Source organism: Qipengyuania vulgaris (assembly GCF_009827325.1).
Taxonomy (GTDB): Bacteria; Pseudomonadota; Alphaproteobacteria; order Sphingomonadales; family Sphingomonadaceae; genus Qipengyuania; species Qipengyuania vulgaris.
In genome coordinates this window covers 228924-286195 of the sequence record NZ_WTYC01000004.1, presented here as the reverse complement: position 1 = coordinate 286195, position 57272 = coordinate 228924, and the positions used below count along the sequence as shown (strand labels likewise).

General features: G+C 58.8%; 53 protein-coding genes, 1 tRNA gene and 1 pseudogene (2 of these 55 cut by a window edge). 37 read left to right on the top strand and 18 right to left on the bottom strand.

The window, feature by feature from the left end:
• The 14 genes in view from nuoF to GRI69_RS09875 are tightly spaced (at most 27 nt apart) and all read left to right on the top strand, a layout consistent with a single transcriptional unit that may run on beyond the window.
• Positions 1 to 720, top strand: the 3' portion of a protein-coding gene (gene nuoF, locus GRI69_RS09940) for an NADH-quinone oxidoreductase subunit NuoF (RefSeq protein ID WP_160728122.1). The gene continues 573 nt to the left of window position 1, outside the view; 720 of the gene's 1293 nt are visible here — the last part of the coding sequence; its start codon lies off the left edge, out of view; its stop codon occupies positions 718 to 720.
• The gene (locus tag GRI69_RS09935; RefSeq protein ID WP_160728121.1) at positions 717 to 1481 is read left to right on the top strand and encodes a hypothetical protein; all 765 of its coding nucleotides are present in this window, start codon (positions 717 to 719) and stop codon (positions 1479 to 1481) included. Before nuoF ends, GRI69_RS09935 begins: the two co-directional genes overlap by 4 nt.
• Complete coding sequence (gene nuoG, locus GRI69_RS09930; RefSeq protein WP_160728120.1) at positions 1481 to 3490, top strand: NADH-quinone oxidoreductase subunit NuoG; 2010 nt, start codon at positions 1481 to 1483, stop codon at positions 3488 to 3490. Before GRI69_RS09935 ends, nuoG begins: the two co-directional genes overlap by 1 nt.
• Positions 3487 to 4542, top strand: coding sequence for an NADH-quinone oxidoreductase subunit NuoH (gene nuoH, locus GRI69_RS09925; RefSeq protein WP_160728119.1), 1056 nt, complete (start codon positions 3487 to 3489; stop codon positions 4540 to 4542). The genes nuoG and nuoH overlap by 4 nt, the downstream gene beginning before the upstream one ends.
• Positions 4539 to 5027 carry an NADH-quinone oxidoreductase subunit NuoI gene (nuoI, locus tag GRI69_RS09920; RefSeq protein WP_160728118.1) on the top strand — a complete coding sequence of 163 codons (489 nt, stop codon included), beginning with the start codon at positions 4539 to 4541 and terminating at the stop codon, positions 5025 to 5027. The genes nuoH and nuoI overlap by 4 nt, the downstream gene beginning before the upstream one ends.
• A gap of 27 nt (positions 5028 to 5054) precedes the next feature.
• Positions 5055 to 5675, top strand: a complete 621-nt coding sequence (locus GRI69_RS09915; RefSeq protein WP_160728117.1) for an NADH-quinone oxidoreductase subunit J — start codon at positions 5055 to 5057, stop codon at positions 5673 to 5675.
• Entirely contained in the window at positions 5672 to 5977 is a 306-nt protein-coding gene (gene nuoK, locus GRI69_RS09910; RefSeq protein WP_160728116.1) for an NADH-quinone oxidoreductase subunit NuoK, read from the top strand. The genes GRI69_RS09915 and nuoK overlap by 4 nt, the downstream gene beginning before the upstream one ends.
• 6 nt (positions 5978 to 5983) lie before the next feature.
• On the top strand, positions 5984 to 8062 hold the full coding sequence (gene nuoL, locus GRI69_RS09905) for an NADH-quinone oxidoreductase subunit L (protein WP_160728115.1): 2079 nt from the start codon (positions 5984 to 5986) through the stop codon (positions 8060 to 8062).
• Entirely contained in the window at positions 8062 to 9606 is a 1545-nt protein-coding gene (locus GRI69_RS09900) for an NADH-quinone oxidoreductase subunit M (protein WP_160728114.1), read from the top strand. Before nuoL ends, GRI69_RS09900 begins: the two co-directional genes overlap by 1 nt.
• On the top strand, positions 9606 to 11060 hold the full coding sequence (gene nuoN / locus GRI69_RS09895; RefSeq protein WP_160728113.1) for an NADH-quinone oxidoreductase subunit NuoN: 1455 nt from the start codon (positions 9606 to 9608) through the stop codon (positions 11058 to 11060). Before GRI69_RS09900 ends, nuoN begins: the two co-directional genes overlap by 1 nt.
• Positions 11057 to 11779 carry a biotin--[acetyl-CoA-carboxylase] ligase gene (locus GRI69_RS09890; RefSeq protein WP_160728112.1) on the top strand — a complete coding sequence of 241 codons (723 nt, stop codon included), beginning with the start codon at positions 11057 to 11059 and terminating at the stop codon, positions 11777 to 11779. The genes nuoN and GRI69_RS09890 overlap by 4 nt, the downstream gene beginning before the upstream one ends.
• Positions 11780 to 11782: 3 nt before the next feature.
• Positions 11783 to 12559, top strand: a complete 777-nt coding sequence (locus GRI69_RS09885; protein ID WP_160728111.1) for a type III pantothenate kinase — start codon at positions 11783 to 11785, stop codon at positions 12557 to 12559.
• Complete coding sequence (locus tag GRI69_RS09880) at positions 12556 to 14214, top strand: ribonuclease J (protein WP_202391946.1); 1659 nt, start codon at positions 12556 to 12558, stop codon at positions 14212 to 14214. Before GRI69_RS09885 ends, GRI69_RS09880 begins: the two co-directional genes overlap by 4 nt.
• Before the next feature lie 17 nt (positions 14215 to 14231).
• The gene (locus tag GRI69_RS09875) at positions 14232 to 14504 is read left to right on the top strand and encodes a DUF1467 family protein (protein WP_160728182.1); all 273 of its coding nucleotides are present in this window, start codon (positions 14232 to 14234) and stop codon (positions 14502 to 14504) included.
• 1 nt (position 14505) lies between these two features.
• Here the strand turns inward: GRI69_RS09875 and GRI69_RS09870 are convergent, their stop codons facing one another.
• Positions 14506 to 17124: a coiled-coil domain-containing protein gene (locus tag GRI69_RS09870; protein ID WP_160728110.1), complete on the bottom strand. Its 2619-nt coding sequence runs from the start codon at positions 17122 to 17124 to the stop codon at positions 14506 to 14508.
• A gap of 204 nt (positions 17125 to 17328) precedes the next feature.
• Here GRI69_RS09870 and GRI69_RS09865 point away from each other — a divergent pair, with 204 nt between their 5' ends.
• The 3 genes from GRI69_RS09865 (at position 17329) to GRI69_RS09855 (ending at position 20866) form a co-directional block, all read left to right on the top strand.
• The gene (locus tag GRI69_RS09865) at positions 17329 to 18507 is read left to right on the top strand and encodes a hypothetical protein (protein ID WP_160728109.1); all 1179 of its coding nucleotides are present in this window, start codon (positions 17329 to 17331) and stop codon (positions 18505 to 18507) included.
• Positions 18508 to 18623: 116 nt separating this feature from the next.
• Positions 18624 to 19505, top strand: coding sequence for a hypothetical protein (locus tag GRI69_RS09860; protein ID WP_160728108.1), 882 nt, complete (start codon positions 18624 to 18626; stop codon positions 19503 to 19505).
• The gene (locus tag GRI69_RS09855) at positions 19502 to 20866 is read left to right on the top strand and encodes a sensor histidine kinase (protein ID WP_160728107.1); all 1365 of its coding nucleotides are present in this window, start codon (positions 19502 to 19504) and stop codon (positions 20864 to 20866) included. The genes GRI69_RS09860 and GRI69_RS09855 overlap by 4 nt, the downstream gene beginning before the upstream one ends.
• A 19-nt stretch (positions 20867 to 20885) precedes the next feature.
• On the opposite strand, the gene GRI69_RS09850 is transcribed toward GRI69_RS09855, so the two are convergent.
• The 3 genes from GRI69_RS09850 to gltX are packed head-to-tail and all read right to left on the bottom strand — an operon-like array spanning position 20886 to position 23820.
• On the bottom strand, positions 20886 to 21083 hold the full coding sequence (locus tag GRI69_RS09850; protein WP_237453034.1) for a hypothetical protein: 198 nt from the start codon (positions 21081 to 21083) through the stop codon (positions 20886 to 20888).
• The gene (locus tag GRI69_RS09845; protein WP_160728106.1) at positions 21083 to 22369 is read right to left on the bottom strand and encodes a citrate synthase; all 1287 of its coding nucleotides are present in this window, start codon (positions 22367 to 22369) and stop codon (positions 21083 to 21085) included. The genes GRI69_RS09850 and GRI69_RS09845 overlap by 1 nt, the downstream gene beginning before the upstream one ends.
• A 20-nt stretch (positions 22370 to 22389) precedes the next feature.
• A complete protein-coding gene (gltX, locus tag GRI69_RS09840; protein ID WP_160728105.1) occupies positions 22390 to 23820 on the bottom strand; it encodes a glutamate--tRNA ligase in 1431 nt (476 codons plus the stop codon).
• A 28-nt stretch (positions 23821 to 23848) separates the two neighbouring features.
• Between gltX and GRI69_RS09835 the strand changes: the two genes are divergently transcribed.
• Positions 23849 to 26035: a ComEC/Rec2 family competence protein gene (locus GRI69_RS09835; RefSeq protein WP_160728104.1), complete on the top strand. Its 2187-nt coding sequence runs from the start codon at positions 23849 to 23851 to the stop codon at positions 26033 to 26035.
• A 50-nt stretch (positions 26036 to 26085) separates the two neighbouring features.
• Here the strand turns inward: GRI69_RS09835 and lexA are convergent, their stop codons facing one another.
• The 9 genes from lexA to GRI69_RS09790 form a co-directional block, all read right to left on the bottom strand.
• Positions 26086 to 26787, bottom strand: a complete 702-nt coding sequence (lexA, locus tag GRI69_RS09830; protein ID WP_160728103.1) for a transcriptional repressor LexA — start codon at positions 26785 to 26787, stop codon at positions 26086 to 26088.
• Positions 26788 to 26914: 127 nt separating this feature from the next.
• Positions 26915 to 27388, bottom strand: a complete 474-nt coding sequence (gene moaC / locus GRI69_RS09825; RefSeq protein WP_160728102.1) for a cyclic pyranopterin monophosphate synthase MoaC — start codon at positions 27386 to 27388, stop codon at positions 26915 to 26917.
• A 163-nt stretch (positions 27389 to 27551) separates the two neighbouring features.
• A complete protein-coding gene (trpC, locus tag GRI69_RS09820) occupies positions 27552 to 28337 on the bottom strand; it encodes an indole-3-glycerol phosphate synthase TrpC (RefSeq protein ID WP_160728101.1) in 786 nt (261 codons plus the stop codon).
• The gene (gene trpD, locus GRI69_RS09815; protein WP_160728100.1) at positions 28334 to 29326 is read right to left on the bottom strand and encodes an anthranilate phosphoribosyltransferase; all 993 of its coding nucleotides are present in this window, start codon (positions 29324 to 29326) and stop codon (positions 28334 to 28336) included. The genes trpC and trpD overlap by 4 nt, the downstream gene beginning before the upstream one ends.
• On the bottom strand, positions 29323 to 29937 hold the full coding sequence (locus GRI69_RS09810) for an anthranilate synthase component II (RefSeq protein WP_160728099.1): 615 nt from the start codon (positions 29935 to 29937) through the stop codon (positions 29323 to 29325). The genes trpD and GRI69_RS09810 overlap by 4 nt, the downstream gene beginning before the upstream one ends.
• A gap of 60 nt (positions 29938 to 29997) precedes the next feature.
• Positions 29998 to 30960, bottom strand: coding sequence for a prolyl aminopeptidase (pip, locus tag GRI69_RS09805; RefSeq protein ID WP_160728180.1), 963 nt, complete (start codon positions 30958 to 30960; stop codon positions 29998 to 30000).
• On the bottom strand, positions 30953 to 31558 hold the full coding sequence (locus GRI69_RS09800; protein WP_237453033.1) for a phosphodiester glycosidase family protein: 606 nt from the start codon (positions 31556 to 31558) through the stop codon (positions 30953 to 30955). Before GRI69_RS09800 ends, pip begins: the two co-directional genes overlap by 8 nt.
• Before the next feature lie 236 nt (positions 31559 to 31794).
• Positions 31795 to 33297 (bottom strand): anthranilate synthase component I, encoded by a 1503-nt coding sequence (trpE, locus tag GRI69_RS09795; RefSeq protein ID WP_160728179.1) that lies wholly within the window; start codon positions 33295 to 33297, stop codon positions 31795 to 31797.
• Between the two features lie 19 nt (positions 33298 to 33316).
• A complete protein-coding gene (locus GRI69_RS09790) occupies positions 33317 to 35254 on the bottom strand; it encodes a peptidyl-prolyl cis-trans isomerase (protein WP_160728097.1) in 1938 nt (645 codons plus the stop codon).
• Between the two features lie 215 nt (positions 35255 to 35469).
• On the opposite strand from GRI69_RS09790, the gene tpiA reads away from it, so the two are divergent.
• The 3 genes from tpiA to GRI69_RS09775 all read left to right on the top strand — a co-directional run bounded on the left by tpiA (position 35470) and on the right by GRI69_RS09775 (position 38414).
• On the top strand, positions 35470 to 36231 hold the full coding sequence (gene tpiA / locus GRI69_RS09785; RefSeq protein WP_160728096.1) for a triose-phosphate isomerase: 762 nt from the start codon (positions 35470 to 35472) through the stop codon (positions 36229 to 36231).
• 80 nt (positions 36232 to 36311) lie between these two features.
• Positions 36312 to 36677, top strand: coding sequence for a preprotein translocase subunit SecG (gene secG / locus GRI69_RS09780; protein WP_160728095.1), 366 nt, complete (start codon positions 36312 to 36314; stop codon positions 36675 to 36677).
• Between the two features lie 102 nt (positions 36678 to 36779).
• Entirely contained in the window at positions 36780 to 38414 is a 1635-nt protein-coding gene (locus tag GRI69_RS09775) for a CTP synthase (protein ID WP_160728094.1), read from the top strand.
• Positions 38415 to 38789: 375 nt separating this feature from the next.
• Here GRI69_RS09775 and GRI69_RS09770 read toward each other — a convergent pair whose 3' ends face one another.
• A complete protein-coding gene (locus GRI69_RS09770) occupies positions 38790 to 39263 on the bottom strand; it encodes an Hsp20 family protein (protein WP_160728093.1) in 474 nt (157 codons plus the stop codon).
• A 165-nt stretch (positions 39264 to 39428) separates the two neighbouring features.
• On the opposite strand from GRI69_RS09770, the gene grxC reads away from it, so the two are divergent.
• The 15 genes and pseudogenes from grxC to GRI69_RS09690 all read left to right on the top strand — a co-directional run bounded on the left by grxC (position 39429) and on the right by GRI69_RS09690 (position 52848).
• Positions 39429 to 39692 carry a glutaredoxin 3 gene (gene grxC / locus GRI69_RS09765; RefSeq protein WP_160728092.1) on the top strand — a complete coding sequence of 88 codons (264 nt, stop codon included), beginning with the start codon at positions 39429 to 39431 and terminating at the stop codon, positions 39690 to 39692.
• Entirely contained in the window at positions 39693 to 40508 is an 816-nt protein-coding gene (locus GRI69_RS09760; RefSeq protein ID WP_160728091.1) for a nitrilase-related carbon-nitrogen hydrolase, read from the top strand.
• Positions 40480 to 40980 (top strand): DUF1178 family protein, encoded by a 501-nt coding sequence (locus GRI69_RS09755; protein WP_419957070.1) that lies wholly within the window; start codon positions 40480 to 40482, stop codon positions 40978 to 40980. The genes GRI69_RS09760 and GRI69_RS09755 overlap by 29 nt, the downstream gene beginning before the upstream one ends.
• A gap of 39 nt (positions 40981 to 41019) precedes the next feature.
• A tRNA-Arg gene (locus GRI69_RS09750) sits at positions 41020 to 41096 on the top strand.
• Between the two features lie 336 nt (positions 41097 to 41432).
• The gene (locus tag GRI69_RS09745) at positions 41433 to 43517 is read left to right on the top strand and encodes a winged helix-turn-helix domain-containing protein (protein ID WP_160728090.1); all 2085 of its coding nucleotides are present in this window, start codon (positions 41433 to 41435) and stop codon (positions 43515 to 43517) included.
• 235 nt (positions 43518 to 43752) lie between these two features.
• The gene (locus tag GRI69_RS09740) at positions 43753 to 44193 is read left to right on the top strand and encodes a hypothetical protein (RefSeq protein ID WP_237453032.1); all 441 of its coding nucleotides are present in this window, start codon (positions 43753 to 43755) and stop codon (positions 44191 to 44193) included.
• Between the two features lie 93 nt (positions 44194 to 44286).
• The gene (locus GRI69_RS09735) at positions 44287 to 44679 is read left to right on the top strand and encodes a YybH family protein (RefSeq protein WP_160728088.1); all 393 of its coding nucleotides are present in this window, start codon (positions 44287 to 44289) and stop codon (positions 44677 to 44679) included.
• Entirely contained in the window at positions 44666 to 46510 is a 1845-nt protein-coding gene (locus tag GRI69_RS09730; RefSeq protein ID WP_160728087.1) for an SMP-30/gluconolactonase/LRE family protein, read from the top strand. The genes GRI69_RS09735 and GRI69_RS09730 overlap by 14 nt, the downstream gene beginning before the upstream one ends.
• Positions 46511 to 46553: 43 nt before the next feature.
• Complete coding sequence (locus GRI69_RS09725) at positions 46554 to 46955, top strand: nuclear transport factor 2 family protein (protein ID WP_160728086.1); 402 nt, start codon at positions 46554 to 46556, stop codon at positions 46953 to 46955.
• Positions 46952 to 47719, top strand: coding sequence for a glucose 1-dehydrogenase (locus GRI69_RS09720; protein WP_160728085.1), 768 nt, complete (start codon positions 46952 to 46954; stop codon positions 47717 to 47719). The genes GRI69_RS09725 and GRI69_RS09720 overlap by 4 nt, the downstream gene beginning before the upstream one ends.
• 19 nt (positions 47720 to 47738) lie before the next feature.
• A complete protein-coding gene (locus GRI69_RS09715; RefSeq protein WP_160728084.1) occupies positions 47739 to 48329 on the top strand; it encodes a VOC family protein in 591 nt (196 codons plus the stop codon).
• Positions 48326 to 49648 (top strand): MFS transporter, encoded by a 1323-nt coding sequence (locus tag GRI69_RS09710; protein ID WP_160728083.1) that lies wholly within the window; start codon positions 48326 to 48328, stop codon positions 49646 to 49648. Before GRI69_RS09715 ends, GRI69_RS09710 begins: the two co-directional genes overlap by 4 nt.
• 33 nt (positions 49649 to 49681) lie before the next feature.
• Positions 49682 to 51022 carry a DUF418 domain-containing protein gene (locus tag GRI69_RS09705; protein WP_160728082.1) on the top strand — a complete coding sequence of 447 codons (1341 nt, stop codon included), beginning with the start codon at positions 49682 to 49684 and terminating at the stop codon, positions 51020 to 51022.
• Positions 51019 to 52365, top strand: a pseudogene (locus GRI69_RS09695) (APC family permease). Before GRI69_RS09705 ends, GRI69_RS09695 begins: the two are co-directional and overlap by 4 nt.
• A gap of 162 nt (positions 52366 to 52527) precedes the next feature.
• The gene (locus tag GRI69_RS09690; RefSeq protein WP_160728080.1) at positions 52528 to 52848 is read left to right on the top strand and encodes a hypothetical protein; all 321 of its coding nucleotides are present in this window, start codon (positions 52528 to 52530) and stop codon (positions 52846 to 52848) included.
• 62 nt (positions 52849 to 52910) lie between these two features.
• On the opposite strand, the gene GRI69_RS09685 is transcribed toward GRI69_RS09690, so the two are convergent.
• The 4 genes from GRI69_RS09685 to GRI69_RS09670 form a co-directional block, all read right to left on the bottom strand.
• On the bottom strand, positions 52911 to 54182 hold the full coding sequence (locus tag GRI69_RS09685) for a HupE/UreJ family protein (RefSeq protein ID WP_160728079.1): 1272 nt from the start codon (positions 54180 to 54182) through the stop codon (positions 52911 to 52913).
• On the bottom strand, positions 54179 to 55522 hold the full coding sequence (locus GRI69_RS09680) for a tetratricopeptide repeat protein (protein ID WP_237453031.1): 1344 nt from the start codon (positions 55520 to 55522) through the stop codon (positions 54179 to 54181). Before GRI69_RS09680 ends, GRI69_RS09685 begins: the two co-directional genes overlap by 4 nt.
• 79 nt (positions 55523 to 55601) lie before the next feature.
• Positions 55602 to 56309, bottom strand: coding sequence for a DUF4331 family protein (locus GRI69_RS09675; RefSeq protein WP_160728077.1), 708 nt, complete (start codon positions 56307 to 56309; stop codon positions 55602 to 55604).
• Entirely contained in the window at positions 56309 to 56968 is a 660-nt protein-coding gene (locus tag GRI69_RS09670) for a DUF4331 family protein (RefSeq protein ID WP_160728076.1), read from the bottom strand. The genes GRI69_RS09675 and GRI69_RS09670 overlap by 1 nt, the downstream gene beginning before the upstream one ends.
• Before the next feature lie 113 nt (positions 56969 to 57081).
• On the opposite strand from GRI69_RS09670, the gene GRI69_RS09665 reads away from it, so the two are divergent.
• Positions 57082 to 57272 carry the start of an RNA polymerase sigma factor gene (locus GRI69_RS09665; protein WP_160728075.1) on the top strand. 514 nt of this gene lie beyond the right edge of the window, so only the first 191 of its 705 coding nucleotides appear in the window; it begins with the start codon at positions 57082 to 57084; its stop codon lies off the right edge, out of view.

The following is a 57272-nucleotide window of genomic DNA, read 5'->3' as shown; positions in this document are numbered from 1 at the left end:
CGCCTGAAGCCACCGTTCCCGGCCGGCGCGGGTCTGTACGGCTGCCCGACCACTGTCAACAATGTCGAAAGCATCGCGGTGGTGCCAACAATCCTGCGCCGCGGAGCCAGCTGGTTCGCGAGCTTCGGCCGAGAGAACAACAAGGGCACCAAGCTCTTCCAGATCAGCGGCCATGTAAACAAGCCCTGCGTGGTGGAGGAAGCGCTCTCGATTCCGTTCAGCGAACTGATAGAGAAGCATTGCGGCGGTATTACCGGTGGCAAGGACAACCTCCTTGCGGTAATCCCTGGCGGCTCTTCTGTTCCGCTGGTTCCGGCAGAGCAGATATGGGACGCGCCGATGGATTTCGACGGCCTCAAGGACCTCGGTTCGGGCCTCGGCACGGCAGGCATCATCGTCATGGACAAGTCGACCGACATCGTTCGCGCGATCAGCCGGATCAGCTATTTCTACAAACACGAAAGCTGCGGCCAGTGCACGCCCTGCCGCGAAGGTACTGGTTGGATGTGGCGTATGATGGAGCGACTGCGCGCTGGCGATGCTGCGATCGAGGAAATCGACATGCTGCAGCAGGTCACGAAGCAGGTAGAGGGTCACACCATCTGCGCTCTCGGTGACGCGGCGGCCTGGCCGATTCAGGGCCTCATCCGTCATTTTCGGCCCGAGCTGGAGAGGCGTATCGAAGAACATAACACTAAGTTTGTGGAGACTGCGGCATGAAAACGCCATTCGTGGTGCTTGCGCTGCTATCGCTTGCTGTTCCCGCAGTCGCGCAGGAGACCGATATCGATCGCGAACGGGACCGGTTTCTTCGCCCCGAAGCACCGATTGGATCGCGCTTTAAGCAGGAAGCTCAAGCGGCTGATGTGGCAGATGCCCGCCAGATGCAGAAACGTCTCGCAAAATGCGTTTATTACGGGAACAAGGACGAACTTGATACCCTGTTGGCGAACAGCGATTTCGACAGGATCGATTTCTCGGCTTTGGAATTCGAAGCCGAAGAGTTTTTCGATGAGATCGACTTCGGACGTTGTCTCGGCCGAGCAATGAAGCAGTCGCAGTACAAAATTTATGCGACGATGCAGTATTCGACCCTGCGCAACCTCGTTGCGGAAGAGGCATATCTTTATTCCAACAAAGGACCGCCCGTGCGTGAGGAAGGCGCTCCTACATTCATTGAAGCCCGGTTCATCGGTCGCCGCGCCGGTCCTCGGTCAAAGGTATTAGCCGAAGTATCCGATTGCATCAGCTACCGCAATGCGCCAGCCGCCCATGACTTGTTGGATTCCACGCCAGGAACGAGCGGAGAAGGCAGTTCCTTGGAAGCACTTTACCCGACACTGTTGACATGTCTTGATACCGAGGAAGCACCCAATCTAGACCCGACTATGGTCCGTATGCTGGTTGCCGACGGAATGTGGACCCGTAGCTATTACGGCGCCTTCGAAACTGCCCAAACCAAGCCAACGGATACCGAATAATGCCCAAGGTCACTGTAGACGGTCAGGAGATCGAGGTTCCGGAGGGCGCGACCGTCCTCCAAGCCTGCGAGCTTGCGGGAAAAGAGATTCCGCGCTTCTGCTATCACGAGCGACTGAGCATTGCGGGCAACTGCCGCATGTGCCTGGTCGAGGTGAAGCCTGGGCCGCCTAAGCCGCAGGCCAGCTGTGCGCTTCCGGCTACTGATGGGCAAGAAATCCGGACAGATACGCCGATGGTGAAGACCGCGCGGGAAGGGGTGATGGAATTCCTTCTCATCAACCACCCGCTTGATTGTCCGATCTGCGACCAAGGCGGCGAATGCGACTTGCAGGACCAGTCTGTGGCATACGGCCGCGGAGCGACGCGTTACACCATGAACAAGCGCGCCGTGACCGAGAAATACATGGGCCCGCTGATCAAGACGATCATGACCCGCTGTATTCACTGCACCCGTTGCGTGCGCTTCAGCGAGGAAATCGCCGGAGTGGATGAAATCGGCGCGGTGGGCCGCGGCGAGGACATGCAGATCACTACCTATCTGGAGCAGGCTGCCGAGCACGAATTGTCCGCCAATGTAATCGACCTATGTCCGGTCGGTGCACTCACTTCGCGCCCCTATGCGTTCGAGGCACGTCCATGGGAGCTCAAGAAGACGCTCAGCATCGACGTTTCGGATGCGGTAGGCGCAAATATCCGGCTCGACAGCCGTGGAAGAGAAGTCATGCGTGCACTTCCGCGTATCAATGACGATGTCAATGAGGAGTGGATTTCGGACAAGGCACGTTATCAGGTCGACGGTCTTTCGCGCCGGCGCCTCGACAAGGTGTTCATGCGCAAGCGTGGCAAGCTCCAAGAGGCGACATGGGACGAGGTGTTCAAGGCCATCACCAAGGCCAAGCCGGGGAATGACATTGCAGCAATTGCCGGTGACATGGTCGATTGCGAAACGATGTTCGCTGCCAAGGCACTTCTCAAGGCCTGCGGTTCGACACTGATCGAAGGCCGTCAGACCGGGATGGATTACGACGTGTCGAGCCTCGCCGCGGTCAATTTTAACTCGACCTTTGCCGGGATAGAGACTGCCGATGCGATTTTGATCGTCGGGAGCCACATTCGCTGGGAAGCGCCGCTGATAAACGTGCGCATTCGCAAGGCTGTGAAACGCGGCGCGAAGGTTTTCGTAATCGGTGCCTTCTGGGACACCACCTATCCGGCGGTATTCCTTGGCGACGATCTCTCGGCACTCGGCGACCTGCCCGATGAAGTGGCCGATGTGTTCGATTCCGCAGAACGTCCGGCCATAATCATGGGCGGTGCGGCTCTGGCGCAAGGTGCGCTTGGAGCCGGCCTTCGCTTCGCCGATCAGTTCAAGTTGGTTCGTGATGGCTGGAATGGTTTCAACGTGCTGCATTTCTCCGCTGCGCGCATGGGCGGACTGATGCTCGGCTATGCCCAGAAGGGTGGGATCAAGGACATCGTCGAAGCCAAGCCCAAGGTGGTCATCAGCCTTGGCGCGGATGAGATGGATTTCGAACCCTTCGCTGATGCGCTCAAGGTCTACATCGGTCATCACGGCGATAAGGGCGCACATGCGGCGGATATCATTCTGCCGGGCGCGAGCTATGCCGAGAAGGACGGAACTTACGTCAACACTGAAGGCCGCGTTCAATTCGCGGAAAAGGCCGTCTTCGCGCCGGGCGATGCGCGTGAGGACTGGACCATTCTGCGCGCTCTGGCGGATGCGCTGAAGGTGGATGTCGGTTTCGACAGTTTCGCTCAGTTGCAGTCGGCAATGATTGCTGACGTTCCGGCACTGGGCGAGGAAGGTCTAGCGGATCTCGGCGTGCTGCCGAAAGCGAATGCGAAGGCAAAAGCCGAGGGTGCAATCAGTACCTATCCGATCAGGGACTTTTACCTCACCAATCCGATCGCGCGCGCCAGCGAGGTAATGCAGCGCTGCTCGGTAGAACTGCTCCACGGCGGCGAATTGGCGGAGGCCGCGGAATGACCGAATTCTTCCAATCCCTCGGCATGAGCTACGAATGGGCGTGGGGCGTCGCCACCATTTCCGGCATCCTGCTCATAGCGCTGCCGCTGATGCTGGCGGTAGCCATGATTATTTATGTCGACCGCAAGGTGTGGGCGGCGATCAACCTGCGCCGCGGCCCAAACGTGGTCGGACCCTTCGGTCTTCTGCAGAGCTTTGCCGACGGCCTGAAGGTTTTCCTGCAGGAAACCATCATCCCCAGCGCGGCGAACAAGGGCATCTTCATCCTCGCCCCGATTGTCACCTTTACGGTGGCGCTTGCGGCATGGGCGGTGATCCCTTTCAGCGCGACGGCTGTGCTGGCCAATATCAATGTCGGCCTGCTCTACATCCTCGCGATCAGTTCGCTCTCGGTTTACGGCGTGGTAATGGCAGGATGGGCGTCCAACTCGAAATACCCGTTCTTTTCCGCCATGCGCGCCGCTGCACAGATGATCAGCTATGAAGTTTCGATCGGCTTCATTCTGGTCAGCGTGGTTCTCTATGCCGGAACGTTCAACCTGAACGAGATCGTCATGGCGCAGAAGGGTCACGGTTTCGGGATCGTCAACGGTTATGTCTTCAACCTGCTGCTCTTCCCTATGTGGGTGATGTTCTTTATCTCCAGCCTGGCAGAAACGCAGCGCGTACCGTTCGACCTCACAGAGGCCGAAAGCGAGCTCGTGGCGGGTTACCAGACCGAATATAGCTCGATGAGCTTCGCGCTCTTCTGGCTGGGCGAATACGCCAACATTCTGCTTATGTGCATGCTCAATGCGCTGCTGTTCTTTGGTGGTTGGCTGCCGCCCATCGATTGGGCACCGCTCTATTACGTGCCGGGCATCGTCTGGTTGCTGCTGAAGACGTTCTTCTTCTTCTTCATGTTCAGCTGGGTCATGGCGACCGTCCCTCGTTATCGTTACGATCAGCTCATGCGCTTGGGCTGGAAGGTATTCCTACCCATCAGCCTTCTGTTCGTCGTTCTCATTTCCGGTTGGCTGATGGCCACCGGCCACTATGGAGCCGCCGCATGAGTACGGTCGCGCACCTCATAAAATCGTTCACCCTGTGGGAATTCGTGAAGGCGCATGCCCTCACGTTGAAATATCTCTTCAAACCCAAGGTAACGATCAACTATCCCTTCGAAAAGAACCCGCTGTCTCCGCGCTTCCGCGGTGAGCATGCCCTGCGCCGTTACCCGAATGGCGAGGAACGCTGCATCGCCTGTAAGCTCTGCGAGGCGGTATGCCCTGCGCTGGCCATTACCATCGAGAGCGAGCCGCGCGAGGACGGTAGCCGCCGCACCACGCGGTATGACATCGACATGACCAAGTGCATCTACTGCGGCTTCTGTCAGGAAGCCTGCCCGGTGGATGCAATCGTAGAGGGTCCGAACTTCGAATACGCAACCGAAACCCGCGAAGAGCTGCTTTACGATAAGGCCAAGCTGCTCGCGAATGGTGACAAGTGGGAGCGTGCAATCGCCGCGAACCTTGAAGCCGACGCACCCTACCGCTAACCGCGCCGCAACCGAATTTGGGGCAACATGATCCAGACTATCGCCTTTTACATGTTTGCGGTGCTCGTCATTGCATCGGCCGTGATGGTGATCACGGCACGCAATCCCGTGCACTCGGTGCTGTGGCTCATCCTTGCATTCTTCAACGCTGCCGGCCTCATGGTATTGGTCGGCGCGGAATTCATCGCGATGCTGCTTGTCATCGTCTATGTCGGGGCGGTCGCGGTGCTGTTCCTATTCGTGGTCATGATGCTAGACATCGACGTGGCCGAATTGCGCGCGGGGTTTGTAAAGAACTTCCCGCTGGGCATCGTCATTGCTCTGGTCTTGCTGGCGGAACTGGTGCTTGGCATCGGTGCTTATCAGGTTGGGTCAATCGAACTCGGCACACCGATGGCGAGTGACGGACCTGCCATGGTGGAAAGCAATACCGGCGCGATCGGTGCGCTGCTCTACACGAAGTACCTGTTCCTGTTCGAAGCCGCGGGACTAATTCTGCTGGTCGCGATGATTGGTGCGATCGTCCTGACGCACCGTCCGCCGAAGACTAAGCGCGGTCATCAGGATATCGGTAAGCAGAACCGCCGCAATCCGAATGAAGCGACTGTGATGAAGCAGCCCGAAGTGGGCCGGGGGGTCGAACTGTGATCGGCATCGAACACTATATCATCGTCAGTGCAATCCTGTTCGTGCTGGGCGTCCTCGGTATTTTTCTCAACCGCAAGAACATCATCGTCATCCTGATGGCGATCGAGCTCATTTTGCTGGCGGTGAATATCAATCTCGTGGCGTTCAGTGCCTTCCTGGGTGACCTTGTGGGGCAGGTCTTTGCCATGTTCGTGCTGACCGTCGCCGCGGGGGAAGCGGCGATTGGGCTCGCAATTCTCGTCATCTATTTCCGTGGCCGCGGCACGATCGCAGTCGACGATGCCAACCGGATGAAGGGATAAGCATCCGTGCAGAATTCCATTCTCCTGATCGTCTTTCTGCCGCTGCTCGCAGCGATCGTTGCGGGCCTCGTCAATAAGATTGCTCCCAGCGTTTTTGCGAAGGCTATAACGACAAGCGCGCTGTTTATCGCCTGCGCGCTGAGCTGGCCGATTTTCCTCGGTTTCGTGAGCGGAAGCGCAGAGGCCGAGGTCGTCCCTGTTCTAACTTGGGTACAGTCGGGGGCACTTTCTTTCGACTGGGCGCTAAGGGTCGACACCCTGACCGCGGTTATGCTGGTGGTCATCACCACCGTTTCGGCGCTCGTTCACCTCTATAGCTGGGGCTATATGGAAGAAGACCCGGACCAGCCGAGGTTCTTCGCCTATCTCTCGCTCTTCACCTTCGCCATGCTGATGCTCGTGACGGCTGATAACCTGGTGCAAATGTTCTTCGGTTGGGAAGGCGTGGGCCTCGCCAGCTATTTGCTGATCGGGTTCTGGTTCAAGAAACCGAGCGCCAACGCCGCTGCGATCAAGGCCTTCGTGGTCAATCGCGTTGGCGACCTGGGCTTCATGATGGGTATATTCGGGACCTTCTGGGTATTCGGGACCGTCTCGATCCCTGAAATCCTTGCCGCAGCGCCGGGAATGAGCGGAGCGACGATCGGCTTCCTCGGCCTGCGCGTGCACACGATGGACGTGCTCTGCATCCTCCTGTTCATCGGCGCGATGGGCAAGTCGGCGCAGCTCGGCCTGCACACATGGCTTCCGGACGCAATGGAGGGCCCGACCCCGGTTTCAGCACTTATCCACGCAGCGACCATGGTTACCGCAGGCGTGTTCATGGTCTGCCGCCTGTCGCCCATGTTCGAAACCGCACCAGTTGCGCTCGCCATGGTGACCTTCATCGGCGCTGCTACCTGTATCTTCGCCGCAACCGTCGGCACGACGCAGTGGGACATTAAGCGCGTCATCGCTTATTCGACCTGCTCGCAGCTCGGCTACATGTTCTTCGCAGCTGGTGTGGGCGCATACGGCGCGGCGATGTTCCACCTGTTCACGCACGCCTTCTTCAAGGCGCTGCTGTTCCTGGGCGCCGGCTCGGTCATCCATGCGATGCACCACGAGCAGAATATGCGTTATTATGGCGCCTTGCGTAAGGAGATTCCTTTTACCTTCTGGGCGATGATGGCCGGTACGCTGGCGATTACCGGGGTCGGGGTCCTTTACGTGTTCGGCTTTGCCGGCTTCTATTCGAAAGACGCCATTCTCGAGGCGGCGTTCGCGCGCGGGACCGAGCTTGGCAACTTCGCCTTCTGGATGGGAGCGCTCGCCGCACTGCTGACGAGCTTTTACAGCTGGCGCCTCATGTTCCTCACCTTTTGGGGCAAGCCGCGTTGGGCAGACAGCCATCATATCCAGCACGCGGTCCACGACGGGCATGACGAGCCGGACGAGCACAATGCGCCCAAGCAGGAAGATGCTGGCGAAGACGTGACACACTCCGTGCCTTCGCCCAACTACGAGGCAGGGACTGCAGGCTATCATCCGCATGAAAGCCCGCTCTCAATGCTGATCCCGCTGGGTGTGCTGTCGATTGGTGCGGTGCTCGCCGGTTACGTGTTCAAGGATGCTTTCATCGATGGCTCTTCGGGTGCTGTGAACGGAGCGTTCTGGGCCGGTTCCATTTATTTTAACGAGAACCTCATCCACGGCCTCCATGCGGTGCCGACATGGGTGAAGCTGACAGCTACTGTCGTGATGCTTCTTGGTCTGCTTGCCGCATGGCTCGCCTACATCAAGGACACTAGCATTCCCGGCAAAGCGGCTGAACAGCTCGGTCCGGTCTATCGCTTTTTTTACAACAAGTGGTATTTCGACGAGCTCTATCACTACCTCTTCGTGGTCCCCGCCTTCTGGCTGGGCCGCCAGTTCTGGAAACTGGGCGATGTCGGAATGATCGATCGCTTCGGCCCCAATGGCGTGGCCTGGGTGGTCGAGAAGGGTGCCGTCGGCGCCAAGCGGTTCCAGACCGGATATCTCTATAGCTATGCGCTGGTGATGCTCCTCGGGCTTGTCGCCGCCGTCACCTGGGTGCTGTTCTGATGGAGTTTCCCATCCTTTCGCTCATGCTTGCCGTGCCGCTCGTCGCGGCGATCTGCTGCCTGTTCCTAAACGCCTCTAGTGCGCGGATGGTGGCGCTGTTCGCGACACTGATCGACCTCGCGCTCGGCATCCTGCTATGGCTCAATTACGATATCGGCGGCGCGCAATGGCAGTTCACCGAACGGGCGCAGGTGTTCGCGGGCTTCGAATACGCGCTCGGTATCGACGGCATTGCGCTGATGCTCATCATGCTCAGCGTCTTCCTGATGCCAATCTGTATCCTTGCCAGCTGGGATTCTATCACAAAGCGCGTCGGCGAATACATGGCTGCTTTCCTGCTGATGGAAGTGCTGATGATCGGCGTTTTCGCCGCGCAGGACCTTTTCCTGTTCTACATCTTCTTCGAGGCCGGCCTAATCCCGATGTACCTGATCATCGGCGTGTGGGGCGGCGATAACCGCATCTACGCGAGCTATAAGTTCTTCCTCTACACGCTTCTCGGCTCGGTGCTGATGTTGATCGCCATGCTGTGGATGGTGAACGAGGCAGGAACGACGGCGATCCCGGCGCTGATGCAGTATGATTTCCCGGTTGATGCCCAACTGTGGCTGTGGCTCGCCTTTTTCGCCAGTTTTGCGGTAAAGATGCCTATGTGGCCGGTCCACACATGGCTGCCAGATGCGCACGTGCAGGCACCGACTGCCGGTTCGGTCATCCTTGCCGGCGTTCTCCTGAAACTCGGCGGTTACGGGTTCATCCGCTTCAGCCTGCCGATGTTCCCGGACGCCAGCGCCGATCTTGCCTGGCTGGTCTTCGCGCTCTCTATGGTGGCGGTGATCTATACCTCGCTTGTCGCGCTGGTGCAGCACGACATGAAAAAGCTGATTGCCTATTCCTCGGTGGCCCACATGGCGATCGTGACGGTCGGCCTCTTCGCCTTTAACGTCCAAGGCCTCGAGGGCGCGATGATGGTGATGCTCGGCCACGGTCTTGTATCAGGAGCATTGTTCCTTTGCGTCGGCGTAATCTACGACCGCCTGCATACGCGTGAGATTTCCCGTTATGGCGGGCTTTCAATCAACATGCCGAAGTATGCTGTCTTTTTCTTGCTTTTCACCATGGCCGCGGTCGGCCTCCCGGGCACGAGCAACTTTGTGGGTGAATTCTTGGCATTGGCAGGCATCTACGAAGTCTCGACCTTCGTAGCCTTGGTCTGCACGACAGGTATTATCCTCGGCGCGGCCTATATGCTCTACCTTTACCGCAGGGTGGCGTACGGCGAGCAGAAGAACGCCGATGCCGCCGCAATGCCCGATCTTAACGCCCGCGAATGGGCCATGCTTGCTCCGATCGCAGCCGCCGTGCTGTGGATGGGCATCTATCCGGAAAGCTTCCTAGCACCCATGCGTCAGGACATCGCCGCCCTTGAAACCAGACTGGCCGGCGTTGCGCCGCGCTACGACAGCGCGCTTGAAGTAGGCGCACCTCGCTCAAAGGCGGCGAACTTTGTCGAGCCGAGCCATGAAGGGGAGGGAGAGCACTGATGTCCTACTCCACTTCTCTATACCTCACAGGCGCCGAAATCGGCCTATCGGTCACCGGACTCGTGTTGCTGTTGGTCACCGCATGGACCAGCGAAAAAGCTGCTCGCGCTATCACCATTGCCGCTGTCGCCGCATTATTCGGTGCACTGTTGTTCAACGTCTCGTTGTTCGATGGTGGGTTGGCGGGGAGCGCGTTTGGCGGCCTTTTCCTGGCCGACGGCTTTGCGGTGTTCGCGAAGAGCCTGGTTTACATCGCAACCATCGCCTGCCTGATCGTCGCTCCGCGTTATTTCGATGCGCGCGGTGAGTATCGCGGTGAATATCCGGTGCTGATGCTGTTCAACGCGGTCGGTATGGGTTTGATGGTTTCTGCCACCGACCTGATGACGCTCTATATCGGTCTCGAAATGTCGAGTCTCTCGTCCTATGTCCTGGCCAGTTTCGCGCGGCGCGACGGCAAGTCCAGCGAGGCGGGCCTCAAGTACTTTGTCCTCGGCGGCCTCGCCTCGGGCATCATCCTCTACGGCGTCAGCCTGGTGTACGGCTTTTCCGGCACGACCAGTTACGAGGGCATCCGTACAGCGTTCGCTGCCGACTTCTCGACCGGTGCGATGTTCGGTGTTGTGTTCGTGCTCGCGGGGATTGCATTCAAGGTCGCCGCTGTCCCGTTCCACATGTGGACGCCCGACGTATACGAAGGTGCACCGACGCCGGTGACTGCCTTTTTTGCGAGCGCCCCGAAGGTTGCAGCGGTGGCTATGCTGGTGCGTATCGCGACCGGCCCGTTTGGTGGGCAGGTCGAAGCCTGGCAGCAGATCGTCATCTTTGCCGCCCTCGCTTCCATCGTGGTCGGTGCATTGGGGGCAATCGGACAAACGAACCTGAAGCGACTGCTCGCCTATTCTTCGATCAACAATGTCGGCTTTATCCTGATTGGTCTTGCAGCAGCGACCCCCGAGGGAATTTCGGGCGTGCTCGTCTACCTCTCAATCTATGTGTTCATGACCATTGGCAGCTTTGTCGCCCTGCTCATGCTGCGTGACAGCGAAGGTAATGCCCTTGCAACCTTCGACGACATTTCCGGCCTCTCAACCACCAGCCCGGTATTGGCATGGTGTCTACTTGCGCTCATGTTCAGCCTTGCCGGCATCCCCCCGCTGTTCGGCTTCTGGGGCAAGTTCGTGGTCTTTCAGGCCGCAGTGCAGGCGGATATGATTGCGCTAGCCGCGATTGGCATCGCAGCCAGCGTTATCGGGGCCTTTTATTACATCAAGTTCATCAAGGTAATGTTCTTCGATGAGCCGCAAGGAGCCGCCCCGGCTGCGGCGCCGGTGTCGCACTGGATTGTCTTGGGTCTCAGCGTGGCGGTTATCTCGCCCCTCGGCTATTTGCTGACACCGTGGCTCGGCAATCTGGCGGACGCAGCCGCGCAGATGCTGTTTTACGTCGCTTGATTCGCACGGTTCAAGAAACCGGGAGTACCAACGCCGACCTCGCTACTGCGCTGCGGGCGGGCGATGCAATCAGTGAAGGGGACTGGCTCGTAACCGACCGCCAGACGGCAGGCCGCGGGCGCCAAGGCCGGACATGGTTCGACGGTCATGGCAACTTCATGGGGTCGACCCTGGTCCGGCCGCACGGTCGCGATCCGGCGCCAGCCAGCCTCGCCTTGCTGGCCGGCCTGGCACTATATGAAGCAGTGTTGCCTCTCGTCGCAAATCCAACCGATCTAAGACTTAAGTGGCCTAACGATCTGATGTTTGGAGGAGCAAAGCTCGCCGGTATTCTTCTCGAACGCGAGGGTGACGCGATCATCGTTGGTATCGGAGTGAATCTGGCCGCCGCTCCCGACCTACCCGCACGCCGCACCACAACGCTCTCCACCTTCGGTCCCCCTCCGGACCGTGACCTTTTTGCGAATGCTCTTGCAGCCAGTTTTGACAAGGAGCTTGAACGTTGGCGGACCTATGGGCTCGATCCATTGGTTCGCCGCTGGGAAAGTATCGCCCACCCGTTCGGTGCCCCGCTCACAGTGAGCCCTCCTGGCGAGCAGCCAATCAATGGCACGTTCGCCGGGCTGACCGAGGATGGTGCTCTGCGTCTACGCTTGGCTGGGGGCGAGAGCCGTGTCATTCACGCAGGTGACGTGATGCTCGCTAATGAGGAGGGCTGAGCGATGCTTTTGGCAGCTGATGTCGGGAATACCAACGTAGTCTTCGCTCTCTTCGAAGGGCGGGATATCAAGGCACGCTGGCGTATCGCCACCGACGCTCGCCGTACCGGTGACGAATACGCGGTGTGGCTGCTGCAGCTAATCGCGCTTGAAGGCTATGCCCGCGAAGACATCACCGGCATCATCATTGGTTCGGTCGTTCCGCGCTCGGTCCACAACCTCACCGTGCTTGCGCAGAAGTATTTCGGCATAGAACCGATCATCGCCGGTCAGAGCGGGGCGGAATGGGGATTTGAACTCGACATTGAACAGCCGAGTTCGCTCGGCGCCGACAGGGCGTTAAATGCGCTCGCAGCGCATGCCAAATACACGGGGGACCTGATCGTGGTCGACTTCGGTACCGCAACAACGTTTGATGCGGTCGACTTCAACGGAGCCTACAAGGGCGGGATCATTGCACCGGGCATTAACCTTTCGCTAGATGCGCTGGTGGGCAACACTGCAAAGCTGCCACGCATCGCAATCGAAAAGCCCGCTACCGACAGCGTGATCGGTCGCAATACGGAAGACCAGATGCTTATCGGCGTCTTCTGGGGTTATGTATCGCTGATCGAAGGGCTCGTCGATCGCATGAAGCGCGAAATCGGACGTCCTGCTCGCGTCGTTGCCACGGGCGGCCTCGCTTTGCTGTTCGACGAACACACCGACCTATTTGATGCCGTGGATAGCGATCTCACGCTCGACGGTCTCGCCATACTTGCTGAGCGAGCAATCTCTTGAAGAAAGATTTCACTCCCGAAGACGAACTCCTGTTCCTGGCCTTGGGCGGCTCGGGCGAAATCGGCATGAACGTCAACCTTTACGGGTGCCAAGGCCGCTGGTTGATGGTCGATCTTGGAATGACCTTTTCGGGGGGCCAATATCCTGGTGTGGACCTGGTGTTCGCTGACCTAGAATTCATCGAAGAGCGCACCAAAGACCTCGAAGCGATAGTCCTGACCCATGCTCACGAAGATCATATCGGCGCGGTTCCATATTTCGCGGCGGATCTCGGCGTGCCGATTTACGCCACGCCATTCACGGCCGAGCTGGTGCGTCGGAAGCTCGATGAAGCAGGACTTGAAAGCCAGGTTGAACTCATAATCATCGAAGAAGACCACGGCAGTTTTCAAGTCGGACCATTCGACATCACCTATATCCCGCTTGCCCACTCCATTGCGGAGGGCAATGCGTTACTGATCGAGACGCCTCACGGGAATATCTTCCACACGGGTGACTGGAAACTCGATGAGGATCCGATCATCGGCGAGCCCACCACAGAGGAAGAACTGACTCAAATCGGCGATCAGGGTGTACTCGCGCTGGTCTGCGACAGCACAAATGTTTTCAATCCCGCTCCCAGTGGATCGGAAGGCGCGGTATTCAAAGGGTTGCTCGAAGAGGTTCAGCGCCACCCGGGGAAGCGCGTCTTGGTCACGACCTTTGCAAGCAATGTTGCGCGCTTGCACACACTCGGCGAGGTCGCTCGGGAAACGGGTCGACAGGTTTGCGTTGCCGGGCGATCGCTCGACAGGATTATCGAAGTGTCGCAGCAGAGCGGATATCTCACCGACTTCCCCGATACGGTTGATTTCGATACTGCAATGGGGTTGCCTCGCGGCGAAATCTTAATTCTGGCGACGGGCGGGCAGGGCGAACCCAGGGCAGCACTCTCGCGAATCTCGGAAGATAACCATCCGATCAAGCTTGTCTCGGGCGATGTAGTCCTTTTCTCGAGCCGCCAAATTCCGGGCAATGAACTCGCGATCGGCGCAGTACAAAACCGGCTTGCGGCGAAGGGGATCAGCATGGTCACCGATCGGCAAAGCCTGATCCATGTTTCCGGCCATCCGGGTCGCCCGGAACTCGAAGCGCTCTATGGGTGGCTGAGGCCTGAAGTGCTCGTCCCGGTCCATGGAGAGATGCGGCACATGCAGGAGCAGGCGCGCCTGGGCATCGCAAGCGGCATTCCCGATGCGGTAACGCAGCAAAATGGCGACATTGTTCGCCTCGCTCCGGGTGCGCCCGGGAAGATCGCCGAGGCTAGGGCAGGGCGTCTGGTGCTCGATGGCGATATCATCGCGCCCGCCGATGGTGACAGTATCGTGATGCGCCGGCGGATCATGCACGAGGGTGTCGTGATCGTGGCTCTCGACGACCGGCTTAACCCCTTGATCGACAGCCTCGGTCTGCCGCTCGACGAGGACTATGAAGATTTCGTCGCAGAGACGATGCAGGACATTCGTGCTGCTATCGGCAAGCTCAAGGGATCTGATCGCAAGTCTGCCAGCGCCATCCACGAAGCGGCGCGCTTGGCTACCCGACGCGCAGCACAGCGGTGGTCCGGGAAAAGACCGCAGGTTCGCGTCATTCTGCCCACCAAGGGGCTGGATTGATGCCTTTCGAGCTCCCGATGCAATGGACGTCGATCTTGGCAATTTATGCGCTGTTCTGGGTGGTGAGCGCCTTCATCCTACTGCCGTTCGGGGTGCAAACGCACGATGAAGCTGGAATGGACAAGATCCCGGGCCAAGCTGAGAGTGCACCGGCCAATTTTCAGCCGAAGCTGATAGCAAAACGCGCTACTGTTCTCGCAGCGGCAGTTACGGCAGTTTACGTCATTAACTACGCGTATGGCTGGATCACTGCGGAAGACCTGATTTTCTGGGGGCCTACTGCGAACTAGGCTACTGCCGCAGGCGTTCGAGCGCCTGCGCGAGTGCGACGTACAACTTGCCCATATCACTGGAAAGCAGCGTGACACTCACCGCATTCCCGTCTCGGGTCGATAGCATGGTGCGCAGCATGCCCTCGAAGTCGTGGATGTACCTATTGACGTGCTCCCGGAAATCACTGTCATTATCGTAAATCTCGGCGATTTCCCGGGCTTCCGAATTATCAAGCAAGCGAACAGCACGCCGGGTGAAAATACCGCGGTCACCTCTCAGATAACTTGCCCAAGCTGTATCGGTTACTTCACTCGACAGCACCTTTGCGATGTCAATGGAGTTGGAGTTAAGACTTTCGGTGATAAGCGCCACGCGCCGCGCGAAGTCGCCGTCGATCGTGTCAGTTGCTTTTTCACGTGCGCTGATGATGCGCGTTTCCAGATTTACCGTCAGTTCGTTCAAGCGACCGAGTTGCTCTCTTAGATGTAGGGTCATTTCCCGAGTTGCCTGGTCCGATCGCTCACGCGCCTCGTCCAGCTCGGCGAGCGCATTCTCAGTTCGTTCGGCCAATGCTTTTTCGATCTGGTCTGCGCTTCGCGAACCTATCGTTTCTGCAATCCGATTGATACGACCGGACTGCTCGTCTTCGATAGCGGCGAGAGCGGATTGGGCTTTCTCTTCCAGAGTGACGATCGCCTGCCGCAATTCGTTCTGCACCTGGTCCGCAAATTCGTTGCTGTCGCTCGCCAGAGCAACGAGGTTGGAGCGCAAACGCTCAACGCTTTCGATCTGACGTTCCGCAGTCCCCTCAAAATTCTGCTGGAAAGCGTCGAACCCTTCCATGGCGGCGCGTGTCCGATCTTCGATTCCCGTCATACCTTCGGTCAGGCCTTCGCCGGTCATCCGCGCCTGATCCAACAGTGAATGAATACCGCCGGCCCGCTGTTCTATTTCTGCAAGACGCGCTTCGGACGCTTCCATGGCCTTGGGCAAATTCTCCGCGCTCTGTTTCGCGCTCGCCTGAATGAGTTCGAGCAGGCGCACGCTCGCATCGGTAAGGCGGACGATATCTTCGTCTGTACCGGTCAAAGCCTCGCGGGTGCTCCGCAATTGCTCGGCCAGGGCGTCTATCCCGCCGCCAAGAGCCTCTCGTGCTTCATGACCTTGTGCGGCAATCGAGTTGAACGTCGTCCCGAGCGCACTGATGCGGTCACCAAGTGCTTCGCCATCCTCGACAAGCGCACCAATCTGCAATCGCTGTGCTTCACGTCGTTCCGCTATGACCGCGTCAAGTGTTCCAAGCCGCTCCTCAAGCGAAGCTGCCATCTCGTCCTGTGCAGCCGAGAGCGTTTCGGTGCGGCGAAGTGTTTCTTCTTCAAATAGTCGGTTGTGTTCGGCAATCCTCCGATCAACCTTCTCGGCTTCTTCGAACAGAGCCCTGAGCTTGGCATTTGCAGCTTCCAGTGCATTTTCGTCAATTTGCTTGATCTCTGCCACGGCTTCATCAAGCCGGTTTCGCATCGCCTCGACCTGGCCACCCCAAATGCCCATAGCGTTGTCCTGATTTTCGCGAATACCACGGGCGATTTCGCTCGCTTCGTCTCTCAACGAATGAACCCGAACGCGCAGGGAAGCGATTGCCTGCTCTTCTTCATCGCTTGCAGCGGTATGCGCTTCTGCCAGTTCACTGCGCAGCGCAATGCTCCGCGCGCGTAAGGCGGAAAGCGCCTCGATCTCATGAGTCTGCAAGTCTCTGCGAACGGCATCGCTGCCCTCTGAAAGAGCTGCAAACCGTTCGGCGGTAATCGTTTCAAGCTCGTTCGCTTGCTCAAGAAACGCGGCCAGCGCTTCATCGACACGCTTGCGTAGCGACCCGACCTGTCGCTCGCTCGCTTCTCCGAACTGGTTGAGACGCTCGAAACCGCCAACCAGCGCACCGAGCTGCTCCTGAGCCGCCCGACCGGCACCGCCGATCTGGTTCGAGACATCCCGGGCCGAATTCGCAATTACTGGGAGATTGCCTCGCAACTTCTCCATATTTTCCAGCGCCGAGGTGCTGGCGCCGTGAATTGAATCGATTTGCTCGCCATTATTGCGAATAAGCCCCTGGAGACGGTCAGCATGTTCGGATATTCGCTCGGAAGCGCTCCGGCCCAGATATTCGAGATCGCGCGACTGATTTCCAAGAAACTCACGCGCAAGGCTGAGCTCGCGATTGATGATGACCAGGCGGCTTTCCAGCAATTCCGACTCGTCCGAGAGGCTTCGAGCAACAAGACCGTAGCGTTGGGCCTCCCGCGTGGAGTTCCGCGTGGCGAGCATCAATAAAGCTATGATGAGAAGCGTCGGAACAGACCACTCGATGATCGACGAGGCCCATCGTTGTGCGGTCCCATCAGATGCTATTTCAGGCCAGATCGTCCACCCGTAGAAAATTGTCCAGGCTGCAACACCCAGTGTCGCCAAGGAAGGTATAACCCAGCTTCGTCCCGCTGGTTCTGCCTCATCTTCGCTCCACTCGACATTTGCATCGTCAAGATCGTCAAGAACCTGCTCCTCCAGAGGGCCGGTGTTCTCGGGAACATCGAAAGCGTTGGTCTCGCCTTCGACGACAGAAATGTGGGAGCGCTTTGCCATTCCCTTTGTGTAGCATGTCCTTCGATACCAGAAACCCTTGTTAACCTTTCAAACCGGCAGGTTATGCGGAATTTCCGTTCGCTCGACCGTTTTTGGAAGCTAAGGCAGCCCTCAACCTTGCCGTGCGCATTTGCACTTGGACGCTTTGCAGGTTAGCGGCGCGAACCTTATGGTTCATCGAGCGCCGCAACATGGGGACTGACAATGCGCATTGCCTTGCTCTCGACGGTGGACCGGAATGCACACCCCGGCTCGGCAAGACCTCCGTTTGCTAATTTTGCGGGCGCGATGGTTGTAGAGAGACAGCTTGATCTTGCGCGGGAACTGGGATGCGAAAGGGTTATCTGTCTCGTCAATGCGGTTGAGCGAGAGGTTGTCGAGTTGCAGCATCGGGCCGAATGCTCCGAGATGAAGTTTCGTGCCATTCGTCAGCCATCGCGGCTCGGCGGCATGGTAACAGCAGATGACGAATTGTTCGTGATTGTTTCGGGCCTTCTCCCCGACGATGATGCGGTGAAATCGGCGTTATCCGATATGGGAGTTCTTGCCTTCCCTGCCGACCTTGCAGTTCCGCTCGGCCATGAGAGAATTGATCTAGGCTTTGCTTGGGCAGGGGCCATGCTGGTGCCGGGGCACCTCGTCGAGAAACTGGCCGAATTACCGGGTGACGTTGATGTACCCAGCGCCTTGATGCGTATTGCGTTGCAATCCGGTATTCGCCTTGTTCCCCTGGATCGTAAGTTGCTGGCCGAGGGTCAATGGCATCTCGATGCCGACCGTCAAACGCTGAAATTGCGCGAGAAACGATGGATTGACTCACAGCGCCGGAGAATAGCCTTTCGCGCTCCTGGCCTCGCAGTCGCCGAGCGCGCCGGCGCTCGCCTCACCCGTGATATTGTTGGCCAGTCCGCCGAACCATTTCCACTGGCAGCTTCCGCAGTTTGCTTACTTGCGGCGATGACTTTCGGGTTTCTGGGATATGCGTCAGTAGGAATCGGCTTGACCGCCCTTGGTGCCCTGTTTGCTCATATTGGGGGTGTAGTGGAACGGGTGGCAAGGCGTGGCCGTCCACGAAGCAAACCAAATCCGCTGAGAAGGCTTGTCGACCTTCTCATCGACCCACTTTTCGCGATACTTCTGATTTTGGCTGCGCCAGAAGAACTCGGCCTCCTTCGAGGGTTCGTTCCCCTGATCCTCATTGGCCTACTGCGGCTTGGTGAACGTCACGCCAGCGAGGATTGGCGGGCAACCTACTCGGATCGCATCTTGCTGGGACTCTTGCTTGCTCCGGCTGCCTTCTTTGGCATCTCAACGGAGATGGCAGCGGCTCTTTCCTTGCTAGTCCTTGCAACGCGCTTCTTCAGGCCGTTGCGTGACGACTAACAGTGAATTAACCACTGCAATGGTAGGTGTCTGTGATGGACCGTGTGCCCGTCATGAGTAGAGCCGAGCATGCTTCGGGCGTCGATCTGCGCGCGGCGTTGGTGCGCAGCGATTCCATGTTGGCAGGCATCGAACCCATCCTCGGTCATCTACTGTCCGCCCCCGATCATTCGCTTTTCAGCGACGAGATCGTTGCTCGCGTGGCAGGGATGCTCGCTGATCTCGCACGGCAGGTTTTGCACACACAGGCAGATGCGACTGGTAAAAAGGGACGTGACGCCTTTGCGGATCGTCATGGCGAAGCACTGGCTGAGCATTTTCAGGCATGCGGTAATTTGCTGGCTCATTGCCACGCGCTGGCCATCGAATGGCAGATGACAAGCCGATTGGAAGCGGAATTGGGCATCGATCCCGTGTTGTCGCCTGCTATGCAGCGGCTGATAGCAGATTCCGATCCGACGACTTCCAGCATTGCGATGGCAACCCTCGCTGCGCAGGCCCGATTTGTCCAAGCTCAGCGACGGATGGAATTGCCGTTGGGCGAATTACCTGGTGAACTGCTTCATCAGTTGCTTCTGGCGTGGCGAAGCTACTGTGGCGAGTGTCGCAGTGAAGCCTTTGATCGTGCGGAAACCAGATTGCGCAAGTCCTTCGATGAAAGCTCCGCACGGATCGCTCTCTTCGAGCGGTTAGTCAGCCTTTGGAATGATCGAAGCGACTTGCTATTGGAAGATGCGGGAGCGGGATTGTTTTTCACGGCACTCGCAATGCGCTCCGGACAAACTCGGGAATTGGCTGTGCTCTCAAGCCATGGCCGCCAAACCGTCCGCCTTGCATTGGGCCTTCGCGCTGCCGGTCTTGATCCTCGGCGCATCGACGAAACCCTCTTGCGTCTCCACCCTGGGGCAGCTCCATTGGTCGGTCTGGACCAGATCGATCAGGATCAGGCACGCGGGATGCTACTTGATGCGGCCCATGCGTTCGAGCAGCGATCATGACAAGTTCCGACACCCGATCCATCGCGTACGGCAAGACCGATGCAGAAGACAATTTGCTGGAAGCCGACGGGCCGCTCGCGCAACTCAACCGCGCTTGTGGAGGCAAAATCGGTAGCACGCTTGCAATCCCCGAATTGCTTGTATTGGTTGGGAAAGCCCGTGAGTTTGGTTTCCGCTTGTCGCGCCAATTCCACGCCACCGATGGACAGCAACGAGTCGCGGCATGGGTCGATATCGCGCCTGCTGAAGGCTGCGCTGGGGGCTGTGAAATCGCGGTAGCCAGCTGGAATCTCGATCAGATAACTCCGGACAGCGCCGCGAATGCCAAGCTCCGACACACAGAGGTCCGCCGCTATCTAGCGGAATGCACCGCGAGGCTTAATCCTTCACAACGGGTATTATCGGTCGAAACAGACGCACCGGATCTGCTCGAATTTGGCAAGATGTTGACCAACGGGGTCGGTCGTCCATGGACCGACTTCGCGATTTTTCCGAACGACGTTCATGAGCAGCCGATGCATTGGGAGCTGCTTGATGGAAGCAGGTGCAGGATTGCGGGTTCGCAACGCGAATGGATCGCGTCCCTCGAGCCTCTCGGCCAGCCAGAGCCTGGGAGCGCCGGTTTCGTTTTGCACCTCAGCGCCTCGCGACCCCTCGCTGTGGTGAAGGGCAGCGGAAAGACAGCTACGCCATCGCTAGGAAAGGACCTGACGCCGGTTCTGCGCCAACCCATAAACCGCATCATTGCGAACGCGGAAACAATCCGCGCCAAACTCGCAGGACCACTGAAAGCGGAATATAGCGACTACGCAGCTGATATTGCGAGCGCAGGACAACACTTGCTCGCGCTGATCGACGATCTGTCCGACCTGGAGGTGGTCGAGGCCGACGATTTCACGACTGCACCCGATCGGATCGATCTCGGCGATGTAGCCCGGCGCGCCTGCGGTATTCTCGGGGTACGCGCGAATGAGCGCGGCATCGTCCTTGACCCTCCTTCAGAAGGAGAAAGTCAAATGGCGGTCGCTGAATTCCGCCGGGTCTTACAGGTTTTGCTCAATTTGGTAGGCAATGCCATTCGATATTCACCAAAGGACAGCCGAATTTGGGTTCGCCTAGATGCTATCGGGAATAGGGCAATGATAACCGTTGCCGACCAAGGCCATGGTCTAGATGATCAGCAACAGCGCAAGGTCTTCGAGAAGTTCGAAAGGCTTGGCCGCGGTGACGACGGTGGATCTGGTTTGGGGCTATATATTTCGCGCCGTATCGCTCGCGCGATGGGCGGAGATTTGACGGTAGAAAGCGCGCCTGGACAAGGCGCCCGCTTCACGCTCTCGGTACCGGCGGAAACAGACTAGCCGGGAAGACCGAGCCACACTATTTTGCGATCAGGGAGCCACGCCAAAACAAAAGCGCACCCAGCAGGAAGGTCAGCCCGCCGTAGATCGCCCAACTACGCTCTGCGAGCATGAAGCTGTCGCTTGGCCATTTCACGAGACCCAATCCCTGCAACACCCAAAGGCCTCCGGAAAGCATGAATGCCATTCCGAAGACCATGAGGGTGAATCGCAGCATCAGCGCTGGCCGATGGGTACGTAGTCGCGCTCAGTAGGCCCGGTATACAGCTGGCGCGGACGACCGATGACCTGGCCGGGATCGGAGATCATCTCGTTCCACTGCGCAACCCAGCCCACAGTCCGGGCGAGGGCGAAGAGCGCGGTGAACATGGTGGTCGGAAAGCCGATCGAATTCAGGATGATACCTGAATAGAAATCCACGTTCGGGAAGAGCTTCTTTTCCTTGAAATAATCGTCATTTAGAGCAAGTTCTTCCAGCCTAAGCGCCGTCTCGAATACCGGATCGTTCACGTTCAGCGCTTCGAAGACTTCACGCAGAGTCTGCTGCATGACCGTGGCTCGCGGATCGTAATTCTTGTACACGCGATGACCGAAGCCCATCAGGCGGAACGGGTCGTTCTTGTCCTTGGCACGCTCGATATAGTGCGGGATCCGGTCAGGCGATCCGATCTCCTGCAGCATGTTCAGAGCCGCTTCGTTCGCACCGCCGTGAGCCGGGCCCCAAAGGCAGGCAATACCCGCAGCGATGCAGGCGAACGGATTCGCGCCCGACGAGCCAGCCAAGCGGACGGTCGAGGTCGACGCATTCTGCTCGTGGTCGGCATGCAGAATGAAAATCCGATCCATCGCGCGTTCGATCGCCGGATGAATTTCATATTCTTCCGCAGGGACGCCGAATGTCATGCGTAGGAAATTGCCGGTGTAGCTTAGATTGTTGTCCGGCTGCATGAAAGGCTGGCCGATGGAATATTTGTAGGCCCAGGCTGCAATCGTCGGCATCTTGGCGATCAGGCGATGGCTACTGATCTTCCGGTGTTCGGGATCGGAGATATCGGTGCTGTCGTGATAGAAAGCCGATAAAGCACCCACAACGCCACACATGATAGCCATGGGATGCGCGTCCCGGCGAAAGCCCTGATAAAACTGACGCAACTGATCGTGCAGCATTGTGTGGCGGGTGATCGTGTAATCGAAGTCGTCAAGTTCGTCAGACTTCGGCAATTCGCCGTTGAGCAACAGGTAAGCGACTTCCATGAAGCTGGATTTTTCGGCCAGTTGGCCGATCGGATAGCCGCGGTGGAGAAGGACCCCTTCTTCGCCATCGATATAGGTCAGCGCACTTTCGCAGCTTGCCGTCGATTTGTAACCGGGATCGTAAGTGAACTTGCCGGTCGTCCCGTATAGCTTGCGGATATCGATGACGTCCGGGCCAACGCTTCCTTCCAGAACCGGAAAGTCCTGGCCTTGTCCGCCGATATTGAGAGTTGCCTGCTTGTCGGCCACGCGTGTCTCCTTGGTTCGTATTATTCCTTGCCTGCGAGCGAGGCTTGCGCGTCAATACGCGCCAGCGACTCTTCCTTGCCCAACAGGACCAGTACGTCGAAAATTCCGGGCGACGTCGTTGTGCCCGTCAGCGCCGCCCGCATAGGCTGCGCCAGCTTGCCAAGACCCAGATCGAGCTCCTCGGCATACGATTTCGTAGTGGCTTCGAGTGCCTCGATTGTCCAGTGATTTTCCTTCGCGAGCCGGGCGGACAGACCAGCCAGTTTCTCGCGACTTTCATCATCAAGCAAGGTCGCCGCTTTGTCAGTCATTTCCAAGGGGCGGCTCTTGAAAAGAAATCCTGCACCTTCAACCAGTTCACCTACAGTTCTAGCACGTGTTTTAAGAACCGGCATAGCCTTGGTGAGCAATTGCACATCGGCTGTATTGCCGAATTTTTCGGCCACTAAGGAAGCAAGCCGTGCATCGTCTGCCTCACGGATATAATGACCGTTGAGGTTCTGGAGCTTCTTTATGTCAAAGCGGGAGGGGCTTTTTCCGACACCATCCAAGTCGAAAAGTTCGATGGCTTCTTCGCGGGTGATTTCTTCCCGATCGCCATGGCCCCAGCCAAGGCGTAATAGGTAGTTGAAGAGAGCTTCCGGCAGCACTCCTTCTTCGTCGCGATAAGCTTCGACGCCCACGGCGCCGTGCCGTTTCGATAGCTTTGCCCCGTCCGCGCCGTGGATCAACGGAACGTGGGCATAGACCGGATCGGGCCAATCGCCTTCGATCTCGTTCATCGCGCGCATGATCGGCAACTGGCGGAAGGCATTGTTCAAATGATCGTCGCCCCGAATGATGTGGGTCACCCCCATGTCGTGATCATCAACGACAACGGCCAGCATGTAAGTGGGAGTGCCGTCAGCCCGCAGAAGGACATAGTCGTCGATCTCGGCATTCTTGACCGTAACCTTACCTTGGACCTCGTCGTGGATCACAGTCTCACCCTCGGTGGGGACCTTGAGGCGTATTACGTAAGGAGCACCTTCAGGTGCCTCGCCTTCGTCACGGTCGCGCCAGCGCCGATCATATCGCATCGGCTGCTTGTTCGCGCGTTGTTGCGCACGCATGTCTTCGAGTTCTTCGGGCGACGCGTAACATTTATACGCATGCCCTGCGTCCAGTAGCTGCCTTGCCACTCCGGCATGGCGCTCGGCGCGATCGGACTGAAAAACGGGTGGCTCATCGAAATCGAGGCCAAGCCAATCAAGGCCTTCGATGATCTTGTCGATCGCCTCCTGCGTGCTGCGTTTGCTGTCGGTATCTTCGATGCGCAGCAATGTCTTGCCGCCATGATGACGGGCGTACAGCCAGTTAAACAACGCAGTGCGTGCGCCGCCGATGTGAAGGAAGCCTGTTGGCGACGGAGCGAACCGCGTTACGACCTGCTTGTCGGTTTCGCTTGCCATTCCTTCGTCTTTCCTTTCAGGTATTTGCATGGCGACGCAGGGGACGCCGCTGGTTCCGCTCAGCGATACGGATTTGACCGCGGATGCTGCATTGCAGCGCCCTTGGCGCATGCGTGACGCATTGTCCAGATTCGCGGGGCAATTGGAGGCCTTCCTGGCAGCCTCGGGTTTCGACCGCGGGCCTTGGCTTGTGGTCGCTTTCGCCGCTGGTATCGGTAGCTGGTTTTTCCTGTCGCAACCGTGGCAGTGGATCGCTGCTGCTTCGATGGCCACTCTGTTGTCCCTTGCTTCTCAAACCCAGTGGAAAGGCGATGATCGACACGCTCATCTCAGACTAGCAGTCACCGCTGTGGGTCTGGCCTTCGCAATCGGTATCGCAATAATATGGGCCCGTTCCGAGATGGTCGGGGCAGAGGCAATCGACAGACCCTCGCTAATGCAGCTCGATGCACGAATCCTCGAGCGGGACGAGCAACCGTCTGAAGACTGGGTTAGGCTCGTTTTGGCAACGCGGGATGCCGAGGCCGGGCGGCCAATCAAAGTTCGCGTCAATGTCCCGCTAGAGCACGACTTGGCCGCGCTCGATGAAGGTGCACGAATTCGTCTTCGCGCCCGCCTCATGCCACCTTCCGCGCCTCTGTTACCCGGCGCCTACGATTTCGCCAGAAGCGCCTGGTTCGATGGCTATGCTGCCACCGGTTCGCTGGTCGGCGAGATCGAGATAGTCGAGGCATCGCAAGGAGAGGACGGTGCAATTGCACGATTGCAGCGGCGGCTGTCATCGCATGTGCGGGAACGCCTAGAGGGATCTTCAGGAAGCATAGCAGCTGCATTCGCAAGCGGCGATCGCGGAGCCATCAGCGAAGCGGACGAGGTGGCTATGCGCGATGCCGGACTGACGCATTTGCTATCAATAAGCGGATTGCATGTAAGCGCTGTCATTGCGGCGGCATATTTCATCGCGCTCAAGCTGCTTGCACTGTGGCCATGGCTGACTTTGCGAATACGGTTGCCACTAGTGGCCGCTTGTGTCGCCGCAGGCGCAGGTATCGGGTATACCCTTCTTACCGGAGCCCAGGTCCCGACAGTCAGAAGTTGTATCGGCGCAGTTCTGGTCCTGATTGCTCTGGCGCTCGGACGCGAGCCTCTATCGATGAGAATGGTGGCGGTGGCGGCCGGGGTCGTACTGATCCTTTGGCCAGAGACGCTGGTCGGGCCAAGCTTCCAAATGAGTTTTTCGGCCGTGATCGCAATCGTAGCTTTGCACAATGCAAAGCCAGTCCGCGATTTCCTTGCGCCGAGGGAGGAAGATTGGGCAAGATGGTTTGGGCGGCGGGTGATCACGCTTTTCGTTACCGGCATCGTGATTGAAGTAGCTTTGACCCCCATCGTACTGTTTCATTTTCACCGCGCGGGACTCTATGGAGCATTCGCCAATGTAATCGCAATTCCGCTGGTTACCTTTATTTCGATGCCGCTGATAGCAATTGCATTGCTATTCGATGTGGCAGGGCTGGGCGCTCCGGTTTGGTGGCTTGCCGGTCAATCGCTGGACCTTCTCCTCGTTATCGCACGAACCACAGCTTCCCAGCCTGGCGCGGTTAAGCTGGTACCTCACATAGGTCTCGGTATCGTTCTGCTATTCGTCGTTGGCGGATTATGGCTTGCACTCTGGCGAGGAAGGGCTCGGCTGCTGGGGTTTGCTCCAGCTTGTATCGGAGCAATACTGCTCGTTCAGTCCGCTGCACCCGATGTCCTGATTGCGCGCGATGGCCATGATGTCGGATTGGTCGACACCGCTGGTCGACTGTTTTTGCTCAAAGACAGTCCCGGCTCTTATGCACAGGAAAATCTGATCGAATTGGCCGGTACGGAAGCGAAACCACGCTTGATGACTGACTGGCCGCAAGCGCGCTGCAACGCCGATTTCTGCAGCGTTCCCATCGAGAGGTCGGATCGGACGTGGCACCTATTGGTAGCGCGGAGCGATGAGCACATCGACGAACGTGCCTTGGCCGCCGCTTGCGAAAAATCCGACATCGTGATTGCAGACCGTTGGTTGCCGTTCAGCTGCCGTCCCCGCTGGCTAAAGGCTGATCGACGCTTTCTCGAGGACAACGGAGGTACGGCGATCTATCTCGGCGATGAGCGGATAGAGACTGTCGGCGCCTACCAAGGCGACCACGGCTGGTGGATGGCTACCTCATCTCAATAAAGAGGCGCCCGACCGAAGTTGGACGCCCAGCTTAACTCAGGGATGCTCGCTCAATGGTAGCGGCGCAGCAGACCCGCCAGCTTGCCTTGAACCTGCACCCTGCCGGCTTCATAGACCTGCGGCTCGTAAGCCCCATTTGCCGGGTCGAGCCTGACCATCGCGCCTTCCTTGCGCAGATATTTCAGGGTCGCTTCCTCGTTATCGACGAGAGCCACGACGATTTCCCCGTCACGAGCCGTTTCGGTCCGTTTGACCAGAGCGAAATCGCCATCGAAGATGCCGGCTTCGATCATGGAGTCGCCGCTGACTTCGAGTGCGTAGTGATCGCCCGGCCCAAGTAGCGCAGCCGGAACGGGCATCGAAGATTGACCCTCGATCGCCTCTATCGGGGCGCCAGCTGCAATGCGGCCATGAAGTGGAACATCGATGATGTCATTCGCCGGCTGCGCCGCAACAGGCTTCGCCGTATGGGCTGCAATAACGGAGTCGTTTGCAGAGGCAGGGGTGGCCGATGGCCGAGAAGCGCCCATTACGGAATTTTCCGGAAGTTTGATGACCTCGAGCGCACGGGCACGATTGGGCAAACGCCGGATAAAGCCACGTTCTTCCAGGGCCGAGATCAGGCGATGAACGCCGGACTTGCTTTTCAGGTCGAGCGCTTCCTTCATCTCCTCGAAAGAAGGCGAAATGCCGGTGTCTTCGAGCTTCTGCTGAATGAAGCGGATCAATTCGTGCTGCTTGGCGGTCAGCATCGGGTAACTCCCTTTGTTCCTGTTCACAAAGATGTGAACGAATGTGGAACAATTAGGCAACCAATTTCGTCAAGTCAAGCTTTCCGGGGGTTTCGGCGCCGCCGCTCGAAGAACAGGCGTTCCCGTTTCAGTCCATGACCCGCCAAGTCCCGGACTTGCCGCCTGTCTTCTCAAGGAGACGGATTCCTTCGATCACCATGGTGCGATCTAGAGCCTTGCCCATGTCGTAGAGCGTGAGAAGGGCGACACTGACGGCGGTCATCGCTTCCATTTCGACACCCGTCTTTCCGGTCAGGCCAGCCGTAGCCGCCACTCGGATGGCATCGCCTTCATCGGTGAAGTCGATCTTGATGCTTTCAAGTCCCAGAGGATGGCAAAGGGGTATGAGTTCCCCCGTGCGTTTGGCTGCCATGATCCCCGCGATCCGGGCGGTCGCCAAGGCCTCGCCCTTGATGCCAATGCCCGACATGATCGCTTCCAGAGCTTCCGGTTTCATCCGAATTCTCCCCTCAGCGCTTGCGCTCCGATGGGTCCCGGATTTTGCGCTGACATTGACCATGCGAGCGGCTCCGGCCTCGTCGAGATGAGTCAGCCTATTCATTTTGAAGGGTGGGGATCCTCAACGGTGGAAGACATGGACCACATGGACCACAGTCCTGACGGGAAAAATCGATCCAGTGTCTGGTCAGTCGATCGGGCGGATGGGGTTGGGGAGGGGTGAGACATTTTTAGCCTCATGCCAGTTTCTCAACTGGTAGGACAGTCTATCCCTGCAATAGCGCCCGTGTTGCAGCCTCTACATCACCCTGCCGCATCAGGCTCTCGCCGACGAGGAAGCTGCGGACGCCGGATCGGGCAAGACGCTGGCAGTTCTGATGGGTGTCGATCCCGCTTTCGCCGACAAGAAGGGTGCCTTCTGGTGCACGGGAGGAAAGTTCTTCCGTGATGCGAAGGTCAGTCTCGAACGTCTTGAGATTGCGATTGTTTACTCCAAGAAGTCGTGACTTCAATCCAGCCGCGCGTTCCATCTCACTGGCGTCATGCACCTCGACAAGAACGTCCATCCCCCGTTCAATCGCAGCCGCCTCGATCTCGATCATCTGTGCATCTTCGAGCGCGGCAACGATGATCAGGATAGCGTCGGAGCCCATCGCCCTTGCCTCTGCCACTTGCCATGGATCTATCATGAAATCCTTGCGCAAAACCGGCAGCGAGCATGCTTCGCTAGCGGCGATCAGATAATCCTCGTGTCCCTGGAAATATGGCGCATCGGTCAGGACCGAGAGACAGGCGGCACCGCCGGCCTCGTAAGCCTGCGCATGATCGGCAGGATGGAAGTCCGCGCGTATCAGCCCCTTTGACGGACTGGCCTTCTTGATCTCGGCAATCAATCCAAAGCCGCGATCCTGAGCCGCTTCCAGAGACCGCAGGAAACCGCGCGGCTCACCTTGTTCCTGAGCGAGGGCATCCAGATCGGCAAGGCTCAGCTCCGCCTTGCGAGCAGCCACTTCATCGCGCTTGGTTGCACAAATCTCCGCGAGCTTGTTCATTGCGCGAGTTCGATCCAGTCGGCCATAAGTTGCTTCGCCCGACCGGAATCGATTGCCTCGCCGGCCATGTCCGCTCCCTCCGTCCAATCTGTGGTCTTACCCGCAACGATCAGTGTTGCCGCTGCGTTAAACAGAACGGCATCACGGTAGGGTCCCGGTGCGCCCATAAGCAATGCCTCGAGCGCCTTGGCATTGTGCGCTGGGTCGCCTCCGCGGATCGCTTCGACGGGGGCATGCGGCAGGTTCGCCTGGACCGCAACCACCCGGCGCATTTCGAAATCATTACCTTTCACATCGGCTAATTCGTTGCCGCCCGCGAGGCTGAGTTCATCGAGCCCCTCGTCACCCGAAGCAATGAAAGTGCGCTCGGTACCAAGCTTCGCCTTGGCTGCGGCATAGATCGGGACATAGGCGGGACGGGCGATACCAATCAGCTGGCGCTTCACACCTGCCGGGTTTGAAAGCGGGCCCATCAGGTTGAAAATCGTGCGAACCCCGAGTTTCTGGCGAATTGGCTGGATTCGTCCCATCGCCGGGTGATGATTCTTCGCGAAAAGGAAACAAATACCTATTTCATTCAATGTCTTTTCGGCCGTTCTTCCTGCCGCGTCCATATCGAGACCAAGCGCCTCCAGCGTATCGGCGGCACCCGACTTCGAACTTGCGGCACGGTTGCCGTGCTTCGCTACCGGTACGCCGCAAGCCGCGACCAGAAGGCTAACCGCCGTCGATACGTTAAGGGTGTGATGCCCGTCTCCGCCCGTACCGCAACAGTCGACCGTACCGTCTGGCGCATCGATCGGGATCAGACGTTCGCGCAGAGCGCGTGCGGCCCCGGCGATTTCGTCCGATGTCTCGCTACGCGCGGACATCTCGGTCAGGAAACTGCCAATTGAGGCATCTTCAATCTCGCCGTCGAGTATCCATCCGAACACTTCGTGCGCTTCGGTCTCGTTAAGATGCGTCGTGGCTGAGGGAAGATTTTTCATACGGGCACCTTGGCGTCGATCCCGCACAGGGCAAGGAAGTTGGCGAGCAATGCGTGGCCGTGCTCGGTCGCTATGCTTTCGGGGTGAAACTGGACGCCGTGGATAGGCAGCGTGCGATGGCGAAAGCCCATCACGCTGGAGCCGTCCAGCCCGGGTGTCTCGCTCGTGGCGTTGACGACCAGGCAGTCGGGAATCTCCTCGACAATCAAAGAGTGATAGCGCGTTGCAGTGTAGGGAGAAGGCAGGCCTTCGAAGACACCAGAGCCATCATGCGTCAATGCACTGGTTTTCCCGTGCATGAGACCGCCACGAACGACGGCGGCGCCGAAATGCTGACCGATCGCCTGATGACCAAGGCACACGCCCAGCAAGGGTTTCCCGGCCTCGGCGCAAACGGAAACGAGATCTAGACTGACACCAGCCTCGTTCGGCGTGCAGGGGCCGGGCGAAATGAGGTAGCCCGCCGCGTCACGCTGGAGAGCCTCGGCAGCCGACAACGCATCGTTGCGCACAACTTCGACCTCCGCACCCAGTTCCATAAGATAGTGAACGAGGTTGAAGGTGAAGCTATCGTAATTGTCGATGACGAGGATGGAGCGATTGGCGGTCATTTCGGCGCGTGATTGCGGGCAGTCTGCATTCCTTTCAAGCAAGGAATGCTGCCTGACGTCTCATCCTTCCTTGCCCGCAAGCTTGTCGGTCGCACGAACGAGGCCGTCTATAATGCCCGGTTCACCAGCCGAGTGACCGGAATCGTGGACAACCCAGAGCTCTGCTTCCGGCCAAGCCTTTTTCAATTCCCAGGCTGAAGTCGGCGGAGTGCAGATATCATGGCGACCCTGCACGATGATCCCCGGAATGTTCTTGATCTTGCCGACATTCTTGAGAAGTTGTGCCTCTTCCAGAAAGAAATCCTTGAGAAAGAACTTCGCGCAAATCCGCGCGAAAGGCACCGCCTTGGCGGGATCGGCAAAGCTGCCCAGCAGTTCTTCGTTGGGTAGCAGCGTCGCGACATTCCCTTCCCACAGCGACCATTCCCGAGCAGCGTCGAGGCGGGTTTGTTCGTCGTCGCTTTTCAGCCTGTCGTAATAGGCCTGAACGAGATTACCGCGCTCTTCTTCCGGAATAAGGCCGGCAAAATCGTCCCACTGCTCGGCCATGATTTCGCTGGCGCCATAGGAGTAGAGCCAGTCTTTCTCTTTCTGGCGGCCCAGGAAAACCCCGCGCAGCACGATCTCGCTGACCCGGTCAGGATGGCTCTGGGCATAGGCGAGGGCGAGAGTCGCACCCCAACTGCCGCCGAATGCCTGCCATTTTTCATGACCGCACATCACTCTCAGCCGCTCGACGTCATCGACAATGCGCCAAGTATCGTTGTTCTCGATTTCGGCAAAGGGAAGCGACTTGCCGCAGCCGCGCTGGTCGAACAGCAGAACGTCGTAGAGCTCCGGGTCCCACTGGCGACGATGGTCGGGAGACATGCCGCCCCCGGGCCCACCATGGAGAAATACCGCGGGCTTGCCGCCAGGCGTGCCGACACGCTCGTAATAGAGCGAGTGTCCTTCGCCGACATCCAGCATGCCGGTTTCGTAGGGCTCAATCTCCGGGTAAAGCGTGCGACCGTATTCAATCATCGTCATTTTCCTTCCTCTCGACCACGACTATCGGGCCGATTGGCGCGCCAGTATCAAGGCGATCGGTGGCAGGGTTCCACAGTGCGGATACATTGCCGTCGAGATACAGTGCGTTTCTTACGGAAAGTTCGTCACGATAGAAGCGTGCCAGTTTGCCGAAGCTGATTGCAGCATTCGAAATAACGAAGTGCGCGCGCCCTTTCTCGTCGACACCGACCGCATTGCGCACGAACCGCGATTCACCGTCGCGGGATATTTGCGGATGCAATTCTCCATCGATGACCAGCATCGGCCCGGACTGGGTCCCGAATTCAGGCCGTTCGCGGACATTAGCGAGGAAGTCTTCGGTAGAACGCACCTCCCATGTGTCACCACTTCCAAAAAACACGCCGTTGGGTTTCGTATGGAAATTGCCTTCGCCGTCGGCAGTATTGAGTGACTGGAGTCGCTCGCCATCTTCGACGAAATAGCCAATCGGCTTGCCCTCATCGTCGAACATACCGGCATTCATCGCAAAGGCGATCGCGTTGGCTTCATGATCGCCGGAATAGGCGGTCAGGCTGCGATAGGGACTTTCTCCGGAAGGCCCTAAATCCATCGAAAGACGGTGCCGTGCAGGTGTGGCGAGGCAGTGGGTTAGGGGCGTATCTTCGAAAATAATCGAACGGCAGGCACTCTCGACGTGTGTCGTGCCTGTGGCAGTTTCGCTGGGACTCGGTAGCGGACTGGGCGCTCCGGCCTGCCCGTCGATCCTCGTGCGAGTAACGGGTTCACCCTCAGGGGCGGGCTCGCATGAACCAAGCAGAAGCAGAGGAAGCGTTAGAATTGCGTACTTCATTGTCCGTAATCCCGTTCCTGTGCAAGACGCACGGCCTCTTGTGCTGCAGCGAATAGGGCGCCTGCCTTCGCTTCGCACTCGCGTTGCTCGTAGACGGGATCACTGTCCGCTACGATCCCTGCGCCCGCCTGCACGTGCATGGTGCCGTCCTTGACGACTGCAGTTCGTAAAACGATGCAGCTGTCGAAGGATCCATCAGGTGCGAAATAGCCAACGCCGCCAGCATAGGGGCCACGAGCGGACGGCTCCAGTTCGGCGATGATTTCGCAGGCGCGGATTTTCGGTGCCCCGCTGACTGTACCCGCGGGGAAACCCGCAAACAGGGCATCGATTGCATCATTCGATCGATCGAGCTCACCCACGACGTTGCTGACGATGTGCATGACATGGCTATATCGCTCGACCGTGAAGCTGTCAGTCACGGTAACACTGCCGCTCCGTGCCACACGGCCAACATCGTTGCGCCCCAAATCGAGCAGCATCAAATGTTCGGCACGCTCTTTTGGGTCGGCCAGCAGGGATTTTTCGGCTGCACGGTCCGCGACTTCATCCGCGCCGCGCGGACGTGTGCCGGCGATGGGCCGGACGGTGATCTTGCCGTCGCGCACACGGACGAGGATTTCAGGGCTTGAGCCCACAACCGCGAAACCCGGGAGGTCGAGGAAATAAAGGAAGGGTGAGGGGTTAACGCGCCGCAGTGAACGGTAGAGCGCTATGGGAGGCAGTTCGAACGGTGCGGTGAATCGCTGGGACAGAACGACCTGGAAGACATCGCCTGCTCGAATGTACTCCTTTGCGCGGCGAACCATTGTCGCATAGTCATCTGGGCCCATCGTGGGTTCTGCAACCGGCGCGGGATGCTCGGCGCAATTGGACGTGTCATGATCCAGAGCACCGTTGAGCCGAGCGAGGGCAGCGTCGATATTGTCGGATGCCTGGTCGAGTTGTGCTTCCGCCACAGCGCCCTCGGGCCAGAGCGGGGCGATGCAGTACAGGACATCCTTCAGGCTATCGAACACGAGCAGGAGGGTTGGCCGGACAAAGAGCATGTCGGGCAGATCAAGTGGCCGCTGCTTGGGTTGGGGCAGCTTCTCCACGAGGCCTATCGTTTCGTATCCGAAGTATCCCACGAGGCAGGCAAGCGCAGAGGGAAGGTCGTCGGGGACATCGATCCTGCATTCGGCCAGCAGGGCACGCAGCTGGTGCAGGGTCTCGCCCTCGCAAGCTTCGAATGCCTCGGCATCGGTCTGCCAGTTCCGGTTGATCTCGGCCCTGTCTCCGTAGGAACGGAAGACGAGGTCGGGCCCAAGACCGAGCAGGCTATACCGCCCGCGCACCTCGCCTCCTTCCACCGATTCAAGGAGAAAGTCGCCTCGGTTCTCCTGCATCAGACGCAGGGCCGCGCCGACAGGGGTGACGGTGTCCGCCACGACCCGGCGCCAGACCAGCGCGGGGCGCCCGTCTTCAAGTGCCTCAAGTGCCTTCGCACGGCCTTCCATCGGTCGCGTCAATCGCGGTTCAGTTGGTGATGCCGAGAAGCTGGCTACGGACAGCTTCGATAGCATCGGCGTTACGCTCGACGCCCAGTTCGGCACGCATTGCGGCTAGCATCTGTTCCGCATATTCATTGCCCCACGACTGGCCCACCTGGGTTCTGGCTTGTGCGATCAGGGGATCGTTTTCTTCCAGTTCCTCGAGAACGATGTCTTCGAGGTCCACGACGAACCAGCCTTGGTCTCCGGTTCCTTCGAGCTTCTTGACCGTCCCTTCGGCCATCCCGAAAAGGAGCGCAATCGGAGCAGGCACCCGCGTCCCGCCAAGACGAGCGAGTTCCTCGCGGCTGTAATTGACCTGCTGCGGGGCACGGATCGCGGCTTCTTCGGCAGCAACTGCGTTGGCGAGGCTTTGACCGCTTTCAACCCGCTTCAGTATGCGATTGGCTGCGGCCTCTGCAGCTTCATCACCGCGAACCTGACGCCATTCGGCGATGACTTCGTCACGAATTTCGGCGAGGGGCGCCACTGCCGACGGGGCAATATCCGCTGCTTCGTAAATCAGGAAGGTCTGCTGGTCGGGCAGTGCTCCGATTTCCGGCTCGCCTTCTTCGATCTGGAACGCGAAATCGAGTACCGGTGCAAGCACTTCGGGTGCCTGACCCGGGCCCCCGTAAACTTGGCCCGATGCGGTAATTGCAGGGCTCGTCTGAAGTTCGAGACCCAGTTCTTCTACAACCGATGCAAGCGAGGCGCCATCGACAAGCCGGTCCTCGATATCCACGGCCAGTTCTGCGATGCCGCGTTGCCGTTTGGTTTCGCTTAACGTCGCGACAATGGCGTCTCGAACCTGTGCGAGACCTTGTGCGGCCTGTGCGTCTACCGAAGTGACCCGGGCGATGTGCCACCCGAGCGAACTGCGCGCTGGCGCGGTCACCTGACCTTCTCTGGCAGCGAAATAAGCATCGGCAACCGCATCGGAAGCAGCCGAGACTAAGTCCGAACGCTCCTGACCATCGATCTGCGTAGTCCGCAAACCGGCGCTCGCGGCAGCTTGGGCGAAGCTTTCCCCGCCACGCACTCGTTCCGCGATGGCGTTCGCCCCTTCGCGCGTCGGTACAATCAATTGAGTGAAGCTGCGGGTTTCGCGCGCTGCGTAATTTTCCGAATTATCGCGGTAATATGCAGCGATTTCGGCATCGCTCGGCTGGATGCTGTCACCCAGCGCGCTGCTATCGAATGTCGCGTAGCGGAACGTCCGGCGCTCGGGCCTGACGAAGCGCGCGCGATATTCGCTATAGAAAGTGTTCAATTGTTCGGAGGTTGGATTGCCTTCCGGTACGAACAGGCTTGCAGGCAGGGTGGCTACAGACCCGCTGCGACGTTCCTTGAAGCTTCGCGCATAGGTACGAGCGATGGAATCGGGTATCTGAGTGCCGTAAATCGCGGGAAAGATTGACTGCTGGAAAAAGAGCGAAGTGCGGATCTGCTGGCGAACCTGGCTGTCTGTCAGGCTATTGGTGCGCAAGAACGCGTTGTAAGCATCGGTGTCGAACTCGCCGCTCGGCCCGCGGGCAGCAGGTATCTGGCGAATTTCGCTATTCACGAGGTTGGTGCCAACGCGCAAACCGTTGGCTTCGCCCCAGGCGATCAAGGCGTAACGGTTGATCAGATCGTCCAGAATGCGATCGAGACCCCCGTCGGCGAGCAAGGTCTGCATCGTCGCTTCGGGATTTTCCTGCCGCGCTTGAGCAAGCGCATCATTCACTGCCTGGGTCAGTTCGGCGGTCCCGATTCTCTCGTCACCGACAACGGCAACCCTGTCACCGCCGGCGACTCCGCCGAATGCGCCCGTGTTGGAAACATCCATGCTGGCGAAAGCGAATCCGATCAGCCCCAGGAATGCGAGGGCGATGGCCAGACCGATCTTCGTCTTGAAGAAATTCCGGAAAAAAGTGAGCATGGCTTGCGAACGGGCCTTTTCATGTGCTTTTGGCGCGCCACTTCCGTACAGGAGGCGGCCGATCACCGGTTGAACAGCGCGCTTTATCCACCATGCGACCTCGCCGCAACAGGTCCCGTCTGGTTTTGACCTATAAACAAACCACGTCTAGCGGAGCCGCCTTCACGGCCTATATAGCGCCCGCCTGACCAAGAATCTTGAATGGAACACCAAATATGGCCGAACGGCCCTACATCGTTGGCAACTGGAAGATGAACGGCACGAGGGCCATGCTTTCCGAAGCTCGCGCCATTGACCGTGCTGCACAGCGGTACATGAAAGCGGAAGTGGCCGTTGCGCCGCCGTATACCCTGATCCACGCGGTCCACAGAGAGGCAGAGCAGATCGGTGTCGGTGCGCAAGACTGCTTTCCCGGGGACGACGGCGCGCACACGGGAGATATTTCGGCCACGATGATTGCCGATGCCGGCGCAAAATTCGTGATATTGGGCCACAGTGAAAGGCGCGCGGATCACCGCGAAACCGCGGACCAGATCAATGCCAAGATCCAGAGCGCACTCGACGCCGGACTGAGGATTATCCTGTGCTGCGGCGAAACTCTTCCGACCCGCGAGAAGGGCGAAGCGGAGAAGTTCGTGCTCGATCAGCTTCGCGCAAGCCTTCCGCAGATCGAAGATGCTGCAGAACGATTGACGGTTGCCTATGAACCGGTCTGGGCAATCGGCACCGGCAAGACCGCGACGCCTGCCGACATCGAGGCAATGCACAGAGCCATTCGGAGGCTTCTGGACGAAACCTACGGGGAAGAACATTCTGCCCAGGTCAGGATCTTGTACGGTGGTTCGGTGAAACCGGAAAACGCCCGCGAAATTCTCTCGCTCCCCGAAGTGGGCGGTGCGTTGGTCGGTGGCGCAAGCCTCTCTGCCGAGAGTTTCCTCGGCATAGTGGTCGCCGCTTCCGAAACGGAAGAAGCCTGACCTTTAGAGCGTGACCTTGCTGTATGTCCGCGTCGCGACTAGATGCGGCGCTGCACACCTATCGATAGAGTAGTCTACCCATGTTCCTCTTCCTTACTGTCGTCCAAGCGATCATCGGGGCAGCCCTGATCGCTGTAATTCTCATGCAGCGCAGTGAAGGCGGTGGCCTCGGCATCGGGGGCAGCCCCAGCGGTATGCTGAGCGCACGCGGTGCGGCTGATTTCCTCACCCGTTCGACCAAGTGGCTGGCAGTGGTTTTCGTCGCGCTTTCGATCGCCTTGGCAGCCATGGCTGTGGAAGGCGGTGGGTCGGATACTATCGAATCGACTCTCGACCGTACGGTCGCTCCTGTTGAAAGCGATCCGCTGGGTGGGCCCGGCGTTGCTCCGGCCCCAACGGGACCGGCAGAGGCTGCCGCTACGAGCGACGATCCGCTCGCCGAATAGGCGCCGCTGTATCAAATTCGCATGCGCTCTGTGGATGGCGCGCTTAATTGCGCGCCTTTTCGCTTGCGCCGACTCAACCCGCACGCTTAAGGCCCGACTCCCATGGCGCGGTATATTTTCATCACCGGCGGCGTGGTCTCCTCGCTCGGTAAAGGTCTCATGGCAGCTTCGCTGGCTGCGCTGCTGCAGGCGCGCGGCTACAAAGTCCGCATCCGCAAATTTGATCCCTATCTGAATGTCGATCCGGGCACGATGAGCCCGTACCAGCACGGCGAAGTCTATGTGACCGACGACGGCGCTGAGACCGATCTCGACCTTGGGCACTACGAACGTTTTACCGGCGTCTCCGCCCATCAAGGGGACAATATCACTTCCGGCCGCGTCTATCAGCAGATCATCGCGAAAGAACGGCGCGGGGACTATCTCGGCGCGACCGTTCAGGTGGTTCCGCACGTCACCGATGCGATCAAGGAATTCGCGCTGGCAGGGCAGGATGATCACGATTTCATCCTTTGCGAGATCGGTGGAACGGTCGGCGATATCGAAAGCCTTCCTTTTATGGAGGCGATCCGTCAGCTGCGTAATGAACTGGAGCCTATGCAGTCGCTCAGCGTCCACGTGACGTTGGTCCCCTATATCGCTGCGGCCGGCGAGCTGAAGACGAAGCCTACCCAGCATTCCGTGCGGGAACTGGCCAGCCTTGGGATCAAACCCGATGTCCTTTTGTGCCGCGCGGAACATCCAATTCCCGATAGCGAACGTCAGAAGATTTCGAATTTCTGCAATGTCCGCAAGGAAGCCGTTATTCCCGCGCTGGATGCACCGTCAATCTATTCGGTTCCGCTGCAATATCATGCGGAAGGGCTGGATACCGAGGTGCTTCGCGGCTTCGGTATCACCGATGCGCCCGATCCGGATCTTTCGCGCTGGTATGATGTAGTCGACCGTCATTCCAATCCGGAAGGCGAAGTAACCATCGGCGTCGTCGGCAAATATGTCGGGTTGCAGGATGCTTACAAGTCGCTGAACGAAGCGCTTATCCATGGTGGCATGGCGCATCGGGTCAAGGTCAACATCAAGTGGATCGATGCAGAGGTATTCGAGCAGAGTGACGGCGACATCGCCGCTCAGCTCGAGCCTATGCACGGAATCCTGGTCCCGGGCGGTTTCGGTGAACGCGGCAGCGAAGGAAAGATCGCCAGCGTGCGATTTGCGCGCGAACGCAAGGTGCCGTTCCTAGGGATCTGTCTGGGCATGCAGATGGCCTGCATCGAAGGCGCGCGCACCGCCGGGCTGGCAGGAGCGAGTTCCACCGAATTCGGCGAAACATCCGAACCCGTGGTTGGCATAATTACAGAATGGATGAGCGAAGAAGGTCTTCAAAAGAGGGAGGCCGGCGGCGATCTTGGCGGGACGATGCGCCTGGGTGCCTATGAAGCGAAACTCGCTGCGAATAGCCACGTGTCCTCTATTTATGGCGGATCAACCGAGATTTCCGAACGCCATCGTCACCGCTACGAGGTCAACGCGGCGTACATCGACCCGCTCGAGGACCAAGGGCTGATTTTTTCCGGGATGTCCCCCGATGGCCTGTTGCCGGAAATAGTCGAACGACCCGATCATCCCTGGTTCGTTGGCGTGCAGTTCCACCCTGAATTGAAGTCCAGGCCTTTCGAGCCTCATCCGCTTTTTGCGGGCTTTATTGGAGCGGCGCTCGAACAAGCGCGCCTTGTCTGAAAAATAGTTGGGCGGGTCATTGAAGCCCTAAGTGACTGTTCTCAATCGGAAGCTCTCTTACGGTTTGTAGGGATGCGACATTCGGTGGAATCGCATCGGGTTCACGCCGCTTTATCTTTTGTTTCATTTGCTGCAGGACGCTGCTGACTCAGTTTCAAAAGGCCATTGAGTCCGCAAGGTTTTCGCCTTGCGTGCAAGTGGTGGGACTTGCCTCGAACCCGGTCGTCTTCTGCGACCCGGACGGCCGAATCCGAGGCTTGGCGGCGCTAGTCGTCGCGGGGGTGGTGCCATTGGTGCCACCCCCTTTCGGTTTTCGACAGGCAATAAAAAAGCGGCGCCCCTTCCGAGGCACCGCTCAAATTGTGTCCAGCGAAATCAGGCCGCGGCTGTTTCGTCTTCGTCATCATGCTTGACGATTTCGAGCGACTTCTTCCCGCCGATCGAAATCTTCTTGGGCTTCATCGCATCGGGCACTTCGCGTACCAGATCGATCATGAGCATGCCGTCCTTGAGATCGGCATTTTCTACGCGAACATAATCCGCAAGGTCGAACCGGCGTTCAAATCCGCGATTGGCGATGCCGACATGGAGCATCTCGCCATCGGGTTGATCGTCACGCTTGCGGCCCTGGATCACGAGCAAGTTCTGCTGGGCGGTGATGTCGAGATCTTCCGGACGGAATCCCGCGACAGCCAGCGTGATCCGGTATTCGTCCTCGTCGCGGCGTTCGATGTTGAAGGGTGGGTAATTGTCGCCCCCGGCATTGCGCGCCTGGCGCTCCATAAGGTCGAACAGGCGATCGAAGCCGACGGTCGACCGGCGATAAGGGGTAGTGTCAAAGCGGTTCATCGAAACAAATCCTCCAGTGAGCAATTTGAGTGTGTAGTAGGAGCCCATAATTGGCACTCCAACGTCGCCGCACCAAGCGGTGACAAACCAAAGATAGGGGCAGCAAAAATCGCTTTCAAGTCGGTTGCAAAACCCAATCCGCATGCATTTGATCAAGGAGCATCCATGAGCCACCCGCCAATAGTAATCTATACCAAATTCGGTTGCGGATTCTGCTTCCGCGCCAAGCGCCTGCTCGATGAGAAGGGGGCCGACTATACCGAACATGACATCACCATGGGCGGTCCCAAGCGCGAAGAGATGCTAGAGCGCGCACCCCAGGCTCGGACGGTGCCCCAGATATTCATCGGCGAGACCCATGTCGGCGGGTCTGACGAACTCGCCGCGCTCGAACGGGCTGGCAAACTCGATGCGCTGCTCGAGGGCTGAGTGACACGGATCGCCGTTCTCCAGATGACTTCGGGCATTGATCCCGAGGCGAATGCCGCAGTCCTTACAGAAGCGACCGAAGGCGCCGCAGGCGAGGGGGCGGTGATGCTCTTCACGCCCGAGATGTCGGGTCTTCTCGACCGCGATCGGAAACGTGCAGCCAGTTCGATCAAGCCGGAATGCGAAGATCGGGTTCTCGCCGCAGTCAGGGAAAATTGCGCAAAGCACAATATCTGGACCTGTCTCGGTTCGCTGGCGGTGGATACAGGCGAGGGCCGGTGGGCCAACCGATCCTTGGTCATCGATTCTTCCGGCGAAATTGCCGCGCGCTACGACAAGATTCACATGTTCGACGTCGATCTTTCCAGCGGCGAAAGCTGGCGGGAATCGAATGCGTACCGTGCTGGTGATCGCGTAGTGACTGTGGAAACGCCCATCGGGAGACTTGGTCTCACCGTTTGCTATGATCTTCGATTTCCAGCATTGTTCCAGGTTCTTGGCGACGAAGGCTGCGATGCAATCTCCATTCCAGCAGCTTTCACCGTTCCCACCGGCAATGCCCATTGGCACGTACTGCAGCGAGCACGGGCCATCGAGGCGAGCGCATTTGTGATTGCGGCCGCGCAGGTAGGAAAGCATGAAGACGGCCGCGAGACGTATGGGCACAGCCTTGTGGTCGATCCGTGGGGCGAGGTAAGTCTCGACATGGAAGGCAACGCCATCGGTCTGGGCTTCGCAGACATCGACAGGGACCGGATCGCGGAGGTGCGTTCCCAAGTCCCCAGCCTTGCCAACCGGCGCAAAATCTCCAACTAGGCTCGCCATGATAGTTTTTGACCTGCATTGCGACAATGGCCACCGGTTTGAGGGGTGGTTCGGCTCCTCGGCCGACTATGACACTCAGCGCGAGCGCGGTCTGGTCGATTGTCCAGAATGTGGAAGCAAGACCGTGGGCAAAGCACCGATGGCACCTTCGGTCGGCACGAAGTCGAACGCGTCCGGAGGCCGATCGAAGCGAAAGGAAGCCCAACTGTCGAATGCCCCCATGCCACCGGAAGTCGAGAAGGCGCTCAAGCATCTCGCAAAGGTGCAGGCGAAGGCCCTCGAGAGCAGCAAGTGGGTTGGCAACAAGTTTGCGGACGAGGCGCGGTCCCAGCATTACGGCGAAAAGGAAGAGTCGGCGATCCACGGGCAGGCTTCAAGGAAAGAAGCCGAGGATCTCGCGGCCGAGGGCATCTCTGTAGCTCCAATCCTTTTCCCGATTGCACCGCCCGACAAACTCAACTGATTGCCTCGCCGCCGCGAGCCGCTATACAGCGCCGCCGGGGCGCCCGTAGCTCAGTCGGATAGAGCACCAGATTCCTAATCTGGGGGCCACAGGTTCGAATCCTGTCGGGCGCACCATTAGCGAAAATCCGCAAAATGCTCGCAATTTCTGATTCGCCCGACATACATATGATGGGCGCTTTAGGGCAGCTTCGACGCTGCTTTAGGGCAGCTTCGACGCTGCTAGCCGACTGACCGCTCTTTGGCCGTTTCGTAAAGAATATCGGACTGTATATTTCCTACCGGTCTGGGTTCGGCGGTTGCAGAGCTCGAAAACAAAGTCGCGTGAGAACTTCCGCCGGGCCCCATCGACGCTTGGCCAGCCCGGTCAAATAGAATCAATTCCATCGCAAACCAGGCTGATTGCAAAATCGCAATTTGGTTGTAGCTTACCTAGGGAATGGGGGGCGTGCAGTGGAGCAGGCTGGAGCGAAAGCCGCGCAGCGGGTGAAATTGAAGGCGAATGTCTTCGGCGAGTTCCGCATTCACACGTCTGATGGCGACGAAATTACCCTCAGTAATCGCCGAGCTTGCCTGCTTCTGGCCATGCTGTGCCTTGAGCCCGGTCAGTCCCTGGACCGCGAAACGCTGGCGAGGTTGCTTTGGGCGGATCGCTTCCAGCCCCAAGCCAAAGCCAGCCTGCGTCAGTGCCTGCTCGAACTCAAACGTAAGCTCGAAGAAGTAGGGATCGACGATCTCATCGTGACGCGCAGAGCTGTTTCAATGCGCAAGGGGGCCTTGGTCTGCGACTTGTTTGATCTTGAGGCCGAGCTCTCGTCAGGAAAAACCGACGCGGCTATTGATCGCATGACCGCGATTGGCAATCGACCATTATTGCAGGGTCTCGTGCTGAATTCTAAGTTCGACGGTTGGCTTGCCGAGCGCCGCGACCATGCTGATGGCCAACTTCAATCTTGGCTTGCCGACGCAATCAGAGGTTCGGACAAAGAGATCGGAGAGCGACTTGTCGAGGCAGCGCGAACTCGCTTCCCAGCCTATCGGTCATTCAACGGGGTTGCCCCTCAAGTCAGTATTGCTGTTTTACCATTCTCGCAATTCAACAACGTAGGAGGCAATTTCTTCCTTGCTGACGGGATAGTTGACGAACTCTCTACTCGACTTGCCGGGGTCAACGGTATCGCGCTGGTCGGACGGACATCGATTGCATCAGTCGTCGAAAAAAGGCTCAGCCTTACCGAGATTGCTTCCGATCTCGGGGTCTCATACTTGATCGAAGGAGAGGTCAGACGAGACGAGCATGGCATCAGTGTCCACATTGGCCTCATCAGGGGGCAATCCGGTACCGAAGTTTGGTCTGACCAGCTGGCCGGTTCGATCGAAGAGTTCTTCGAATCCCGACAGCTGATCGGTGCCAATGTCATTGCGGGAATCTGCCAAGCCTTGGGCCTCACAGTATCCCCTGCGCCATCTCGCAAGATGACCCATGATCGTGAGGCCTACGCGCTGTACCTTCAGGCGCGGGCGATGATCCAGCGGATCGCAATCGAAGGTGCTTTTGCCAAGGGAATCGAATTTCTGAATCAAGCGCTGGAGATCGATCCCGAATTTGCCGAATGCTGGACCACGCTGGCGAACGCCCACATCATGACGGCGGCTATTACACCCAGTCTCGAACGCGTCGAACAATCTGCCGAGGCCGCGCGCTGTGCCCGGCGCGCCATTGCGCTCGATCCGGGACAGGGCCACGCCTTCTCTATTCTCGGCATTCACGAATGGACCCAGTTCAATCCCGTACGTGGGCTGGAGATGGCTTTCGAGGCCTATTCTCGTGCCCCCAACGACGCCGATGTCTGCTCGCGGCTTGGTTCTTGCCTGCTTTATCTCGGCAAGGCCCGCGAGGCGCTTCCCTATGTCGAGGCTGCTGTGGACCGCGATCCCGTCTACGGTCGCAACTACGCGATGCTGACTTCAGCATATCTTTGCCTTGGCGAGATCGACAGGGCGCTCGCAGCTGGACGGCGCATGGCCGATCTGGGCGTGCCGCCGGTCTGGCTGGCGCTGGCCCAGATGGTTTCCGGTGATCATGACGCGGCTGTGGAGAGCCACTACGAAAACCGGATGTATCTAGGCACCACAATAATGCGCCCGCCCGGCATGCCGCCAATGGACGATGCCGCGCGAGACGCATATTTCGCCTTTGCTGCGCGTGGCATGTACGGTGGAAAGGAGGAGGACCGCGTGGCGTATTGCGGGATGCTCGACGGCCTGCATGCAACCATGCCCGACCCTTACGACTCTACAATCATCTTCCCCGCGATCATTATGGGGCACAGCGAATTGGTCATGAAGATCTGTTCCGAGTGCATCCACCCTGCGAACATGTTTGGCTTGATGAGCCTGTGGATCGACATCGAACCGATAAAGCGCACGATCAATCATCCCGGCTTCATGGACTTCGCCGAGCGCATCGGTATGGTCGAGGCATGGGAGCGCTTCGGCTGGCCCGATCTGATCCCGTCGGACCCAAGAAGCTCCTGACTGATCAGGTATTGACGCTTTTTTGACGGTTTGGCGGGTTGACCGTTCGTCCCTTTACCAATCATTCTCGGACCACTGGATAACACAGGAAACGCCTGACTTCGGGACGTCGCGGGGGAAGATCGCGCAGGTCACGGGCGTACCTATCCTGAGTTCCTAGAAATGGGTCGCATCTAATCGGACCGGACTACGCAGAAGCCCTGCAGGTCCGCTCGCGACACATTGGGGAATAATGATGATCCGGTTCAATAGTATGATCGCGGCCGCCGCGCTCACGGTGTCGCTTGCTGCGCCGGCAGCGGCGCAGGAATTCCCGCTTGAGGCTGGCGAATATGCGCAGTTCAACGGGATCTATGTGAAGGACGGCGGAGACTTCAAATATGCTGAGTGGCTGGCCAGCGAATGGAAGAACTTCCAAGAGTACGCTCTCTCGCAGGGCTGGACCACTGGATACAAGATCTACTATAACGTGAACCCGCGAGACGGCGAACCAACCATGTATCTGATGACGAGCTTCGCGAGCATGCCCAATGCCGTGGAGCAGGAACGTCGCAATGACGCCTTCGATGCATGGGCTAAGAAAACCGCCGAGCAACAGATCGCCGAGAGCGGAAATCGCGCGGAATACCGCACCGCAAAAAGCAGCATCCTGCTTCAAGAATACACGCCGCGCTAAGCGCTGCGCGTATGGGCCCCGGCGAGTGTTTTCTGCGACCCGAGCGCTCGCCGGGGTTCAATCTCCCTAGCCATATCCGGGATGACGATCGTCATGACCTCTACTGCCACGCCTGTCCGCGACCTGCATCACACCTATGTCGCTGCGATCAATTCCAACAACACCGACCGCATTCTCGCCCTGATGAGCAAAGACGTAGTTTTCCAGGTCCCCGGTGAATCCGAGTTGGTCGGAAAGGAAGCCGTGGGCGCATGGGCGTCGGATTTCTTCGCCGGTTATGAGGCGCGTTGGGACAAGACCGAACTCGCGCTCGAGCAGTCGGGCGACCTCGCGATCAGCCGCTACGTCTACACTGCCCGCTATCGCTCGCGCGAAGATGGCTTGGAGGTGGGTGAAACCGGCAAGGGTACTTGCGTCTATCGCCGCGAGCCCTCGGGCGAATGGCTGCTGATGATCGACAGCTGGTCGACCTATGAGGATCGGTAAGGTGGGCCTCGGACGCCTTCTTTCGCTCGCCGCGATAATGGCACTTGGCAGTACCGCTCAGGCACAAGAGGTGATCGAAGGCGAACAGATCAATTATCTGACCGGCGATCCTGCGACTTGGCCTTCTGAACTCGAGGCCACAGTCGCCGCGCCGGACAATCACAGAATCCTGCTGGAAAATGACCACGTTCGTGTGCTCGAGGTCACACTCGGTCCCGGCGAGGTAGAGCCGCTTCATTTCCATCGCTGGCCCAGCGTTCTCTACATCCAGCAAGCAGACGAATGGATCGACCGCGATGCCGAAGGGAAGGTGATCTTCGATTCGCGCGAAGTGCCGCCCATCCAGTACCCAATGACCATGTGGAAAGGCCCGGAAGCGCCCCACTCGCCGGTCAATCTGAGCGACAGCGTTTCGATCAGGCTGATCAGGGTGGAAGTCAAGCCGGACCAGACCGCGTCTGCTCCGACGACGACCTATTCATTCTTCCCCGCCGACCGATCGCTGACCCATGCTGAGGATGGCGTGGTCATGCCCGACGGGCGCCTTCTCGTGGGGGACTGGGACCACGGGCTCGTCACGCTCGATCCCGATGGCACCAAGCGGCCATTCGGAGATTTCGCGGCGGCGGGTTTCACGACCAAGCCCGATACGCTGTGGAACAGCCCGAACGGGGTCTCGTGGGAGCCGGACCGCCGCCACGTGCTCGTCGCCGATATTACCGGCGGGCATATCTACCGGGTCGATACGCAGACAGAGGCGGTCATCCGCATATACGACCACCCCTTCGGCGTGAACGCCGTGGTGCGCGATCCGTCGGGCGCGATCTGGTTCACGCAATCGACCGAGAACTCAGCCGGTAAGGGTGCCGAAGCGCGGATGTTCGCGGCTGCCGACAGGCCGCTCGGCGATGGTTCGGTCTGGCGCATCGCTCCAGAAGAAGTCGCCAAGGAAGACCCGCGAGCCGTAAGGGTCGTCGACGGGCTCAATTTCGCCAACGGGATTGCATTCGATGCCCCGCGCGGGCGTCTTTACATCGCCGAAATCATGGACAGCCGGATTCTCAGCTTCGCGGTAGATTCGCTAAGCGGAGAACTGTCGGACCGCCGCGTACTCGTCACATTGCCAACGCCCGACAATATCGAACTCGACGCGAACGGCGACCTGTGGGTGGCGAGCCCCTTTGCCAATGCGGTCTACAAGGTCGATGCCGACACCGGGGACCGCGAGACAATGTTCGCGCCCACGCCGGAAGCAAGCGCCCGGGTAATGAGCGAAACATATCGCCGGCTGGATGTAGGCGAACCCGTGCTTCCGTTGCTGGGTCCGGACATCTGGGGCCCAATGCCGGGCTTGCTGACCGGCGTGATTATTGCACCGGACGGTAGGGTCTATGTCTCCGGATTGGGTAATGCCCTTGTCAGGCTTGGTGTGAGCGATCCCACTGTCGCGGCCGAGCGGGATCACTTTGCCGACCTCGCACCGATCCTCGACGACCGCACCCGCGTGGTCCTCGAAGGCATCCGCTCGGGCGACGCGTCGGGGATCATGGCGCTTTACGGCCCCGGCTCGCTCTATTCGACCGACAACGCAACGCTGCTTTCGGACCCCGAGGCCCTCGAAGCGTTCTGGGTCGATGTCGCGGCCAGCCCGGCACATGATGCGACACTCGAGGTACTAAGGGTCGAAAGGCTAGGCCCCGATGCCTTCGTCGAAATCCAGAAATACGACGTGTTCGATGCGGCGAGCGAACGCCTGTTCGGCGGTTACGCGTCGCTACTGTGGCGCAGGATTGCGGGCCGCTGGATCATCGCCGCGGACGTGTCGAATTGAGCGGCCTTTCTGCTCGCGTGCCCGAGGGAAAAGGGAGAGGGAAATGACAAATCGAGAGATCATCATGGCGCTCTACGAGGGGTTCGGCGCGGGCGACATCGACGCGATCGTGGCGCTGATGGCGCCGGATATCGTCTGGCATGAAGCCGAGCACAACAAGCTCGCAGACCGCAATCCCTACCTCGGACCGCAAGCCATCGTCGATGGTGTGTTTGCCCGCGTCGCCGAGGATTTCGACGAGTTCACGGTTGAAATTCGGCAGGTCATCGAGGATGGCGACACGGTTGCGATGCAGGGCCGTTACCGCGCCCGGGTGAAAGCGAGCGGGGCCGAGATCAACCCCCAGATCGTCCACTGGTGGACGGTCAAGGACGGCAAGATCGCCACCTTCCAGCAGCATGTCGACACCTTCGCGCTCGCCAGAGCGCTGGGCGAGCCGGCGTGAAGTCGCTCGCGGGCAAGGTCGCGCTCGTCACCGGAGCGAGCAGCGGGATCGGGGAAGCGACCGCGCGTCTCTTCGCCGAGCGTGGGGCCACCGTCGTGCTAGCCGCGCGGCGCGAGGAAGCGATGGCGGCACTGGCCGAGGACATTGCCAACGCCGGGGGTTCGGCCAGCTACATCCGCACCGACGTAAGCGATGCTTGCGAAGTCGAGGCGATGGTAGCCCACGCTATCGAAACGCACGGGCGGCTCGACATTGCGGTCAACAATGCCGGAATCGGGGCCGAGGTCTATCCAATCGTCGATACGCCGGACGACTGGTGGGACAGGGTCCAGAACACCAATTTGCGCGGCAATTTCTTGTGCCTGAAGCACGAAGCGCGTGCGATGTTGGCCGCTGGAAACGGCGGAGCGATCGTCAATATCGGCTCGGTGAACACCTTCCTGGGATGCCCCGGCTCGGCGGCCTATTGCGTATCGAAGGCCGGACAGTTGGCTCTCACAACGTCTGCTTCAGCAGAGCTGGCCGAACAGGGCATTCGGGTAAACCTCGTCTGTCCCGGCGTCACCGACACGCCGCTACATCACGAGATCAAGGGCAATCTCGGCCCGGAAGCATTCGAAGCCATAAAGGCCGGAATTCATCAGCGTCGCTTTGGAGATTCGGCGGAGATCGCGCGCGCTATCGCCTTTCTCGCCTCTAACGAGGCCAGCTTCATCACCGGCACCACCCTGACCGCCGATGGAGGCTTCCATCTGACGCTCTGAAAGGAAGGAAGAGGGCCATATGCCGTTCTCGACGCCCGCACTCGCTCATGTGGTCTATCGCACCAAACGTTTGCCAGAGATGCTTGATTGGTACGCGGCCGTATTCGGTGCAGAGATCGTCTATCGCAACGAAGCGCTGGCGTTCGTGACGTATGGCGATGCCCATCACCGGTTTGCCTTCGCCGATCTGGAAACGATCGCTCCGCATGCATCCGACGGCGGACACCGTCCCATCGGCCTCGATCACGTCGCCTACGACGTTTGCGATCTGAACACTCTCCTGGGAAGCTATCGCGATCTGAAAGCCAAGGGGATCGAGCCCTATTGGTGCGTCAACCACGGCATGAGCGCTTCACTCTATTATGCCGACCCGGACGGCAACCAGATGGAGTTTTCTGTCGATTGCTTCGACACAGTCGGCGAGTGCGTCGACTATTTCAAGAGCGGCGTTCTCAATTCCAATCCGGTTGGGGTCGAATTCGATCCGGATGAGTGGCTGATCGAACTTCAGCTCGGGGTCTCTGCGGCCGAACTTTTCGCAATCGATCCGGAAGCGCCGATCTCACCGATCCGCGGCAAGCTGGAAGAAATCGCGGGATCTGGATCATGAGACTGACCCTACCACGGCAGGGTATGCCCATTCTTCCCGCGCTTTCTGAAAACCGCATTGCACGGTTTGCTACGATTATGGTTCTGTATTTCCTGCAAGGGGTGCCGCTCGGCCTATCGACCGTGGCTATTCCCGCATGGCTAGCCTCCTCTGGCGCATCCCCCCTGCAAGTCGGCGCGTTTGTCGGCACTGCGATCCTCCCCTGGTCGCTGAAGCCGCTCAACGGTATCCTGATGGACCGCTTTGCGTTCAAGCCAATGGGCCGCCGGAGGGCCTGGACCTTGGCCGCGCAGGCGCTGATGCTCGCAGCGCTTGTCACAATGGGATTGCTGAACCCCGGCGTTACCGAAATCACCTTGCTTGCAGCCTTGTGTTTCATGCTCAATCTGTGTGCTACGCTCAACGATGTCGCGATTGACGGTCTGGCCGTGGATATTGTGCCCGACGAAGAGCGGACCGTCACCAACAGCCTAATGTTCGCGTCACAAGTATTTGGCATCTCGGTCACCAGCTTCATCGCCGGACAGGTGCTGAACGCAAACGGTCTTGTCGCCATGGCGATCGTTCTTTCCGCCATGGTGGCAGCCGCTTCGGCCTTTGTAAGCGTCTTCCGCGAACGGCCGGGTGAACGCCTGCTGCCGTGGTCGTCGGGCGAAGCTTCAAAAGAGTGTCAGCAGCGCCAGCATGATGCCTGGTTGCCGATCTTCAATGGCATGTTTCGTGCGCTGATTAAGCCGGGCACGCTTCTGTTTCTGCTTGGAGCAGCCGTCGCGCAAGTCTCCTTGGCCTTCATCGATGCCGTAGCGCCGACCTTGAGCGTCCAGCACCTGGGCTGGAGCAGCGACGGTTATTCGAACTTTGCCGCGCTTGCGACGCTGGTTTCCGCAGGCACGGCACTGGTACTCCCAACGATCTTGGTTCGCGTGGTGGGCATTCGCTGGACACTCGTTTCCTTGAGCGCTGTCCTTGCCTCGCTTGCCTCGATTGGCGGGCTGACTTTTGATGGCTGGATCGGAAGCAATGTATTTTCGACATTGTACGTCCTGCAATTATCGATCGGAGTCATTCAAACCATCGTAATCATCGTCTGGGCGATGCGCATTTGCGATCCGGCAGTGGCGGCGAGCCTGTTTGCCCTGTTCATGGCGGTGCCCAATTTCGGGCGGGCAGTCTGGGCTGGCTGGTCGGGCGTCGTGATTGAGGCAGGCGGCTATTCCGCGGTCTATTTCACCGTCGCAGGCCTGACGATCGTATCGCTGGCGCTGTTCCTGTTGGCGCGGGTCGGTGAGGAGAGCCAGCTTCCGGCTGTTGCACAATGAATCGCATCTACAAATCCACGATAGGGGGGAATAATGGCAACTGCAGCGCATGATGCGGGGGCGGTAGCTATCGCCCAGTCGACACCCGATCAGCCAAGTGCCCGTCCTACGAAGGACCGCATTGTCGCGATCGACTTTGTACGAGGGGCAGCGCTGTTCGGCATCCTGCTGATGAATATCACCAGCTTTGGGCTGCCGCATGCCTATAGCAATCCCGTCAATGCGGGAGGCGCCGAGGGGCTTAATCTTCTTTCGTGGATGATAATCCAGATAGGTTTCGAGGGGACCCAGCGCGGGCTTTTCTCGATCCTGTTCGGGGCCGGCATCATACTGTTCACCAGCCGCCTTGAGGCGAAGGGCCGCAAAGACGTCGCCGACATCTATACGCGGCGCAACCTGTGGCTCGCCGGGTTCGGTCTCGTCAACGGCTTCATATTCCTGTGGAGCGGGGATATCCTGTTCTACTATGGCCTGATCGCGCTCATCGTCTTCCCCTTCCGTACACTGGCGGCAAAGTGGCTGTTCTTGATCGCGGCGGGCGTGCTCGCCTTCGGCGCTGCGTGGAACTACTTCGACACCGCCGCTCTTCACGAAAAGCATGCGGCCTATGAGTTCGTCGAGATGGAAGGCTCAACCTCAACTTCCGAACAGGTGGAGATGGCCGAGGCCTGGGAAAGCGAGGTCGACAGCTTCGAATACACTGCCGAAGAGCAGCAGGAATATGTCGAGGCGCGCACAGCCAGCTACGCCAGTGCATTCGAGCAGGTTTCTGAGCAGACACGGAAGGCCCAAAGCTGGGCGTTCTACCGTTACATATTCTTCGATGTATACAGCATGATGCTGATTGGCCTCGCCATGTTCAAACTGGGCGTGTTCACCCTCCAACGCCCGGCCCGTTTCTATTTTGCCCTCGTGGTGGTGGGATACGGTATAGGGTTGACCGTCAACACGCTCGAGACGCGCTGGATCATCGATAACGGTTTCAGCCTGCTCGCCTTCAGTCAGGCGGAAGTTACCTACGATCTGGGTCGCCTCGCGACCACTGCGGGGCACTTGGGGCTGTTGCTGCTGATCGCCCGTTCTGGCGCCTTTGCGCTGCTCCAGCACGCACTGGCCTGCGTCGGACGGATGGCCTTCACCAATTACCTCACACATTCGGTCGTATGCGCGATCTTCTTCGTTGGGCTGGGCTATTATGGTCAGCTTGAGCGGCACCAGCTGTATTCCATCGTGTTTGCGATCTGTGCGGCGCAGTTGGTCATCAGCCCGCTCTGGCTGAGCCGGTTCAAGATGGGTCCGCTCGAGTGGCTCTGGCGCGCGCTGACCTATGGCGAAATGCCAAAGCTTCGGCGAGACAAGGTGGCTGTGGCATGAGCGCGGGGGTCGCCGAAGGAGGCCTCCAAAAGCGTCTCGGTTTGCCGTTTGCCATCGCAGTTTGCGCGGGGACCGTGGTCGGAACGGGAATCATGCGTGCGCCGGGCGAGATCTCCAACATGGTGCCCGATCCCACCGTGGTTCTCTGGCTGTGGCTTGCAGGAGGGATTTACGTTCTCCTTTCTTGCAACGTTGCCGCCGAGATTTCCTCGGCAATCCCGCGCTCGGGAGGGCATTACATCCCGGTGCGTGAAGGCCTGGGGGACTCGATGGGCCTCTTGGTCGGATGGACGATGTGGAGCGCCTTCGTCGTAGTGAATGCGGCGCTTTCCATCGCCGCTGCTGATTTTCTCGGGACGATAGTGCCGTGGGTTGCAGACAACACAACATGGAGCGCGCTCGCCATCCTGCTGCTAGTCACCGCGCTAAATTGGACCGGCGTTGAGGAAGGGCGATAGATCCAGATTGTCGGCACAATTCTGAAGATCGGGCTTCTGCTGGCCGTGGTTGCGGTGGCGCTATTCTTCCCCGCCGCATCATCTCCTGAGAATGTTAGCACTGAAATCGCACCTGTCGCCGAGCCTGTCAGTATCCTCAGCGTCCTGCTCGGCTTGCAGTTCATCGTCGCAGTTTATGACGGTTGGTATACGTCGATCTATTTCGCGGGCGAGGACAAGAATCCCGGGCGGAACATTCCCCGATCATTGTTCCAGTCGGCGATTGCAGTGATGGTGATCTACCTCCTCGTCAACTGGAGCCTGATCGACGCTCTCGATTTCGATGTATTGAGAACGTCGGAACTTCCGATGGCAGCGGTGATCGGCCAGGTCGCGGGAGGCTGGGGGAGCACCTTCGTGGCACTGCTGGCCACCTTGATGGCGCTCGTAACGCTCAATGGGTGTATCATGTCGACCCCGCGAGTGCTCTATGGACTTGCTGAGGACGGCCTGTTCCTCAAATCGGTGCTAACGGTCAATCGCGGAGGAACTCCGACATATGCCCTTTTGTTGGGGACCTGCTTTTCGATACCCCTCATTTTCACCGGCGGTTATGTGTTTGCCTTCCGGCTGATGGGAGCGATGACGTTGTTTGCCGCGAGCCTGTACATCCTGTCTTATTTCGCGCTGAGGATCCGTAAGCCGGAAATGGTGCGACCGTACCGTGCAAAGGGACATCCGGTACTGCCGGCGATTGTTTTGCTGATCAACCTCGCCCTGCTTTCAAGCTTCATCGTCACCGAACTGATCAGCGGCGCGATCATGGCAGCCATGATTGCCGTTTGTATTCCGGTTGGCACCCATCTCCAGAAACAGCGGCGGATGACGGGCGAAGCGAAAGCTTAGATTGGGTTCATCTTCTTTTGATTGCTGGCGAAGCCCCAAGAATGTCAGCTTTCGGGATGGTCCGGAAGCCAACCGAATGACCGAAATGTGGGCGCTAAACGGACGATAAGACTTAGCCATCAGCAAGGAGAAATGCGTAGGTGAGTTGGAGGGTTGTCAGGCATGTGGCTGGCATGGAGGCTGATAGTCCCATCGGTACGCGCTGAAACCTCGCATCGAGCTGATCTGATCGAAATCGGGTTTAACCTTGCAAAAGCTTGCGCGGACACGCTCGATGTATTTCGAGATGGACTGATCGAAAATGTCACCTCCCAAGACAGTTGCCAGGAGCGACCGAGTGAGCCCCCTTCCTCTCGCTTGAACGAGGGCTTCAACAATCAGATATTGGCTTTTCGGCAAGCGCAACTGGCGACTTTCGAAGTGAAGCTCTCCGCGCGTATCGATTGTGATATTGCCATATGTGAAGTTGTCGAACTGGCGTAAATTACAACCACAGTTGGGACAAAGGCTAGTCGATGTGACGGGGGCCAGATTTTGATAGTGAATCATGCCGAAGCGCCCTGCATGGGACTGGCACTGCGCTTTCCGATGAGGAGCTTCTGGACAACCAGAACCAGCGCAAGCAACGCCGCAGCTGCTACCAGCCATGCCGCATGGCTCATTGCAGCTTCCATAGTTGCGACAACGCCCTCAGCGAGGCCAGTCGTGCGATTCACGATCCATGCTGCCGCCGCCGCGATGCCGAAATAGGCAAGCGCCTGCCGAAGGCCGGCGTATAAGCGATAGCGGGACAGGATGAGCAGCGATGGAACGACCGCAGCGACAATCGCGAGCTGAACCAGCTCTATGCCAAGATTGAAGCCAAGAAGTGTGAGCGCGCTGCTGGCCATACCCGCTTGCGCCTCCTGTACCAGTGTGGCGAACGCCAAGCCGTGGACGAGGCCGAAAGCAAGCGCAATTATCGGCTCCTTCCCGGGTAGGATCGGACGAGCCGCATGCATAGCCGAAATTAAGACCGATAGGGCGATGGCAACTTCGACCGGTGCCGTCGGCAGCGACCAGTTTCCAAAAGTAGCAGCGATCAAGGTGAGGCTATGGCCGATGGTGAATGCGGTGACGATCTGCGCCAGTTTGACCACGGTTCCACGGGTCGATCGATTTCCTCCCCAGTTTCCGGCTCGAGCGATAAGCGGTGCCGGGAGCAGGAGCACGAGCAGAAAAAGCAGGTGATCGTATCCTTCCATGATGTGATGCGCGCCGAGGCCCATCGCGGCAATGAGGGGAGCCAGCGCACCCTGTTCGGCGATTTTAACCTCCAGCGGGGGCGTGTCTTTTCGCACGGCACCGATAATGGCGCCTTTGCCGCCTGCGGCCTCTGCATCGTGGAGAAAGAGGGCAAAATGTCCGGGCAACTCATCGATCAGAACCTGCCAATCGATTGTGAGTTCGGTTGCGGAAGCGCCCGCGGGCGGCACCAGATACGCGATAGCATGGAGATCGGGCGGGCCGTCGGTCTGGACGAATTCGACTGTTCCCATGGAAACTGTCCAGAGCTTCCCGCCGGGGGTCGAGACGTCGATATGATCGGCCAGATATTCGCGTGCCAGACGAGTTGACCGGAGGCTTCCGTCGACTGGATTGCCGGTCCCGAATGCATACTCGCCTTGCGGTACGATGATGTCGGCCACCATCCGGTTGTCCGACACCGTCAGACGAACTTCGGAATTGGGAGTGGAATGCGCAGCAAGAGGGGCAGCGACCATGGTCATCAAGACGACCAAAAAGGGCTTCAGCCAGAAGATTGGGCGATCACTCATCCGTGCGACAGCCAGACTAGCGACGTCTCTGGTTCGAAGATTTTGGGGTTCAGTTGCTCGGCTGCCTTGCGCGCCTTTGCCGCCTCGTTCGGCCGGCCAGACAATTGGTGGGCTTGCGCAAGAAGCGCATACAGCGGTACGCTTCGCCATCCTGACCTTTCGGCAAGGTCCAACTGTTCGATTGCTTCTTCGAAAGCTCCGTTCGACAGGTATGCAGAGGCCAGAAGAATGCGGGATTCGCCATAAGGCCGGGCATCGAAGTTGCGTTTCGCGAGGTCGAGTGCCTTGTCGGGAGAACCGAAAACGAGCTCATGCTCTACCGCGTGCCCGTAGGCAGCTTCAGGTAGTTGCCCGAGACGCTTTTCCCAGATCGCCGAGGCCTTGTCCGCCCAGAGTCGGCTTTCACGCGCCTGGCCATCGGCGCGAAGCAGCATCGCCAGCGAATCCAGAACCTCACCCGCAGGAGCGCTGCGCGCCACGGCTTCCATATCTATAATGGCTCCAGCCAGATCGCCTTCGAGTGCCTTTGCCTGCGCCAGATGGGCCTCGATCAGCCAGAAACCGGGGAATTTCCGGTTCGCCGTCTCGAACCACACCCTTGCGTTCCGGTAGTCGCCTCTTGCGAGCTCCACTGCGCCAATCTGAATCGCCGCACTCGCACTTGCGAAGGGGGTGGTCATCCCCGGATCGCGGATGGCATCCGAAAAATGCCTTATCGCGTTTTCGAACCTGCCCTGCGATTTGGCCAGTGTAGCATAACGATACGCGACACCCGCGTTTGAGCCATACTTCGCAGCATCATCATATAATGCGCGGGCGCGGGCCATGTCTCCGCGATAAAAGGCTACGTCGCCCTTCAGGCTTGCACTTTCCGCAAGGGTGGCTGGATCGCTTCTGACTGCCGCCCCATCGAGCGCCGAGAGAGAGTTTTGGGTGCGGTCAAGTTGATGAGCCATCTGGGCGAATGCCGCATCGGTCAGTAAGGGACCGGAACCGCTGGGTGCGAGACGCCTGGCCTTCGTCAGTGCTTCGCCCGCAAGAACAAGCTCGTCGTAAGTAAAGCTGAGATGCGAGCGGCCAAGATACATCCGGGCAAGGCTCTCGTGCCGAAGCCATTCATCAGGCCCTTTGGAAACCCGCTCCGTTCCCAGAGAGACGTCCGAGTCCGATCGGGCCATCGCCACGGAATACGAGGCCGGTCCAAAGCCGGGCGTTTCCCAATCGGCAGCACTGACCGGCGCTTCTGCCGTATCATTGACCAGCCATTCGGCGCCGGTAAGCAGGGCAACCGCGGCAATCGGCAAGATCACATAGCGAGAGTTTTTCAAAGCATCACGCATGTCCAGTCTTCGCCTTTAGCTCCAGTGGTGGCTGCAGATTATCTGGCGGACGAGCGATGCCCGTCCGCCACTGTCCGAACTACTCCGGAACCGCGCAAGGGGTCAGCCCGGCCCCGGTCAGATCGTCCGCAAGCGCATTGGTCAATCCCGTCAGCGTAGCTGCCAGATCGGGCACGAAATCGCCATTGGCGTCGGCGGCAGGGCCGGCGTCGTTATAGGCGTTTTTGCGGTCCGACGGAATCAATGCAGTCGAGACCGCCGGCATTCCCATACGGTCGACCCTCACATAGCTCGATACGGGATCGCTTCTGAAGGTAAACATGGTGCCGCTGTTATCGGCGACCGGCGGCGATCCTTGCGGGCCCGCCAGATAGGGGAATGTGTCCCTGAACGCGACGTCGTTCGCGGGAGGGTTGAGCGGGAGACCCGCCAGCGTCCCCGGACCGTTGACCGAAAGGTCGAGGAAGATGACCGCCAGAGTGACGTCGATTACTGGATCCGGGAGCTTTCGACCATTTGGGAAACCGGAAGCTGCCGACAGGTCCAGTGTCAGCGTGTCGGGAACAACGGCCTGCGCAACAGTTACGCCGGTTCCTGGAATCATTTGATTGAGACAGGGCTCGACATTAAATGTCGTTTCTGTCGGGGGCGGTGTCGGCGTCGGCGTAGGCAAGGCGACTGGATCGTCGTCATCGCCGTCGAAACAGGCGGATAGCATGCCGAGGCTCGCGACCATCGAAGTCGCCATGGCGAGCCGGCGGAGCGAAAGGTGGTTATTGGTCTTCATCAGAGCTGCCCTCCAAATCGCGCGGTTGCTGCCCAGACGTCCACTGGCGCGCCAGGATCGATCCGGTCCCTGGGTATCTCGATTACGACGGCAGTAAGGTTCTGCCCGGCGAAGAAATCACGCTCTGAATCGAAACTCAAAGTACCCGTGTTGAGCGTGTCTCTGAATCCTTGGAGATCGAAAAAGAACGGGTCGTCGAAAAGACCGGCCCAGACCCTGACGCCGTCCTTTTCCAATTCGGTCTCGACCGAACCCCTGATTGCCCCGGTGACGCCTGGAAGACCGGTTACGCTTACGCCGAACTGGTCCATCGCTCCCGTCCCGAAGCGAAACCGGATCGGAATGTCGGTGGTGGTGCGCGGACTGCTGTTCGATACGTTGATCGAATAAAGGACATCCGGATCGTAGGTCGCCGGTTGGTCGGTCGCCTGCGGACCGGCGAAGGTCATCGCGACAATGACCGATGTATCGGTATGCCAGGCGTAAACATCCGCTATGTCGGCAGCGCGATCAGGCGTGCTGTCCACGGCGGGATCCGTCCGAGCGGGCGGATCGAGGTGGTCGGCGGCGATAATTCCGACCCCGGGCGCAAACAGGACAGCTGCAGTCGCAAGCGACAGCCCTCCCAGCGCGAAAGGTATGGCTTTCGAATACTTCATTGCGATCTCCCCAATTTAACCCGAAGGGTCCTCAGCAGGGCCTAATGAAGGCCCCTCGAATGCCTTCATGGGAAGGCACCGTCTGAATATTGACGAGTGCTTGCGGGCTATCGATGCACCCATGGCCGAAAAAAATTCGGCAACGCTGTAAAACGGGCGGCAAAGGTCTGTGTCAGTTTCGTCTGTTTTTTGCGGAAAAACCCCTTAAGCATGAACGTGTGCAACACCCGCAGTCTCCCCAAGATCAGGTAAGCCAGACCGCTAAAGGGCTCTCCGAGAACGAGGCGCTTTCGCTTGATATCGT

Excerpts from the sequence above, each read along its gene's own strand:
- GRI69_RS09670 (WP_160728076.1), bottom strand. The coding sequence starts at position 56,968 with ATGAAGTATTCGAAAGCCATACCTTTCGCGCTGGGAGGGCTGTCGCTT.
- GRI69_RS09770 (WP_160728093.1), bottom strand. The coding sequence starts at position 39,263 with ATGAACCGCTTTGACACTACCCCTTATCGCCGGTCGACCGTCGGCTTC.
- nuoH (WP_160728119.1), top strand. The coding sequence starts at position 3,487 with ATGACCGAATTCTTCCAATCCCTCGGCATGAGCTACGAATGGGCGTGG.
- GRI69_RS09680 (WP_237453031.1), bottom strand. The coding sequence starts at position 55,522 with ATGCGTGATGCTTTGAAAAACTCTCGCTATGTGATCTTGCCGATTGCC.
- GRI69_RS09675 (WP_160728077.1), bottom strand. The coding sequence starts at position 56,309 with ATGAAGACCAATAACCACCTTTCGCTCCGCCGGCTCGCCATGGCGACT.
- nuoG (WP_160728120.1), top strand. The coding sequence starts at position 1,481 with ATGCCCAAGGTCACTGTAGACGGTCAGGAGATCGAGGTTCCGGAGGGC.
- GRI69_RS09915 (WP_160728117.1), top strand. The coding sequence starts at position 5,055 with ATGATCCAGACTATCGCCTTTTACATGTTTGCGGTGCTCGTCATTGCA.
- GRI69_RS09740 (WP_237453032.1), top strand. The coding sequence starts at position 43,753 with ATGATCCGGTTCAATAGTATGATCGCGGCCGCCGCGCTCACGGTGTCG.
- nuoN (WP_160728113.1), top strand. The coding sequence starts at position 9,606 with ATGTCCTACTCCACTTCTCTATACCTCACAGGCGCCGAAATCGGCCTA.
- GRI69_RS09810 (WP_160728099.1), bottom strand. The coding sequence starts at position 29,937 with ATGACCGCCAATCGCTCCATCCTCGTCATCGACAATTACGATAGCTTC.
- GRI69_RS09735 (WP_160728088.1), top strand. The coding sequence starts at position 44,287 with ATGACCTCTACTGCCACGCCTGTCCGCGACCTGCATCACACCTATGTC.
- gltX (WP_160728105.1), bottom strand. The coding sequence starts at position 23,820 with ATGGCAAGCGAAACCGACAAGCAGGTCGTAACGCGGTTCGCTCCGTCG.
- GRI69_RS09885 (WP_160728111.1), top strand. The coding sequence starts at position 11,783 with ATGCTTTTGGCAGCTGATGTCGGGAATACCAACGTAGTCTTCGCTCTC.
- moaC (WP_160728102.1), bottom strand. The coding sequence starts at position 27,388 with ATGAATAGGCTGACTCATCTCGACGAGGCCGGAGCCGCTCGCATGGTC.
- nuoI (WP_160728118.1), top strand. The coding sequence starts at position 4,539 with ATGAGTACGGTCGCGCACCTCATAAAATCGTTCACCCTGTGGGAATTC.
- GRI69_RS09730 (WP_160728087.1), top strand. The coding sequence starts at position 44,666 with ATGAGGATCGGTAAGGTGGGCCTCGGACGCCTTCTTTCGCTCGCCGCG.
- GRI69_RS09685 (WP_160728079.1), bottom strand. The coding sequence starts at position 54,182 with ATGAGTGATCGCCCAATCTTCTGGCTGAAGCCCTTTTTGGTCGTCTTG.
- pip (WP_160728180.1), bottom strand. The coding sequence starts at position 30,960 with ATGATTGAATACGGTCGCACGCTTTACCCGGAGATTGAGCCCTACGAA.
- GRI69_RS09800 (WP_237453033.1), bottom strand. The coding sequence starts at position 31,558 with ATGGATTTAGGGCCTTCCGGAGAAAGTCCCTATCGCAGCCTGACCGCC.
- secG (WP_160728095.1), top strand. The coding sequence starts at position 36,312 with ATGTTCCTCTTCCTTACTGTCGTCCAAGCGATCATCGGGGCAGCCCTG.
- lexA (WP_160728103.1), bottom strand. The coding sequence starts at position 26,787 with ATGCTGACCGCCAAGCAGCACGAATTGATCCGCTTCATTCAGCAGAAG.
- grxC (WP_160728092.1), top strand. The coding sequence starts at position 39,429 with ATGAGCCACCCGCCAATAGTAATCTATACCAAATTCGGTTGCGGATTC.
- GRI69_RS09855 (WP_160728107.1), top strand. The coding sequence starts at position 19,502 with ATGACAAGTTCCGACACCCGATCCATCGCGTACGGCAAGACCGATGCA.
- GRI69_RS09850 (WP_237453034.1), bottom strand. The coding sequence starts at position 21,083 with ATGCTGCGATTCACCCTCATGGTCTTCGGAATGGCATTCATGCTTTCC.
- GRI69_RS09710 (WP_160728083.1), top strand. The coding sequence starts at position 48,326 with ATGAGACTGACCCTACCACGGCAGGGTATGCCCATTCTTCCCGCGCTT.
- GRI69_RS09865 (WP_160728109.1), top strand. The coding sequence starts at position 17,329 with ATGCGCATTGCCTTGCTCTCGACGGTGGACCGGAATGCACACCCCGGC.
- trpD (WP_160728100.1), bottom strand. The coding sequence starts at position 29,326 with ATGAAAAATCTTCCCTCAGCCACGACGCATCTTAACGAGACCGAAGCG.
- GRI69_RS09870 (WP_160728110.1), bottom strand. The coding sequence starts at position 17,124 with ATGGCAAAGCGCTCCCACATTTCTGTCGTCGAAGGCGAGACCAACGCT.
- GRI69_RS09775 (WP_160728094.1), top strand. The coding sequence starts at position 36,780 with ATGGCGCGGTATATTTTCATCACCGGCGGCGTGGTCTCCTCGCTCGGT.
- GRI69_RS09725 (WP_160728086.1), top strand. The coding sequence starts at position 46,554 with ATGACAAATCGAGAGATCATCATGGCGCTCTACGAGGGGTTCGGCGCG.
- GRI69_RS09790 (WP_160728097.1), bottom strand. The coding sequence starts at position 35,254 with ATGCTCACTTTTTTCCGGAATTTCTTCAAGACGAAGATCGGTCTGGCC.
- GRI69_RS09935 (WP_160728121.1), top strand. The coding sequence starts at position 717 with ATGAAAACGCCATTCGTGGTGCTTGCGCTGCTATCGCTTGCTGTTCCC.
- trpC (WP_160728101.1), bottom strand. The coding sequence starts at position 28,337 with ATGAACAAGCTCGCGGAGATTTGTGCAACCAAGCGCGATGAAGTGGCT.
- tpiA (WP_160728096.1), top strand. The coding sequence starts at position 35,470 with ATGGCCGAACGGCCCTACATCGTTGGCAACTGGAAGATGAACGGCACG.
- GRI69_RS09900 (WP_160728114.1), top strand. The coding sequence starts at position 8,062 with ATGGAGTTTCCCATCCTTTCGCTCATGCTTGCCGTGCCGCTCGTCGCG.
- GRI69_RS09690 (WP_160728080.1), top strand. The coding sequence starts at position 52,528 with ATGTGGCTGGCATGGAGGCTGATAGTCCCATCGGTACGCGCTGAAACC.
- GRI69_RS09705 (WP_160728082.1), top strand. The coding sequence starts at position 49,682 with ATGGCAACTGCAGCGCATGATGCGGGGGCGGTAGCTATCGCCCAGTCG.
- GRI69_RS09860 (WP_160728108.1), top strand. The coding sequence starts at position 18,624 with ATGTTGGCAGGCATCGAACCCATCCTCGGTCATCTACTGTCCGCCCCC.
- GRI69_RS09715 (WP_160728084.1), top strand. The coding sequence starts at position 47,739 with ATGCCGTTCTCGACGCCCGCACTCGCTCATGTGGTCTATCGCACCAAA.
- GRI69_RS09875 (WP_160728182.1), top strand. The coding sequence starts at position 14,232 with ATGCAATGGACGTCGATCTTGGCAATTTATGCGCTGTTCTGGGTGGTG.
- GRI69_RS09835 (WP_160728104.1), top strand. The coding sequence starts at position 23,849 with ATGGCGACGCAGGGGACGCCGCTGGTTCCGCTCAGCGATACGGATTTG.
- trpE (WP_160728179.1), bottom strand. The coding sequence starts at position 33,297 with ATGGAAGGCCGTGCGAAGGCACTTGAGGCACTTGAAGACGGGCGCCCC.